This is a genomic window from Roseibium sp. (assembly GCF_965216085.1).
GTDB lineage: Bacteria > Pseudomonadota > Alphaproteobacteria > Rhizobiales > Stappiaceae > Roseibium.
Genome location: NZ_OZ244138.1, coordinates 166,253 through 222,682 on the forward strand (window position 1 = coordinate 166,253; position 56,430 = coordinate 222,682).

At 55.2% G+C, this 56,430-nt stretch carries 53 protein-coding genes and 1 tRNA gene (2 of these 54 only partly in view); 36 read left to right on the forward strand and 18 right to left on the reverse strand.

From position 1 onward, the window contains the following. Positions 1 to 122 carry the final stretch of a GH25 family lysozyme gene (locus tag ACOOFE_RS00845; RefSeq protein WP_420415655.1) on the forward strand. The gene continues 568 nt to the left of window position 1, outside the view, so the window shows 122 of its 690 coding nt (coding positions 569-690); its start codon lies off the left edge, out of view; the stop codon is at positions 120 to 122. Between the two features lie 65 nt (positions 123 to 187). On the opposite strand, the gene ACOOFE_RS00850 is transcribed toward ACOOFE_RS00845, so the two are convergent. Further along, a complete protein-coding gene (locus ACOOFE_RS00850) occupies positions 188 to 706 on the reverse strand; it encodes a hypothetical protein (RefSeq protein WP_420413235.1) in 519 nt (172 codons plus the stop codon). Between the two features lie 172 nt (positions 707 to 878). On the opposite strand from ACOOFE_RS00850, the gene ACOOFE_RS00855 reads away from it, so the two are divergent. Next, entirely contained in the window at positions 879 to 1,280 is a 402-nt protein-coding gene (locus ACOOFE_RS00855) for an SH3 domain-containing protein (protein ID WP_420413236.1), read from the forward strand. Positions 1,281 to 1,301: 21 nt separating this feature from the next. Here the strand turns inward: ACOOFE_RS00855 and ACOOFE_RS00860 are convergent, their stop codons facing one another. Then, positions 1,302 to 1,841 (reverse strand): CAP domain-containing protein, encoded by a 540-nt coding sequence (locus ACOOFE_RS00860; protein ID WP_420413237.1) that lies wholly within the window; start codon positions 1,839 to 1,841, stop codon positions 1,302 to 1,304. A 234-nt stretch (positions 1,842 to 2,075) separates the two neighbouring features. On the opposite strand from ACOOFE_RS00860, the gene ACOOFE_RS00865 reads away from it, so the two are divergent. Continuing rightward, entirely contained in the window at positions 2,076 to 2,861 is a 786-nt protein-coding gene (locus ACOOFE_RS00865; protein WP_420413238.1) for a response regulator, read from the forward strand. Positions 2,862 to 2,949: 88 nt separating this feature from the next. On the opposite strand, the gene ccrA is transcribed toward ACOOFE_RS00865, so the two are convergent. Further along, on the reverse strand, positions 2,950 to 4,245 hold the full coding sequence (ccrA, locus tag ACOOFE_RS00870; RefSeq protein WP_141184675.1) for a crotonyl-CoA carboxylase/reductase: 1,296 nt from the start codon (positions 4,243 to 4,245) through the stop codon (positions 2,950 to 2,952). 282 nt (positions 4,246 to 4,527) lie between these two features. Here ccrA and ACOOFE_RS00875 point away from each other — a divergent pair, with 282 nt between their 5' ends. The 6 genes from ACOOFE_RS00875 to ACOOFE_RS00900 all read left to right on the forward strand — a co-directional run bounded on the left by ACOOFE_RS00875 (position 4,528) and on the right by ACOOFE_RS00900 (position 10,007). Beyond that, positions 4,528 to 6,525 (forward strand): methylmalonyl-CoA mutase family protein, encoded by a 1,998-nt coding sequence (locus ACOOFE_RS00875; protein ID WP_420413239.1) that lies wholly within the window; start codon positions 4,528 to 4,530, stop codon positions 6,523 to 6,525. A 140-nt stretch (positions 6,526 to 6,665) separates the two neighbouring features. Beyond that, entirely contained in the window at positions 6,666 to 7,046 is a 381-nt protein-coding gene (locus ACOOFE_RS00880) for a hypothetical protein (protein WP_420413240.1), read from the forward strand. Positions 7,047 to 7,188: 142 nt separating this feature from the next. Beyond that, complete coding sequence (locus tag ACOOFE_RS00885; protein WP_420413241.1) at positions 7,189 to 8,184, forward strand: sodium-dependent bicarbonate transport family permease; 996 nt, start codon at positions 7,189 to 7,191, stop codon at positions 8,182 to 8,184. Between the two features lie 4 nt (positions 8,185 to 8,188). Next, positions 8,189 to 8,500: a P-II family nitrogen regulator gene (locus ACOOFE_RS00890; RefSeq protein ID WP_420413242.1), complete on the forward strand. Its 312-nt coding sequence runs from the start codon at positions 8,189 to 8,191 to the stop codon at positions 8,498 to 8,500. A gap of 117 nt (positions 8,501 to 8,617) precedes the next feature. Further along, the gene (locus tag ACOOFE_RS00895; RefSeq protein ID WP_420413243.1) at positions 8,618 to 9,277 is read left to right on the forward strand and encodes a carbonic anhydrase; all 660 of its coding nucleotides are present in this window, start codon (positions 8,618 to 8,620) and stop codon (positions 9,275 to 9,277) included. Positions 9,278 to 9,485: 208 nt separating this feature from the next. After that, positions 9,486 to 10,007: a DinB family protein gene (locus tag ACOOFE_RS00900; protein WP_420413244.1), complete on the forward strand. Its 522-nt coding sequence runs from the start codon at positions 9,486 to 9,488 to the stop codon at positions 10,005 to 10,007. Here ACOOFE_RS00900 and ACOOFE_RS00905 read toward each other — a convergent pair. The 9 genes from ACOOFE_RS00905 to ACOOFE_RS00945 all read right to left on the reverse strand — a co-directional run bounded on the left by ACOOFE_RS00905 (position 10,004) and on the right by ACOOFE_RS00945 (position 21,044). Further along, a complete protein-coding gene (locus tag ACOOFE_RS00905; protein WP_420413245.1) occupies positions 10,004 to 10,897 on the reverse strand; it encodes a DMT family transporter in 894 nt (297 codons plus the stop codon). The genes ACOOFE_RS00900 and ACOOFE_RS00905 overlap by 4 nt on opposite strands. 7 nt (positions 10,898 to 10,904) lie before the next feature. Then, positions 10,905 to 11,645 carry a TenA family protein gene (locus ACOOFE_RS00910; RefSeq protein ID WP_420413246.1) on the reverse strand — a complete coding sequence of 247 codons (741 nt, stop codon included), beginning with the start codon at positions 11,643 to 11,645 and terminating at the stop codon, positions 10,905 to 10,907. A gap of 77 nt (positions 11,646 to 11,722) precedes the next feature. Then, a complete protein-coding gene (locus ACOOFE_RS00915; RefSeq protein WP_420413247.1) occupies positions 11,723 to 12,757 on the reverse strand; it encodes an aspartate-semialdehyde dehydrogenase in 1,035 nt (344 codons plus the stop codon). 110 nt (positions 12,758 to 12,867) lie between these two features. Beyond that, positions 12,868 to 13,005, reverse strand: a complete 138-nt coding sequence (locus ACOOFE_RS00920; RefSeq protein WP_168206283.1) for a hypothetical protein — start codon at positions 13,003 to 13,005, stop codon at positions 12,868 to 12,870. A gap of 130 nt (positions 13,006 to 13,135) precedes the next feature. Further along, the gene (locus ACOOFE_RS00925; protein ID WP_420413248.1) at positions 13,136 to 13,876 is read right to left on the reverse strand and encodes a maleate cis-trans isomerase family protein; all 741 of its coding nucleotides are present in this window, start codon (positions 13,874 to 13,876) and stop codon (positions 13,136 to 13,138) included. A gap of 14 nt (positions 13,877 to 13,890) precedes the next feature. Then, positions 13,891 to 15,030 (reverse strand): M24 family metallopeptidase, encoded by a 1,140-nt coding sequence (locus ACOOFE_RS00930; RefSeq protein WP_420413249.1) that lies wholly within the window; start codon positions 15,028 to 15,030, stop codon positions 13,891 to 13,893. 268 nt (positions 15,031 to 15,298) lie between these two features. Further along, positions 15,299 to 16,498, reverse strand: a complete 1,200-nt coding sequence (locus ACOOFE_RS00935; RefSeq protein WP_420413250.1) for a multidrug effflux MFS transporter — start codon at positions 16,496 to 16,498, stop codon at positions 15,299 to 15,301. A 191-nt stretch (positions 16,499 to 16,689) separates the two neighbouring features. Beyond that, positions 16,690 to 17,580 carry a hypothetical protein gene (locus tag ACOOFE_RS00940; RefSeq protein ID WP_420413251.1) on the reverse strand — a complete coding sequence of 297 codons (891 nt, stop codon included), beginning with the start codon at positions 17,578 to 17,580 and terminating at the stop codon, positions 16,690 to 16,692. A 137-nt stretch (positions 17,581 to 17,717) separates the two neighbouring features. Continuing rightward, complete coding sequence (locus ACOOFE_RS00945) at positions 17,718 to 21,044, reverse strand: DUF642 domain-containing protein (RefSeq protein WP_420413252.1); 3,327 nt, start codon at positions 21,042 to 21,044, stop codon at positions 17,718 to 17,720. A gap of 213 nt (positions 21,045 to 21,257) precedes the next feature. On the opposite strand from ACOOFE_RS00945, the gene ACOOFE_RS00950 reads away from it, so the two are divergent. The 14 genes from ACOOFE_RS00950 (at position 21,258) to ACOOFE_RS01015 (ending at position 37,030) form a co-directional block, all read left to right on the forward strand. Next, positions 21,258 to 23,147 (forward strand): type I secretion system permease/ATPase, encoded by a 1,890-nt coding sequence (locus ACOOFE_RS00950; RefSeq protein ID WP_420413253.1) that lies wholly within the window; start codon positions 21,258 to 21,260, stop codon positions 23,145 to 23,147. Beyond that, positions 23,144 to 24,565 carry an HlyD family type I secretion periplasmic adaptor subunit gene (locus ACOOFE_RS00955; protein ID WP_420413254.1) on the forward strand — a complete coding sequence of 474 codons (1,422 nt, stop codon included), beginning with the start codon at positions 23,144 to 23,146 and terminating at the stop codon, positions 24,563 to 24,565. The genes ACOOFE_RS00950 and ACOOFE_RS00955 overlap by 4 nt, the downstream gene beginning before the upstream one ends. A 104-nt stretch (positions 24,566 to 24,669) precedes the next feature. Beyond that, positions 24,670 to 24,960, forward strand: coding sequence for a YciI-like protein (locus tag ACOOFE_RS00960; protein WP_420413255.1), 291 nt, complete (start codon positions 24,670 to 24,672; stop codon positions 24,958 to 24,960). Beyond that, positions 24,961 to 25,386 carry an EVE domain-containing protein gene (locus tag ACOOFE_RS00965; RefSeq protein ID WP_420413256.1) on the forward strand — a complete coding sequence of 142 codons (426 nt, stop codon included), beginning with the start codon at positions 24,961 to 24,963 and terminating at the stop codon, positions 25,384 to 25,386. A gap of 21 nt (positions 25,387 to 25,407) precedes the next feature. Continuing rightward, positions 25,408 to 26,073, forward strand: coding sequence for a class I SAM-dependent methyltransferase (locus ACOOFE_RS00970; RefSeq protein ID WP_420413257.1), 666 nt, complete (start codon positions 25,408 to 25,410; stop codon positions 26,071 to 26,073). A gap of 142 nt (positions 26,074 to 26,215) precedes the next feature. Beyond that, entirely contained in the window at positions 26,216 to 27,388 is a 1,173-nt protein-coding gene (locus ACOOFE_RS00975) for a M20 aminoacylase family protein (RefSeq protein ID WP_420413258.1), read from the forward strand. A gap of 324 nt (positions 27,389 to 27,712) precedes the next feature. Then, entirely contained in the window at positions 27,713 to 28,585 is an 873-nt protein-coding gene (locus tag ACOOFE_RS00980; RefSeq protein WP_420413259.1) for a substrate-binding periplasmic protein, read from the forward strand. 134 nt (positions 28,586 to 28,719) lie between these two features. Beyond that, positions 28,720 to 29,514 (forward strand): helix-turn-helix domain-containing protein, encoded by a 795-nt coding sequence (locus ACOOFE_RS00985; RefSeq protein WP_420413260.1) that lies wholly within the window; start codon positions 28,720 to 28,722, stop codon positions 29,512 to 29,514. A gap of 4 nt (positions 29,515 to 29,518) precedes the next feature. Next, positions 29,519 to 30,280 carry a sulfite exporter TauE/SafE family protein gene (locus tag ACOOFE_RS00990; RefSeq protein ID WP_420413261.1) on the forward strand — a complete coding sequence of 254 codons (762 nt, stop codon included), beginning with the start codon at positions 29,519 to 29,521 and terminating at the stop codon, positions 30,278 to 30,280. Between the two features lie 256 nt (positions 30,281 to 30,536). Continuing rightward, positions 30,537 to 32,360 carry a GGDEF domain-containing protein gene (locus ACOOFE_RS00995; protein WP_420413262.1) on the forward strand — a complete coding sequence of 608 codons (1,824 nt, stop codon included), beginning with the start codon at positions 30,537 to 30,539 and terminating at the stop codon, positions 32,358 to 32,360. Between the two features lie 154 nt (positions 32,361 to 32,514). After that, positions 32,515 to 33,627 (forward strand): 3-isopropylmalate dehydrogenase, encoded by a 1,113-nt coding sequence (gene leuB / locus ACOOFE_RS01000; protein WP_420413263.1) that lies wholly within the window; start codon positions 32,515 to 32,517, stop codon positions 33,625 to 33,627. Between the two features lie 79 nt (positions 33,628 to 33,706). Beyond that, a complete protein-coding gene (locus ACOOFE_RS01005) occupies positions 33,707 to 34,126 on the forward strand; it encodes a hypothetical protein (protein ID WP_420413264.1) in 420 nt (139 codons plus the stop codon). A gap of 239 nt (positions 34,127 to 34,365) precedes the next feature. Further along, a complete protein-coding gene (locus tag ACOOFE_RS01010; RefSeq protein ID WP_420413265.1) occupies positions 34,366 to 36,528 on the forward strand; it encodes a methyl-accepting chemotaxis protein in 2,163 nt (720 codons plus the stop codon). Between the two features lie 112 nt (positions 36,529 to 36,640). Beyond that, positions 36,641 to 37,030, forward strand: a complete 390-nt coding sequence (locus ACOOFE_RS01015; protein ID WP_420413266.1) for a VOC family protein — start codon at positions 36,641 to 36,643, stop codon at positions 37,028 to 37,030. A gap of 14 nt (positions 37,031 to 37,044) precedes the next feature. Here ACOOFE_RS01015 and ACOOFE_RS01020 read toward each other — a convergent pair whose 3' ends face one another. After that, positions 37,045 to 37,485: a MarR family winged helix-turn-helix transcriptional regulator gene (locus ACOOFE_RS01020; protein WP_420413267.1), complete on the reverse strand. Its 441-nt coding sequence runs from the start codon at positions 37,483 to 37,485 to the stop codon at positions 37,045 to 37,047. Between the two features lie 67 nt (positions 37,486 to 37,552). Here ACOOFE_RS01020 and ACOOFE_RS01025 point away from each other — a divergent pair, with 67 nt between their 5' ends. Beyond that, complete coding sequence (locus tag ACOOFE_RS01025; protein ID WP_420413268.1) at positions 37,553 to 37,954, forward strand: antibiotic biosynthesis monooxygenase family protein; 402 nt, start codon at positions 37,553 to 37,555, stop codon at positions 37,952 to 37,954. Next, positions 37,951 to 38,460: a cytochrome b gene (locus tag ACOOFE_RS01030; RefSeq protein WP_420413269.1), complete on the forward strand. Its 510-nt coding sequence runs from the start codon at positions 37,951 to 37,953 to the stop codon at positions 38,458 to 38,460. The genes ACOOFE_RS01025 and ACOOFE_RS01030 overlap by 4 nt, the downstream gene beginning before the upstream one ends. A gap of 69 nt (positions 38,461 to 38,529) precedes the next feature. On the opposite strand, the gene ACOOFE_RS01035 is transcribed toward ACOOFE_RS01030, so the two are convergent. Further along, entirely contained in the window at positions 38,530 to 39,537 is a 1,008-nt protein-coding gene (locus tag ACOOFE_RS01035) for an NAD(P)H-dependent glycerol-3-phosphate dehydrogenase (RefSeq protein ID WP_420413270.1), read from the reverse strand. Next, positions 39,524 to 40,000: an NUDIX hydrolase gene (locus tag ACOOFE_RS01040; protein WP_420413271.1), complete on the reverse strand. Its 477-nt coding sequence runs from the start codon at positions 39,998 to 40,000 to the stop codon at positions 39,524 to 39,526. The genes ACOOFE_RS01035 and ACOOFE_RS01040 overlap by 14 nt, the downstream gene beginning before the upstream one ends. Positions 40,001 to 40,283: 283 nt before the next feature. Between ACOOFE_RS01040 and ACOOFE_RS01045 the strand changes: the two genes are divergently transcribed. Further along, positions 40,284 to 42,050: a creatininase family protein gene (locus ACOOFE_RS01045; protein WP_420413272.1), complete on the forward strand. Its 1,767-nt coding sequence runs from the start codon at positions 40,284 to 40,286 to the stop codon at positions 42,048 to 42,050. Positions 42,051 to 42,085: 35 nt separating this feature from the next. Here ACOOFE_RS01045 and tsaD read toward each other — a convergent pair whose 3' ends face one another. Then, a complete protein-coding gene (gene tsaD / locus ACOOFE_RS01050) occupies positions 42,086 to 43,156 on the reverse strand; it encodes a tRNA (adenosine(37)-N6)-threonylcarbamoyltransferase complex transferase subunit TsaD (protein ID WP_420415656.1) in 1,071 nt (356 codons plus the stop codon). Positions 43,157 to 43,289: 133 nt separating this feature from the next. Between tsaD and hemC the strand changes: the two genes are divergently transcribed. From hemC to ACOOFE_RS01100, 10 genes are all read left to right on the forward strand, one after another. Continuing rightward, positions 43,290 to 44,216, forward strand: coding sequence for a hydroxymethylbilane synthase (hemC, locus tag ACOOFE_RS01055; protein ID WP_420413273.1), 927 nt, complete (start codon positions 43,290 to 43,292; stop codon positions 44,214 to 44,216). A gap of 4 nt (positions 44,217 to 44,220) precedes the next feature. Then, positions 44,221 to 44,937, forward strand: a complete 717-nt coding sequence (locus ACOOFE_RS01060; RefSeq protein WP_420413274.1) for a uroporphyrinogen-III synthase — start codon at positions 44,221 to 44,223, stop codon at positions 44,935 to 44,937. 118 nt (positions 44,938 to 45,055) lie between these two features. Then, complete coding sequence (locus tag ACOOFE_RS01065; protein ID WP_420413275.1) at positions 45,056 to 46,936, forward strand: mitofilin family membrane protein; 1,881 nt, start codon at positions 45,056 to 45,058, stop codon at positions 46,934 to 46,936. Positions 46,937 to 47,014: 78 nt separating this feature from the next. Then, positions 47,015 to 48,922: a heme biosynthesis HemY N-terminal domain-containing protein gene (locus tag ACOOFE_RS01070; RefSeq protein WP_420413276.1), complete on the forward strand. Its 1,908-nt coding sequence runs from the start codon at positions 47,015 to 47,017 to the stop codon at positions 48,920 to 48,922. 192 nt (positions 48,923 to 49,114) lie between these two features. Then, positions 49,115 to 49,190, forward strand: a tRNA-Thr gene (locus ACOOFE_RS01075). Between the two features lie 146 nt (positions 49,191 to 49,336). Next, positions 49,337 to 50,140, forward strand: coding sequence for a TIGR04255 family protein (locus tag ACOOFE_RS01080; protein WP_420413277.1), 804 nt, complete (start codon positions 49,337 to 49,339; stop codon positions 50,138 to 50,140). Beyond that, on the forward strand, positions 50,137 to 50,640 hold the full coding sequence (locus ACOOFE_RS01085) for a hypothetical protein (RefSeq protein WP_420413278.1): 504 nt from the start codon (positions 50,137 to 50,139) through the stop codon (positions 50,638 to 50,640). Before ACOOFE_RS01080 ends, ACOOFE_RS01085 begins: the two co-directional genes overlap by 4 nt. A 796-nt stretch (positions 50,641 to 51,436) precedes the next feature. After that, entirely contained in the window at positions 51,437 to 52,465 is a 1,029-nt protein-coding gene (locus tag ACOOFE_RS01090; protein ID WP_420413279.1) for a TRAP transporter substrate-binding protein, read from the forward strand. Positions 52,466 to 52,479: 14 nt separating this feature from the next. Then, entirely contained in the window at positions 52,480 to 52,974 is a 495-nt protein-coding gene (locus tag ACOOFE_RS01095) for a TRAP transporter small permease (protein ID WP_420413280.1), read from the forward strand. A gap of 6 nt (positions 52,975 to 52,980) precedes the next feature. Further along, positions 52,981 to 54,336 carry a TRAP transporter large permease gene (locus tag ACOOFE_RS01100; protein ID WP_420413281.1) on the forward strand — a complete coding sequence of 452 codons (1,356 nt, stop codon included), beginning with the start codon at positions 52,981 to 52,983 and terminating at the stop codon, positions 54,334 to 54,336. Between the two features lie 11 nt (positions 54,337 to 54,347). Here ACOOFE_RS01100 and ACOOFE_RS01105 read toward each other — a convergent pair whose 3' ends face one another. Further along, complete coding sequence (locus tag ACOOFE_RS01105; RefSeq protein WP_420413282.1) at positions 54,348 to 55,661, reverse strand: lyase family protein; 1,314 nt, start codon at positions 55,659 to 55,661, stop codon at positions 54,348 to 54,350. Between the two features lie 35 nt (positions 55,662 to 55,696). Next, a protein-coding gene (locus ACOOFE_RS01110; protein WP_420413283.1) for a 3-keto-5-aminohexanoate cleavage protein crosses the window boundary here: on the reverse strand, positions 55,697 to 56,430 show its 3' portion. Its footprint extends 103 nt past the window's final position; 734 of the gene's 837 nt are visible here — the last part of the coding sequence; its start codon lies off the right edge, out of view; it ends in the stop codon at positions 55,697 to 55,699.

Consider the following 56,430-nt stretch of genomic DNA (forward strand, 5'->3'; position numbering starts at 1 on the left):
TGTTCTGGCAGTATACGGCCGAAGGCCGGATCCCAGGCATCAAGGGGGATGTTGACCGCAATGCCTTCTTCGGCACAAAGTCACAATTCCGCGATTGGCTGAACGGCGATTTGAAGCGGTAGGCTACGGCTTATCAGTGGCATTCACAGAGCTTGTTGCCCGGGATCTCTCCCGGGCGCGCTGCTGACTACTGCACTTTGATTTGGTGCGTAACGTCCTTGCCGTTGCTGACTGTGACTTGCTTGAAGCCGATCAGCTTGCAGAAATCCAGAAAGTTCAGATCCTGCGGTGCATCTGTCCGGGCAAACAGTTCCGTCCCTCGCGCCATTGACGTCAGGGAGGCCAAAAGGGCTCTCATTCGGAAGAGCGTGTCGTATTGCCCATCGCCCGTTGCGACGATGATCAGTTTTTCCAATTCACCTCCCTTGGCGAACAGGTGATAACCAGGGGCATAGGCTTGTTTGGCCTGTTGGGCGGCAAGTCCAATAACAAAAGCCGCCCGCGACCGTTTGCTTGCATCCGGGGCAACTTCAATTTCCGAAACATATGGTTCGCGCGTTTGCGCTTCAGGATAATAGTATCCGGCATGACTATCGAAGGCGCTGACTGGATGTGTCTGAATAGTAAGCGCCAGAACAGCTACGACTGCAGCGGTCAGAAGCGATCTGGATTTCTGGCCGAGCAGTTTGGAAATGTGGAAAGTCATGTTTTGAGTGCCCCTTGAACCTGATCTTCTATCAAGTCTGTTCAGGCGTTTAGAATCAAGGCCGAATTTATTGGGGCTGCCGGAGGGGCCAGACGGAACAGCGCTATATTTTTGCCATGTTGTGGACCCACATGTTCGCGGGTCTGGGTGCATATTTTTGGAGTTTTGAAAGATGTTGAACCGCTTGCCGCTTGCGCTTGCTGCTGCGATCGTAATGCTGTCACCGGCATTGGCCCAGACCGGAGGGCCCGCCATTGCCTATACGACAGCAAACTTGAATATGCGCGCGGGGCCTGGAACCAACTATCCTGTGATCACCACTGTGCCGCAGGGCGGTGGGGTAACCGTTTTTGGATGTACCGCGGATTTCAAGTGGTGCGACGCGGCGTTTTCGACGGTGAAAGGCTGGGTGTCCGGCAAATATCTTAGTTACGGCGTTCAGGGCCAGTATTACGGTCAACCGATCCCGAGGACGGGGATTTACGTCGGAGTACCCCGGTATCGCGGGAATTATCCGGTCTACGGACGCGGTCCGGTGCGCGTACAGCCTTTGCCAGGATACCGCCGGTATTGATTTTCGTCCGGTTGGACCAAACTATTGGCCCGGTTTTGGGTCCGCAAGAATAAGTGACCAGAAAACCTTGTGTTTGGCATTGGCGGAATAAGCCGTTGCAATGCCAAGACGTGTTGCGTTTTGGGCCAGAAGCACTTGATTGTGTTTGGGGGATTCCCGCCAACCGGAGAAAGCTTCGGCAAATGTCCGGTAGCCAGCGCTGACATTTTCAGACGCGGCTGTTTTGGGTTCCCCAATGGCGGCGAGACGGGTTTCCAGTTTTAGATTGTGCGCAAGCGATGCCCGCACTGAGCCGGCTGCCGCCATAGCATTGGCCTGTGTCTGCGCAATTGAACTCAATTGCGCGTCTGGCGTCACGGCTGGAAGGCCATTATTGATCCGGTATTGAGAAATCATCTGGGCCGCGGTTGCTGCATCAACTTGGCCATCTGTTTTTGCAAGATCTTGATAAAACGTCGGCGTTTGCAGTCTTTCGCTCATACAAGCGGAAAGCAATGCCGCTGCCAGCACCATAGGAACCAGAAGGAAACGAGCGGAAATTTTCCGGAGAGTTGCGTGCATGTTGAGACAACGGCCTGTTGCTTGAGCGATTTGGTGATTCGACGCAGTGACTGTGTCGGCAAAAAAAAGCAGAAATGGGACTGGCAGGATAGGGTCGTAAAAAATAGCCACGTAGAAATGAATAAGATTTCGTTTGTCTAAGTGATTGTGTTTCCTTAGTAAAATCTAAGTATATTGTTGTTTTTATAGGGTTTGGATAAAAAGTTTCTAGTTGTTATTGGGAAAAATGACAATATGGAGAAGGTTCGGGCGATCATCGCCGATGACTCGTCAACGGTTTGCAAGTTTATTGAGCGGGCTCTTTTACAAACTGGCCGTGAGATAGACATTTCAATGGTGCAGGATGGCCAGGAAGCTGTTCGAAAGCTCAGCGAACAGGCTTACGATTTGGCCTTTCTCGACATCAACATGCCGCAAATGAGCGGTGTCGAAGTGATGGCGGCCATCCATGTAATGGGGGGCAAAACCTTCGCAATTTCGATGTCGAACTCGCTGGATGCATCGGCAGAAGAAAAGCTGAAATCTTTCGGTGCCTACGACTTCCTGGAGAAACCCTTTACCAACAAACAAGTCCACCAGATCCTAAAGACATACGATACGATCCGCGCTCGCTACAATGCGTTGATTGTTGATGATTCAGCGACTGTCCGAAAGATCGTGGGAAAGGTCTTGAAGAAGAGTATTTTTGACCTGGATATCGATGAGGCGGATGACGGCACGTCGGCGCTAGAAATGGTCAAAGCGAAGCGGTACCAAATTATCTTCAGCGACTTTAACATGCCCAACATGAACGGAATTGAGCTGGCGCAAAAAATCGCGGCTCATGCGGCGCGTTCTGAAGTGGTGCTGATGTCGACAGAAATGAGCGCCGAACTTGATACCGCGGCAGAGCATGTGGGGGCCAGGGCGTTTTTACGAAAGCCTTTCTACCCACAAGATGTTGATACGATCCTTCATCACATCTTTGGCTTGAAGCACTCCCGTTTTACCAAACAGGTCAGGATGCTGGCTGCCGTTTAGAGCACATCGCAACAATAAAAAAGACCGGCCCGAGTGATCGGGCCGGCAGGCTGCATCAGGCTCAGTCTAAGCCTTCGGGGAGATGTGGTTACCGTTTGCCGGCTTCAATGACGTCTTCCAGGGTTCTCAAACCCGTGGTTGGAGCGCAGACGAGAACGGACATGTTGCCCGGCGCGTGCTGGTTCTTCCACATTTTGGTGTGTGCCTGCGGGATTTGATCCCAAGGGAACACTTCCGACATATACGGGTCGATCCGGCGTTCGATCATCAGCTTGTTGGCAGCCGATGCCTGCTTCAGGTGAGCAAAGTGCGACCCCTGCAAACGCTTCTGATGCATCCACATGTAGCGGACGTCGAAGGTGCAGTTGAAGCCGGAGGTGCCCGCGCAGATTACAACCATGCCACCTTTTTTACAGACGAAGGTCGAGACCGGGAACGTGGCTTCGCCCGGGTGTTCAAAGACGATGTCGACGTTGTTGCCCTTGCCGGTGATGTCCCAGATGGCCTTGCCGAATTTACGGACTTCCTTGAACCAGTCTGCATATTCCGGTGAGTTAACCGTCGGCAGCTGGCCCCAGCAATTGAAGTCCTTGCGGTTGAGCACGCCCTTGGCGCCGAGATCCATCACGAAGTCGCGTTTGTCTTCATCGGAAATCACGCCAATTGCGTTGCCGCCGGCGGCGGTGATCAGCTGGATCGCATAAGATCCAAGACCGCCGGAAGCCCCCCAAACCAGAACATTCTGACCGGGCTTCAGCTCATGCGGGTGATGGCCGAACAACATGCGGTAGGCTGTCGCAAGCGTCAGTGTGTAACACGCACTTTCTTCCCAGGTCAGGTGCTTCGGGCGCGGCATCAGCTGCTGAGCCTGAACACGGGTGAACTGTGAGAAGGAGCCGTCACCGGTCTCATAGCCCCAGATCCGCTGGGACGTTGAGTACATCGGGTCGCCGCCGTTACAGTCTTCGTCGTCGCCATCGTCCTGGTTACAGTGGATGACGACTTCATCACCGACTTTCCAGCGTTTGACCTTGTCGCCAACCGCCCAAACGATGCCGGAGGCGTCAGAGCCGGCGATATGGAATGGGTCGCCGTGCACATCGAACGGGCTGATCGGCTCACCGAGGCCGGCCCAGATGCCGTTGTAGTTGACGCCGGCAGCCATCACGAGAACCAGCACCTCGTGGCTGTCCAGTTCCCAAGTCGGCACGACTTCCAGTTTCATGGCATCTTCCGGAGCACCATGGCGCTCGCGGCGGATGGCCCAGGCATACATGTTTTTAGGCACATGGCCGAGCGGCGGGATTTCACCAATCTCGTACAGATCTTTCAACGGAGCATCTCCCCGTGTTTGATTATCGTTGGCTTGCGCTGCTGCTGTCACTCTCCCCTCCCAGGGCTCTTTGGCGCCAATTTCTTTCGCACTTGCAAAAGGCTCAGTTGGGGCAAAACCCCAATTCACGCAACTATTGTTCAAAAAAGCATACGTATCTATACGACTATTGCTTAACTTGCGTTTTTTTGCCAGCCGTATTTTGCATTGCAAGAGAAAGGGTTTCGCGCGCGCGGAAACTCCGGCACACTGCGGTCTGGGGAGATTGGCCCGCAAACCGGTGCTACAGGATAAAGATAACTGGCAAAATAAGGCCTTAGGAGGAGATGCGGCATGAGTGCAGCAGGCGATAGTAGGACAGAGCGGGACCGACCGTGGATTTTCCGCACCTATGCGGGGCATTCCACAGCCGCCGAATCCAACAAACTCTACCGGGGTAATCTGGCCAAGGGGCAAACCGGCCTGTCAGTGGCGTTCGACTTGCCGACACAAACTGGCTACGACCCTGACGATCTTTTGGCCAAAGGCGAAGTTGGCAAGGTCGGCGTACCGGTCGCGCATTTGGGCGACATGCGGACATTGTTCAATGACATTCCGCTGGAGCGCATGAACACGTCCATGACGATCAATGCGACCGCGCCGTGGCTGCTGTCTCTTTATATTGCGGCAGCCGATGAACAAGGTGCGGACCGCAAGCTTCTTTCCGGCACCACGCAAAACGACATCATCAAAGAGTACTTGTCGCGCGGCACGTATGTGTTCCCGCCGGCTCCGTCGCTCAACCTGACGACAGATGTCATCGCGTGGACCTATTCCAATATGCCGAAATGGAACCCGATGAACGTCTGCTCCTACCATTTGCAGGAAGCAGGCGCGACGCCGGTCCAGGAGCTGTCCTTTGCCCTGGCAACCGCCGTTGCGATTCTCGACAGCATGAAGGCCAGCGGCGCGATCCCGGAAGAGGATTTCCCGAAAGCCGTTGGCCGTATCTCTTTCTTTGTGAACGCTGGCATGCGTTTTGTCACTGAGATGTGCAAGATGCGCGCATTCACAGAACTCTGGGACGAGATTTGCCGCGAACGCTACGGTGTTGAAGAGGAGCGCTACCGCCGGTTCCGTTATGGCGTTCAGGTGAACTCCTTGGGGCTTACAGAGCCGCAGCCGGAAAACAACGTCTACCGGATCCTGGTGGAAATGCTCGCCGTAGTTCTGTCTAAGAACGCGCGGGCCCGGGCCGTGCAGCTGCCTGCCTGGAACGAGGCGCTGGGCTTGCCGCGCCCGTTCGACCAGCAATGGTCGCTCCGGATGCAGCAGATCCTGGCCTATGAGACCGACCTCCTGGAATATGCTGACATCTTCGATGGGTCTGAGGAAATTACCCGCAAGGTGGAAGCGCTCAAAGAAGAAGCGCGTGACGAGCTTGCCCGGATTGACGCCATGGGCGGCGCGGTTGCAGCGGTTGAATCCAGCTACATGAAACGCAAGCTGGTGGAATCAAACTCTTTGCGCCTCTCTGGCATTGAGAGCGGTGATCAGGTTGTTGTTGGTGTCAACAAGTGGACCGAAAGCGAACCGTCACCGCTGGCAGCTGGAGAAGACGGTGGCATCCTGACTGTTCCTGAACATGTCGAAGACGAGGCAATTGAAAAGGTCAAGGCCTGGCGCGACGCTCGGGATCAAGGTGCTGTCGATGCCGCGCTTGCTGACCTGCGGTCTGCGGCAAATGAAGGCCGCAACATCATGGAACCGTCCATTGCTGCGGCAAAGGCCGGTGTTACCACCGGCGAATGGGGCCGGACCTTGCGTGAAGTCTTCGGCGAGTATCGCGCGCCGACGGGTGTTGGGCAATCGGTCAGCGATGATGCTGGTGACTTGGCTGCGGTCCGGGCAGATGTTGAGGCAGCTTCGGAGAAACTCGGCCGGCGGCTCAAGTTCCTTGTCGGCAAGCCGGGGCTTGATGGCCACTCAAATGGGGCCGAACAGATCGCCGTGCGGGCCCGCGACTGCGGCATGGAAGTTGTCTATGAAGGCATCCGCCTGACACCGGCGCAGATCGTCAATGCGGCGGTGGAAGAAGATGTCCATGTCATTGGCCTGTCGATCCTCTCCGGATCACATCTGGCGCTGGTGCGCGATGTGATGGAGCGTTTGAGATCTGCCGGTGCCGATGACATTCCTGTTGTTGTCGGTGGCATTATCCCGGATGAAGATGCCGCACAGCTGAAGGCTATGGGCGTCGCGGCGGTTTATACGCCAAAAGACTTCCAACTGACCGATATTATGGCCGATGTCGTTAAGATCGTCGGCAGCCGCGCAGAACAGGCTGCGTGAGCCGTATCAACGGGCATTGGTAGAATTGCGTCTATCGAAACAAGCAGTTAACCTAACGTAAAGATTCGTTAACTGTTTGTTGAGAAACTCGGAGGAGGTCCGCCAGAAGGCGGTCCTTCTCTGATGGCCAGGAGGCCCAAATGGCGACGACGATTGAACGGCCGGTTCCGGCCCAGGTCGTGGCGCATGCGACAGAGTATCCAGCCGACCGGGACGGTGATGGCACCGGCTACGGCCGCAGACAAAAGAGTACCGCAGAGCGCCAAGATCAAAACACCGGCAGCCCAGATGAGGCGCCGGCCGTACTCATTGACGATCATCACATTGAAAGTCACGTTCTAGATGGTATGGCGGCCTATCAGGCTGCTGCTTTGGAAGTGCTAGAGCCCGGCATTGACCACGGGCCGGTGCATCCTTTGCCGGGACCCGTTGATAGAGTGCCGCCGCAAAATGTGCGGCATGCCTATCAGGATCACCCCGAAGCGGATGGCCCGCCGCATAAAGTGAATGTGGCGACCTGAGCTTTTCCAGGCCGGTGAAACTGATTTTCGGCACCTTTCTTCTTGACCTGAGCCAGACAATGCCCACATGCGTCCGAATGCGTATTGTTACGTATAAACTCGGATAATGCCGAAGAGGCATACCGCATAGGGGCAGAATATCGTGGTTGAGACGGTGCTTGGGTTGGCGGCACAAAATCTTGTGTCGCCCATCATCTTGTTTTTTGCGCTTGGACTGGCAGCGGCGCTTGTCCGCTCGGATTTGTCGGTCCCCGAAGCAGCGGCCAAAACACTGTCGATTTATCTGTTGTTCGCGATCGGGTTTAAGGGCGGCGTCAGCGTTAGTGCTCACGGAATCGATGGAACCTTAATCCTCTCATTGATTGCCGGTACCATTCTATCTTTTGCATTGCCCTTTTTGGCGTTTGCGCTCCTGCGCGTCATGACGCGATTGAGTGTTGTCGACGCCGCGGCGGTTGCCGGCCACTATGGATCCATATCTATCGTCACGTTTGTTGCCGCGACGTCCGTGCTGGAAAGCCAAGGCATCACCAGTGAGGGATATTTGGTCGCCGTTGCCGCAGTGATGGAAGCGCCGGCGATTCTGTCCGCTCTTTGGATTGTCGCGAAGTATTCTGGCAACGGGTCCGCAAAGGCCCGGGAAAAGGATACACAAGGCCTTTGGCGGGAAATCCTGTTGAACGGATCGATCGTTCTTCTCGTCGGGTCCTTTCTGATTGGTTTCCTGACTGGCAAGGACGGCCTGAAAGAGATCGAGAGCTTTATTGTGTCCCCGTTCAAAGGGGTTTTGTGTCTGTTTCTGCTTGATATGGGGCTGGTTGCCGGCCGGGGTTTGCGGGCCAGCGCCCATCAGATGCGTCCGGGGCTCATCAGTTTCGGCATTTTGATGCCGGTCCTTGGGTCGGCGGCGGGGCTTGCGGCGGCAAGCCTGATCGGCCTTTCAACCGGCGGCACCGTGCTGTTGATGACGTTGAGTGCCTCAGCCTCTTATATAGCGGTTCCGGCGGCCATGCGGGTGGCCTTGCCGGAAGCCAATCCCTCTATCTATTTGACCATGTCGCTCGGGATCACGTTCCCATTCAATTTGACGCTCGGAATTCCGTTCTATCTGAGCATTGCACAGGCCGTGGGAGGTTAAACCAATGGAGATGAACTCAGCGAAACGGGTGGAAATCATTATCGAAGCCCCGATGGAAAGCCGCCTGACCGATGCCATCGAACGGGCGGGCGTTACGGGCTACACGATTTTGCCGGTGCTTGGTGGCAGCGGCCGTTCCGGCCGCTGGAGCCGGGAGGGGCAAGTCTCGCGTGCCGGCGGGATGGTCGCGATCACGTGTATCATCCGCCCGGAACGCCTTGATGAATTGCTGGAAAGCGCCTTTGAAGTGGTCGAAAGGCACATTGGTGTGGTCAGTGTAACCGACTGTCAGGTGTTAAGGGCCGAACGTTTTTAAATACAACTACCGCTGAAAATCGGCCTTTCAGCGTAATTGTGCTTTTCAAGAAACAAATGTAAGACACGTCTCCAAATTCCTGGCGCGGAAAAGTGCCACGACAACAGGAGTAGTGCAGTGACGTTTCCTTCACACTTATTGGATGGGTATGGCCGGTATTTGAACAAGGGCTTTGTCCGTGTGAAAGAAACCCACGAGCGACTGGCCGTTTATGGTCAGAAGCCAGACGTTATGGTCATTTCCTGTTGCGACAGCCGGGTGACGCCGGAAGGCATCTTCAACGTTGGGCCTGGCGAACTGTTCGTTGTGCGAAACGTCGCCAATCTTGTGCCGCCTTATGAAGACACTGAAGGTCAGCATGGCACCAGCGCGGCCATCGAGTTTGCGGTGAAGGGCCTAAAGGTCAAGCACATCGTCGTCATGGGCCATGGCCAGTGTGGCGGTGTGAAGGCTTTCCGCGAGAATGCCAATGATCCGATGGCCACCGGCGAGTTCATTGGACGTTGGATCAAGCTTCTGGAGCCTGCGGCCATTTCAATGGCTTGTATGCCGGTCGACAAGTCGGACGATCCGCAGCTTGCTATGGAATATGCCGGGATCCGCCAGTCTTTAAAAAATCTGGTAACTTTCCCGTTTATCGAAGAGGCTGTTCAGTCCGGTGCGCTCAACCTTCATGGTGCCTGGTTCGACATCGGCTCTGGTGAACTTCGGGTGATGAATTCAGAGACGGAACGGTTTGCATCAGCCGCGCCGGACGCTGTGGTGTCTGATAGCTAAGCTGAGACCCAAAAAGCAATTCAGTTGAAGGCAGATCTGTCCTCTAAGGCAGGACATGGTGTCTAGACGGCAGGCCGGTAATCACGGCTTGCCAAAAGAATTTCACAATTCTGACCTGTTTTTGGCTCTCACTGGGAAAAATCCCGGACGGCCTGGTGTTTTGGAGACACATGGTCTTTGGCCTTCGATAATTTGATTGGAACGATTCATGTCTATAGATCCGGCGCTCTATCAGCGCCTTGCGAAGTATAATACTTGGATGACAGACAAAGCTTATGTGGCCGCCGATCAGATGAGCGATACGGCCCGCAAGGAAGACTGCGGCGCTTTTTTTAAGTCGGTGCATTCGACCCTCAATCACTTGCTTTTCGGCGATCGGGCATGGATGCGCCACTTCACTGGCCGGGACTATTTTGTCGATAAAATCGGCGTCGACCTTTATGAAGACTATGGTGCGCTGAAGGCTGCACACCGGGCCATGTGCGGCGACATCGAAGATTTTGCAGATGATCTGACCTGTGAATGGCTGGATGGTTCTCTGGAATGGACCAGCCGCAGCGACGGCAAGACCCGGACGCGTCCGCGCTGGTTATGCCTGACCCATATGTTTAACCATCAAACCCATCACCGGGGCCAGCTGTCGACGCTCTACATGCAGGCCGGGATCGACATCGGCAAAACAGATTTGCCGTTCATGCCGGATTTGTTGCAACAGGATGTTTCCGGCTAACTTGCAAACAGCAGTGCGCTGCCGATAATCACCAGCGCGGCCCCGGCCCAAGCGCCAAGTGCTGGCACTTCCTTCGTGCGCCACCAGAGCATCGGCAGCATCACGGCCGGTGTTGTGGCCGACAGGGTTGCGATGATGCCAACTTCGCCACCGGACAGCGCGAACAAGATCAGCGTCATGCCGAGGCCCATGCCGAGAAAGCCGGAAACGGCAATGATGCCAACGATGGATGGTGTGAACTGGCCGGCCGGTTTAACCCAAGAGACCGGCAACCGTGTCAGGGCAAGAAGACAGAGGGCCGCCATCCCGACCCGCAAACTGGAAGCAGCGACTGGATCCGCGCCGGTTTCCATGACCGGCCGGGCAATCAGCGAGCCAACTGATTGAGACAAAGCTGCGGCCAGGCCAAGCAAAACACCGGCCCAGAGCGGCCCCCGGATGCTTTCCCATTTGTGCAGCTGGGATTTGCGTTTGCCGAAGCGGATAGCGAGCAGGACACCCGTAAAGGTGATTAAGATCCCGATAATCTGCGTGCCTGACAGGTGTTCTTCCAAAAACAACCAGCCGAGCACAGCAGACATTGGCGCATTCAGGGAAAACAGCATTGCGGTCCGGCGGGGACCCATCCGGTTCAGCGTTAGAAAAAGCGCTGTGTCTCCCATGAAGATGCCGATCACACCGGAGAGGATCAGCGGCATCACATGTTCACCGGCTATTGAGCTCCACCCTGTTGTCACGGCGACCCAGATGACAAGCATCACCGCGACAAGCGCCATGCGGGTACAGTTGAAGGCAATCGCCCCCAAATGTTGAGCGGGCCCCGCAGAAATCAAGCCTGTGAGGGCCCAAAGCGTTGCAGCTCCAAGGGCCGCTGCCTCGTAGACGAACATGAGAGGATCAGACCTTTTCTGGGTTCAGTTCCGGCAGACAGGCTTCTCCGGTCCAGGCTGTCTCAAAAAATGCAACTTCCAGCGCACTCATCTTGGAGAAGATCTTTGCGAGATTTTCCTGATCATTCGGTGGCAGCGCAGCGCCTACGGCATCCATTTCCTCGCGGATCCAGTTGACGAAACTTTCAAAGCCCTCAACGGCGTGCAGATCGATCCATTCAGCCAGGTAGAATTTTTCTGGCCGGGGTTTCTTGGCTTCCCGCAGACCCCAGGTCAGATAACACCATTCTGCACAAAGCAGGCAGGCAAGGCCTTCGGCGTAGGTGCCTTTGCCGGAAGAGGTCAGCAGCAGATCTGCGAAAGCCCGTGTAACCGGTCCTTGAGCGGCTGTTTCATAAGTTGCCGCCGAAACGCCGAGAGCGTCAAACGACCGAAGAAAATAGTCGTTTTCCTCCGATGTCAGCAACGCCAGAAACCCGGACAGCCGGGATTTAGACTTCATGCTCGGTGCTTTGGCGACAAGATATCCGAGTATCGAAGCCAGATCTGTGATGAAGGTGTAGTCTTCGATCAGGTAACGGACATAAGCCTCATCCGGCACGGAACCGTCACCGATCGCGTGGGTGAACGCATGGTCGGTTGCCTCGCTCCAATGGGGCTCGGCTCTAGCTGCCAGCCAGTCGGAGAAGCGAGCATTTGGTGTTACGGCTTGGAAGTCTTGAAAAGAACCGGAAAAAGCCTCGGGCATGGCGCCGGGCTCCTTGTCTCAATGATATCTGGGAAGAGAAGAAAAAACGGGCGCCGGATGGCGCCCGCATAAGTGCTTTAGGCAGCAGCTTTTTTCGGTGTGATCAGGCCGCGGTTGACCAGAACCTCGGCGATCTGAACCGTGTTGAGCGCCGCGCCTTTGCGCAGGTTGTCGGAAACCACCCACATGTTGAGGCCGTTTTCGATGGTCGCATCTTCGCGGATCCGGGAGATGTAGGTCGCATCTTCACCGGCCGATTCATAAGGGGTGATGTAACCGCCGTCTTCTTGCTTGTCGATCACCAGGCAACCCGGAGCTTCGCGCAAGATGTTGCGGGCTTCTTCTGCTGTGATCTCGTTTTCGAACTCGATGTTGACGCTTTCCGAGTGACCGATGAAGACCGGCACGCGAACGGCGGTACAGGTCACCTTGATGGCCGGATCCAGCATCTTCTTGGTTTCGGCGAGCACCTTCCATTCTTCCTTGGTGTAGCCGTCTTCCATGAAGACATCGATGTGCGGAATGACGTTGAACGCGATGCGTTTGGTGAATTTTTCCGGTTCGATCGGATCGTTCACGAAGACAGCGCGGGTCTGGTTGAACAGCTCTTCCATCGCCTCCTTGCCGCCGCCGGATACCGACTGGTAGGTGGAGACTACGATACGCTTGATTTTCGCCGCTTCATGCAGCGGCTTCAGCGCGACAACCAGCTGCGCGGTTGAGCAGTTTGGATTGGCAATGATGTTCTTCTTTGTAAAGCCGGTGATGGCGTCGGCATTCACTTCCGGAACGATCAGCGGCACGTCCGCGTCGTAGCGCCATGCAGAAGAGTTATCGATGACAACACAACCTTTTGCGCCGATTCTCGGAGACCATTCCTTGGAGATGGAGCCACCGGCGGACATCAAACAAATATCGGTGTCGGAGAAGTCGTAGTTCTCCATCGCCTGGACCTTCAGCGTTTTGTCGCCAAAAGAAATATCGGTGCCCTGCGAGCGGCGGGAAGCCAGCGGCACGACTTCATCTGCCGGAAAACCCCGTTCTGCGAGAATGTCGAGCATCTCCCGGCCAACATTGCCGGTCGCTCCAGCGATTGCGATCTTGAAACCCATTTTTCGACTTGTCCTTGTCCGTCTCCCCGCTTCACCAGCTGCCCGGATCTTTCAGGGCATGGCTGGCTCCTGGCGCCTCCCATCCCCGGGGAGGCAGGATGAGCGGCACCTTAAGCGGTGGTCTTGGTTGTCTTTGTCGTGTGTTTGAATGTGGTTGTGGCAGCCGTCTTCGTCCCGCCGCGCAGAAAGGTTGCGCTGGCAAGGGCTTCAGACATCATATCCAGAATGTCGGCTTTCAGCCGGGTCATTAGGTGCTCACAATCGACAAAACTCGAGACGGCGGTGTTTTTGCCCGGAAACTGGCGGAAGTCAATATGCAAAGCGCCTTGATCGGCGCATTGGTTTTCACACTGTGGCGCAAAGGCGGCGAATTTTGCGTTAATCGAACAAACGCCCCGGCCCGTGGCCCTTCGCTGGAAGGCCTGCTAGCGTCATCATGTGCCAAGCGAGCGCAGAGTTTGAACTGATAACTGGTTTTCCAAGTTTTGCTTCGCAGGCCTCAATTACCGGGAAGGTGCGCAAGTTTGTGCAGGAAGCAAATACTGCATCGATTTCTGGAGCATTGCCGACCGAGCAAATGGCCTCTTCAACCGAGGTCGGAGAAATTCGGGCCACGACGGCTTCTTCTGATTGACCAAACGAGCCCAGGTTCACAACGGTAAGGCCATTATCCGTAAGCAGAGAAACAACCGCTTCGGAAACCTCCGCGATATAGGGTGTGACCACCCCGATCTTTTTTGCGTTTAAGTGCTCAAGGGCGGCCAGCACCGCTGCAGCCGGATTGGTTACTTTGGCGGTTGGGTGGGCTTTTTGAACGGCTTTGGCAACTTCCTCAGAGCCAATGACGGTTGAGGCCGATGTGCAAGCGTATCCGATAACGTCTAGATCCCGGACCCCCGGCAAAAGGGCGGCGGTTCCCGTCAATTGAGCTTTCATACGCATCAAAGTTTCTGGCGTGACTTCCGGATCGCTTTCAATGCGGGTGTGATTGAGCGTCACGCCATCCTGATTAAACAACGGCCGGAACTCATTTTCGATGGTTTCATCGGCTTGCAGAACAATCAGTCCAAGGGCAGCTTTATGCGCTAGGCCGTTGTCTGTTTGGAATTTGAGGTCCATGTCGTGCGCTCTTGTTATTGAATGACAGGAATTTCTGGATCCGCCGGAGTGCTCAGGAATTCCGGCGTACCATCCCGGATGACGATGTTTTCTTCATGCACCATCATCTTGCCGCCGCCAAGGTCAATGCCCGGTTCCAGGGTCAGGGCCATATTTTCCTGCAAAACCGTTTGATCGAAACTGGTGAGCGACGGGGTTTCTGTCAGCTGAATGCCCAGCCCATGACCCATGCGGCCGACGTCGCCATCGGCTTGGCCGAGAACATCGGTCATGGCCTTGAAGAGATCCGCGCAGGTTTTTCCCGGCCTGGCAATGCGCGCTGCAGCCTGAACGGCGCCAACCAGTTTCCGATGGGCGTTCTTGACGTCTTCACTGGCATGGCCAATCGCAAAATTCCGGTCGAAGTCGCAGAAATAACCGTTTTTGACTGCGCCGGTATCGAGCATCAAGACATCACCTTCACGCAGCGGCGTATCTGTGGGGGGGGAAATCACATCGCCATAGCCACCCTGACCGGCCCCACCGACCAGATAGGGCACATCATCGGCGCCGCGTTCCAGCAAATCGATCTTGAACTTGCGGAAGGCCTCTTTCAGGCTTTGGCCTTCGTGAAAGAGTGCCTGGGCACTTTCGAAGCTTCGCGAGGCGATCTGGCAAATCTCGCGATGGATGGCGATTTCGGCTTCCGACTTGATGTGGCGCACCTGTTGCACAAGGTCCGAGGCATTGTGGAATGTGGTTCCGGGCAGGTTCCTCTTTACGGCCTCAAAGTCGAGCAGCGGCATGCGCAGGGAACTTTCCCGGCCCATCGGCATGCCGATGGTTTTAAACGGCTTGAGCGCATCACTTAAGAGACTGACACCTTCGTCGGTTGGATGCGGGGCGGCAAAGGTCCGGATGTCGTCCAGCCAGGTGCTGGACATCAGATGGGCACCGATTTGCGGGATCACTGCGAAGGGTTTGCCGGACTTAGGCAGGACGCAGAACCAGGGCCGGGCCGGACTTTGCCAGAAAAGTGTCCGGAAGCCGGTGAAATAACGGACTTCGGCCTCTGTAGTGAACAGGAGCGCGTCAAGTTTTTGCGCATGCATCAAGCGCTGGGCGCGCTCAGTCCGGTCTTCAAATTCCTGTTCCGGAAAATCCGCTTCTGACATTCCTGGCCTTTCGATTCGCAATCAGCACTTGAACCATCATAGAAAGAACGGTTTGAGGTCGCTGAATTGCTGGTGCCGCTGCTAGCAGTCATGCGCGGCACGTATCAATTCAAGGAGGCAAGTCATCAGGTCTTTGAGGGAATGACAAGCGAAATCTGGCGGCTTGAGCAAAGCCTCCATTTGTCTTCTTGAAGCGCAACATCGCTATGAGCGGCCTGGTAGGGCAGACGTGCAGCGTTATGGATGTTGCGCTTCCAAAAAGTCTGACTTAAGCCGCCGCTTTGCTCCGGCGGGTGGGCCGGAGCGTTGCCAATGCGAGGACCAAGGCAAACACAGCACACAGCGCAATCGCGCCGACCATCGGCAAGGCCGAGCGGTCGAAAAACGGGCTGCAGATGAAAATCATAACACCGCCAGCGACCATCTGGAGTGTGCCACCCAAAGACGAGGCCATGCCGGCGTGTTCCCCATGGTCCTCCAGCGCCATCACCATGGTCGGGGCGATGACCTGACCCAGAAACGCGTTGGCGATGAACAACAGCGTCATCAACACGTACAGATGATCAATGCCATTCCAGACCAGCAGGAACAGGGTGCAAGTTCCCGCTGCAAATCCGGCAACACCTGTCAATGCGACAGGCGCCATGCCAAACCGTTCTCCGAGTGGAGCGGCGAATTGTGACGACACAAAAAAACCGGTCGCGCCAAAGGCAAACACGAGGCTGAACTCGGTCGGTGTGAGTGCGTATTGGGTCATATAGACCAGCGGTGCGGAAGCGATGAAAACAAAGAAACTCGCCAGGGAAAAACCGCTGATCAAGGTCAGGCCCATAAACTTGAAATCTTTGCACAAATAGATTGCACTGCGCAGCATGGCTGCGGCATTGATCGGTGTTCTGCGTTCAGGCGTCAGTGTCTCAGGGAGCTGGAAAAAGACCATAACCATCGACGCAAACGCCAAAAGCCCCAAGATCATGAAAATCAGCCGCCAACTGCCGAAAGCAATGATGCCGCTACCGGCAAGCGGAGCGAGCAACGGCGATATGCTGAACACCAGCATGACAAGGGCCATGAGCCTTGTAGCTTCCGTGCCAGTGTGAAGATCCCGGATCACGGCGCGCACGACGACCATCGGGGCTGCCGCGCCGATGGCTTGGACAAACCGGCCTAAAGTAAGGTCGGAGATATCGCCGGCCCAGGCGCACATCAGCGAGCCGATAATGTAAATGACCAAACCCAAAAACACCGGTGGCCGGCGGCCGAACCGGTCGGCGAGCGGTCCATAAAGCAGTTGTGCGACGCCGAAGGCGGCAAAATAGACTGAGAACGTCAGCTGCACGGCGACATCGTCGGTGTTCAGGTCTGCCACAATCTGCGGCATGGCCGGAAGATAAAGGTCGATAGCGAATGGGCCGACAACGGCCAAAAGGCCCAGCACGATGGCCGAGCGAACAAATCCGATAGACATGAAAATCCAATCTTAGAGCGCCCGGCAGGAAGGCGATGGCCGGGACGAACAGAAAACACTTTATCCTTCAGATTGTCGAGTGGCTTTTCACACTAAGTCGGGATTGAAGCTCTTGAGTTCAAGGCCACCGCTAGCTGAAGTGGCCTTGCAAGTGCAGCTGGGTTGACCAAGTCAAACCTCAAGCCAAAGTGCTATCGCTGATAAATGCTGTGATAGCGCAAAGGCATTGAATATCCGAATAGGGTGACCGGTTTCGATCTGTGCAATGCCATGGAAAACCCGATCGCAATGAGATAAGCGCCACCATATACAGCCAGCCCAATGGTTGCCAACAGGGGCGCTTGAGCCGTTTTGAGTATGGACGACGCGCCGAGCATTAGGGCATAGAGCCAGCTGGCGCCGGACAGCGCGGCACAATTTGCAATCAGCAACTTTTGCGGCAAGGCCAAGGCCGCCAGCGGCCGGCCGGCGTATTCCTTAAGCAGCGGGGCCACCAGCTGTCGCATCAATACCGCATCTATCGTCAGGATCGTGACGACGGCCAGCTTGGTGACGAGTTTTGGAGAGAACGCACTTGGATCGAAATTGGTGCGCACTCCAATCAAAGCAAGTCCGGAAATCCAGAGAATGGCAATGGCGCAAGCGATCTGGCGATGCGACTTATCGACGAAATCCAACAGCTGGCGAGTCATGCCCTTTGTTATCATCTGACGGACTGAAAGGGCGGCAGAAACGACAGTTCCGAGCCCGATCGCAACACCGGCCAGATGCGCAAGCCGGATGAGATCCACATAGGCCGACGCCCAGCTGAGGTCTGGCGTCCACATGGCGACTATGTCTTGCAGATGATTGGAAGAGCCGGGCTCCGGATGCGGGCTGGCGGTCATCACCTCGCCTGAAAACCCCAAAGCGCCACGCAGCTGAAGGGTCTCCATGGATGGGAAACAGATCGCCTCCAGGAGCGCTTGAATGTCGACGTAAGCCCCGCTGGAGAACAGGTAGATGTTGACGGCGGCGAGGACACCGCAGAGAGCCAGCGGCACACGCGCAGATTTCAGAATTTGGCGGGTTTGATCAGACATTTTTTAACATCCCAAGGAACAGCCTGAATTGGCCGGGACAAAGGAGGCGTGTCCTCACCGTCTTTTAAGACGCACGCCGATGAACAATTTAGTGGGGTGTTCCGGGCGGACTAAATACCCGCCCGGAAACGAGGTGGTTAGGCAAGTTGATCAATGGCAACGGATTGGTCGTTGAAGGCCAGTTCTTCGAAATCATAAAGAATGTCGAAGTCGTTTCCGGACCATACGACGACACCTGCGCCGTCCTCGGTGGCGCCCCAATTGTAATCAGCAGCGTTGCCGTTGATCTTGAAGCTGTCCTGGCCTTCGGTGCCGGTGAGATATTGGGTCACTCCAGCGATATCCTGAACCTGCCCGCTACCGGTTGTCAGCGGCACGCTCATGTCCGAAAACTCAAGACTTTCAAAGCCGTGGAGAATGTCAAAGCCGGATGCACCCCAGACAACAACGCCAGTTCCGTCGTTGGTCGGCCCCCAGCCATAATCAGAGGCTTTGCCGTCAATCACAAACCGGTCATTGTCTGTGGTTCCGGTCAGATACTGGGTCACTCCGGCAACATCCTGGTAGCTGCCGTCTTCGGATGTCAGCGGGACGGAAAAATCGTCAAACCGGATTTCTTCGAAATCTTGCAAGATGTCGAAGCCGGTCGGGCCCCACACCACAGTCCCGGTGCCGTCCTCGGTGAGGCCCCAGCCGTAGTCCTTGGATTGTCCTTTGATCACAAAGACATCCTTGCCGGCTGTGCCAGTGACCCATTGGGTTTCATTGGCAATGTCGTTGACTTCGTTTACCGGATTTGTTGGATCTACCGGATCTGGGTCTACCGGATCTGGGTCTACCGGGTCTGGATCAACTGGATCTGGGTCTACCGGGTCCGGATCTACCGGATCTGGGTCTATCGGGTCCGGATCTACCGGATCTGGATCTACCGGGTCTGGGTCTACTGGGTCGGGATCGGTTGGCGCAGAAGCGCCCTCCTTCAGTACGACATTGTCCAGAAGCCCGCCGATGGACGGATGCGTTCCGTCAGAGGCCCGGAAGGAGAGTTCGTCATTGCCGCCTGTGCCGACAACCGTGACGCTGTAGCTGCCCGGGTCCGAGTGGCCCGGTTTTACCGTCTGAACGACAGATCCATTCCAGAGAATGTCCATACCGGCACGGTCACCGTGGCCGGTGCGCACTTCATAGTCGAAGGTCAGGTCGTAGGTTTTGTTTTCCTGTGTGGCGAGCGATTGCGAAATCACGCCGCGTTCAGAATCGATCTCAAGAGCGGTTTTTCCGTCCGTGGCCGCAATGCCTTCGTAACCGTCCTGCCACAATTCGAAGTTGTTGCGGCTCGATTGCCAGCCGGTCAGGGAGCTGTGTGTCTCCCAGTTTGTGACCTCTTCTGAGGTTTCAAAGCTGCCATTGGTCAAAAGGTTTGCCGGATCTACTGGATCTGGGTCGACCGGATCAGGATCTACGGGATCCGGGTCGACCGGGTCGGGATCAACCGGATCCGGATCGACCGGGTCTGGGTCGACTGGATCGGGATCGACAGGGCCCGGCATTGGAACCGGATCGGTTCCATCGGATTTCAAGACCACATTGTCCACCAGACCGCCGAGCAGCAAATTGGTGTCTTTAGTTGCTTGGAACGTCAGCTTGTCATCGTCGCCTGTTCCGACGACTTTGAAGTCATAGGAGCCAACATCCCCATTATCAGGCTTGAGCGTGGCAATGATCTCATCGTTCCAAAGAACTTCCAGGCCAATCTTCCAGATGTTGGCGCCCATGGCTTCGGTTTCATAGGTGAAAGACAGGTCATAGGTCTGGCCCCGGACCGTATCGACGGTCTGGGAAACCGCGCCGGATGCGCCATCAAGGCCCAGTGCCGTATGACCGTGTGTGGCATTCGCATCTATGTTCTTGTCGCCATGAATTTCAAAGCGGCCGTTGCTGCTGGTCCAGCCTTCCATCTGATTGACCGTTGTCATCTTGTCGGTCGGGTTCGGGACTTCGAAGCTGCCGTTGACCAGAATGTTTTCTGGGTCTTCTGCCAGGGGAACATTGGATGGCTGAACGTCAATGTTGGGCGCAATGGACGGCACACCGTTCTTGTCCCAGACAAACATCATCCAGCTGCCAGACGACAGGCCCTGTTCCACTGTTGGGGTGTAAACGGTGATGTTGTCGCCGGAACCTGCTTTGAACGGAACTTCGACAAAACCAGTGCCCATGTTGAAGGCGTGCGTCGACGCGCCGTTTTTGACCATGGTGATGCGCGCGACATCGGCGCCGTCATCAACGCGGATGTTGTAGGCGCTGCCGGCATGAACTTCAGAAGGCGCGATTTCAACGACCGGACGGTCGGCGAGATTGCCGTTGGCGTCATACAGATAAGGCGGTTTGTAAGCCTGAGCGTCGAGGTAGTTTTTCTCAGCAAAACCGGCAGCTCCGCCCCCTGCAGACAGGATAGTCCCATCGTTCAAAAGAACAGACGTGGAGTGGTAGAGGCGGGAAGATGCTTCATCGACCGTTGTCGTCAGGGAGTTGTCTTTCGGATCCCAGATCATGGCCGTATGGTTTGCAGCCGCCTCTGTGTTGCCACGTGCGGACCCGCCGTTGATAAGAACCGTGCCGTCGGCCAGCGTGGTCATGTTTGACCAGTTCCGCTCGGCCCCCATGTCTCCAACTTTCTCGAAGGACACACCGCCGCCCGAGATATCCATGCTCCACAGGCCGCTGCCGGTGTCCTGAATGAGGATCTTGCCGGAATCGTATTGGACGGCAGGATTGTCCCAGGCTGCGTTAAAGGGGAGGGTGCCGATCTGAGTGACCGAACCGTTGCCTGACGGATCCAGCGACATGACTTCGATCTGGCCATTGCCGCCGCCGCCAGTGGCGAAGTAAACAACCTTACCGTCCGTATCCAAAAAGGCGCGCGGATAATGCCCGGAAACACCCAGATTGGCATCCGTTGCACCGGTCAATGGCTTCCAGCCTTCGCCATAGGTGTAGATTTCCGGTGTTGCCATATGGCGCCCGGCTGAATCGCTGCCGCCGAGCATGATCATCTGGCCGTTGTCCAGGGACACCATTGTCGGATACCAGCGTTGGTTGACCATGTCGCCATCCGGAGCGGCATATAATTCGCCGGTTTTCATGTCCAAGATGTTGACGTCGTTAACGCCGGTGTTGGGTTTGCCGTCCGGCCGGCCATCGCCGCCAGCGATCAGGATCTTGTCTTCTCCCGGAATAATCATGGCCGCCGAACAGAAAATGTCGGTTGTCGTGGTGTTGGTTAGTGTTTCGTGCTCGCCGGTCACCGGGTTGTAGATGTCGTAGATGAATTGACCGCCCTGCATACCCTTGTTGTCGGTGCCAAAAGTCAGAACCCGTCCGTCATCCATGACCACGGAATGAATTCCAATGATCGGCCATGCTTGCAAATTGCCCCAAGTTCCATCGGTTTGTGCCGGCATCTGACAATCTCCTGTTTCCAATCCAAATTGAGACACTCGGCATTGGTAATTGTCTCAATATGAAACAACGCAGCGTTGTGCCCTTCTTGGTAACGGAAAATTGCAAGTCGTGTGCCAAGCTAATTATTAGTGACCATAATTATTTCGCGTTCGCCTATACGGAATTTTATCAATATCGAGTCAGAGTGCAGGATAGGCGAAGGAATTAGTTATATGCCCGTAGCAGTTTTTAGTAAGCCGCTGTTAACGTTTACTATATTGGCCAACCTCCTGATGCTGGCCGCTCCCTTGCACATGATGCAGGTATATGACCGGGTTCTGATCTCCGGCAGTCTCAGTACGCTTTTCTATATTACCCTGATTACAGCCGGTGCATTGGCCATGTTCGGTGTTTGTGAGGCTCTTCGTAATCGTTTGGCACAACGCCTGGCTGCAGCTTATGTCGTCGAGCGCGCCGAGCCGTTGTTTCAAGCCTGTGCCAACTGTACTGACAAGACCCGTGCGAATGAAATGCTCCGCCATTTCAACACGGTCAAACAGTTCATCGGCAGTAAAGCGTACATTGGTCTTTACGATTTGCCCTTCGCGCCGCTGTTTCTCATGCTTCTTTTCGCAATTCACACGCAAATTGGTCTGATCACCTTTGTAGGAGCAGCCATACTAGTTTCGATTGCGCTTCTTAATAAGAAGGTCAACGATACCAATCAGCGGACATCGGCCGGCGCCAATTCGCAATCGGTCAACTTTGCCAGCACAATCATATCCCGCAGCGAAGACATCAAGGCCATGGGCTTGATGCCATCTTTGGTGGAGCGCTGGGGGCATATGACCGGGGCGTCCTTGAATGCGCAGGAACAATCGACCGAAATCAGCGCGAAGTTTCATGGGGCAAGCCGGGCGGCCCGCCAGATCCTGCAAATCTTGATCATGGCCTGGGGCGCGTTTCTGGTGCTCGGCGGCGATATGTCCGGCGGTTTGATCTTTGCGGCTTCGATGATCTCCGGCCGGGCTTTGCAGCCAATCGAGCAGGTGATCGGAGGTTGGGACAACATCAATCGGGCGGTCCGGTCTGCCGAAGACATTGCCGGGTTTTTGAAACAGTCCGGTTCTACTGCCGCGCCCATCGAACAACCGGCGCCAAAGGGTAGCCTTCGCCTTGAAGAGGTCACCGCAACCGCAGGCGAATTCGTTCTTTTGGAGAATATTACATTTGAATTGAAACCAGGAGAGTTTCTTGGGGTTGTCGGCCCGTCTGGGGCAGGTAAGTCAACTCTGGCCCGCATCATTTCCGGGGCACTGCCTCCGGAAAGCGGCCGGGTATTGCTTGATGGCTGTGACCGCAGGAATTGGCCGGATGGCCAATGGGGCGACAGTGTCGGCTATCTCAGCCAGGACTTACAGCTTTTTCCGGCATCCATCGCAGAGAATATTGCCCGAATGGCCGTATCACCTGATGAGGCCGGGGTTGTGGAGGCTGCCCAGCTGACCGGTGTCCACGATCTCATCAACTCCCTGCCGGATGGGTATCAAAGCCAGATTGGCGACGGTCAGATCCGGTTGTCCGGTGGACAGATCCAGCGAATTGCGCTTGCCAGGGCGATCTACACCCAGCCGGCCCTTTTGGTACTGGACGAACCCAACGCTCATCTGGATCAGGCAGGGGAAGAGCGGTTGATCGGAATTTTAAAAAGGCTGAAGGGTGAGGGGGTGACCATCATTGCCATCAGTCAACGCGGCGGCATCAATCAGTTGGCGGACCGGATCATGGTGCTGAAAGACGGCCGCTGTGCTGCCATGCATGTGAATGAGGCGCACAATCCCCGGCCGGCCGCAGCCAACATCACTGGGTCGACCTCAGTCCGGACGCCTGAGGTGCCAGCTACTCAGCCAAGGCCGCAAGCCCCAGTTCAAAGGCAGATGCCACCTGTTCCCGCGGCCGATCAAAATACCTCGGCAACTGCCAAACCATTTGCTGAGCAGCGCCAGACAAAACCTATAAAGCCGACCGGTTCTATAGATAGAGAGAGCCGTCCGGTTCCAGGTACTCGGAAATATGCTTCGCCGGACAGTGTTTCTGAACAGCGGGAAAGAGGGGCGGCGTGAGTTTCTACAAGCAATTTCATGCCCTCGGCGGGATGCTTTTTGCTCCAGAGGAGGCACAATCCGCGGTTGGTTCTGGTTGGCAATCTGGTGTCAAAACCGGAGACCGCGATATCATTGCCTCAGGTACACGCTGGGTGGGGATCGCGGGCGCGGTGTTTCTCGTTTGGGGGCTGTTTTTCCCGCTCAGCTCGGCTGTCGTGGCGCCTGGTACTTTAATCTCCAAAGGCCGTAACCAGCTTTTGCAGCATGCCGCAGGCGGGGTTGTTGAAGAGATCTTGGCGGCCAACGGAGATCATCTGTTTGAAGGTGATCCGATTGTGCGCATCGATCCATCTGCGGCCCGTGCGCATTTGGCCAAACTGGAGGCCCGGCAGGCTTTGCTTCAAGCTCAGGAACAGCGCTTGGCCGCTCTCAGAATTGCCGGCGATACTGGATATCAAACAGCGGAGATAGATGTTGCGGCCTTGCGCGGCGTTTCCATAGACCTCGCCGCAAAAGTGAGGACCCCGCTTGGCATAGAGGGACGCTATCCAATTTTGGATGAGCAGCTCGCCGCTTTTGACGCCAGCTTGCGGCAATCGGAAAGTGAAGTGTCCGCCTTGCGGAACCGCCGGGCCGGCCAGGCGGACGAACTCACCGGACTGAACAATCAGATTGCCGCAAAAACTCAGAAACTTGCGTTGCTTGAAGGTGATTTGGCGAAAATGGAGCCGCTGGTCGCGGAAGGGTATATTTCCCAAACCCGATTCAATGAAAAACGGGCGGGGGTCATGGAAGACACCAGTCAGCTTGCCGCCCTCAAGGCACGTGCTGGGACTATGACGGCGCAAATCGCGGAAACAGAAGATTCCCTGGCCACGCTAATTGCCCGTAAGAACGCAGAAAACGCCGAGGAATTGTCCGCCGTCTTTGCTGATTTGGCAGCTGTTCAAAAAGAAATCGATGCGGCGCGGATTGCCCTGAACCAGACCGTTGTCCGTGCCCCTGCAAAAGGAATTCTGGTCAAATTCGAGGCCAACACGGTCGGCGGTGTTATTGAGGGTGGTAAATCCTTCGGCGAAATCGTACCGGTCTCCGGTGATGTTGTGGTGGAAGCCCGCGTGTCGCCGCAAGATATCGGCGCGATTAAGGTTGGCCAGGAAACGGAAGTTGTCATCACAGCATTCAAGCGTGGTCAGGTGGATCCCTTGCCGGGTGCCGTCACCTATGCGGCTGCGGATTCCAAATTGGATGAACTGACGGGCGAACCCTATTTTGAAGTATTGATTTCCCTGAAGGATACCGCGGACCGGAAGAGCATCACCGTCCAGCCTGGCATGCTTACGGAGGTGTATATCCAAACAGGCAGCCGCAGCTTCTTCGGTTATCTCCTTCAGCCGGTCACAGACAGTTTCCTGCGAGCGTTCCGAGAGCGGTAATCTTGTCTGCCGGAAATTCGTTGGCTTGATGTGCTTCGCAGCCATTGAGTTTGCGCAAGGAGCGCCCTAGGTTCAGCCCGGACTGACAAATTGGGATCCCACATATGCTCTTTGCGCTGATCTGCACCGACAAGCCAGGTGCACTCCAAACCCGTCTCGACAATCGGGACGATCACATTGCCTTTTTGAAAGCCATGGGTGATGGCCTGAAAGCGGCCGGTCCGTTTTTGGACGATGATGGCAACATGACCGGGTCGCTGGTGGTGATTGAAGCTTCCAACCGGGATGAAGCGCTTGCGATTTCCGAAGAAGATCCTTACGCCAAGGCCGGATTGTTCGAGAGCGTGGAAATCCGCCCGTGGAACTGGGTGGTGAAGAACCCGGAGATGGCATAAGTGCAGTACTGGTTGATCAAATCCGAGCCGGACAAATGGTCCTGGGAACAGCAGAAAGCCAAGGGTGATGCTGGCGAAGAGTGGGACGGCATCCGCAACTATCAAGCCCGCAACAACATGCGGACAATGGAGATCGGCGACCGGGCATTTTTCTATCACTCCAACATCGGCAAGGAAGTGGTTGGTGTGGTCGAAGTTTGCAGCGAAATACACTCAGACAGCACAACCGATGACCCGCGCTGGGAGTGTGTTGATTTTAAAGCCGTCTGCGACATGCCCAAGCCGGTGACGCTTGCTCAGGTCAAAGCAGAACCGCGCCTAGAAAAAATGTCTCTGGTGACGTCCATGCGCCTGTCCGTTCAGCCGGTGACGGCAGACGAATGGAAGATCGTTTGTGAGATGGGTGGCCTGAGCGATCCTGACTGACATGTGTCTTTCGGAGACGTCATGCCGCGCATAGAAAACCCGCGCCAATTTATCCAGACGGAAACCCGGATCCGCCCGGTGCCTCATGCAGAGGAGATTTCTCTCTATGTGGCAGACGAAGCTATGGGCCTTTGGCAAAAGACCGAGGAAGAACTCGGCGAACTCGGTCTTGAACCTCCGTTCTGGGCGTTTGCCTGGGCCGGAGGCCAGGGGCTAGCCCGCTATATCCTGGATCATCCGGAGCTGGTGGAGGGCAAACGGGTGGTCGATTTCGCTTGCGGGTCAGGCCTTGTCGGTATCGCCGCCATGATGGCCGGCGCGGGGTCTTGTCATGAGGTGGATGTTGATCCGTTTGCCATTGCGGCCGCCGAACTCAACGCAGAATTGAATGGCGTTTCCCTGACATTCGAGGAAGGCGACATTACGTCTTTGCCGGCTCCCGATGCTGATGTCGTTTTTTGTGGTGACGTCTTTTACGACCAGCATATGGCCAAACGTGTTTTGAGGTTCATTGACACGTTGTTGGCCCAGGGGCTGGACGTCTATGTCGGTGATCCAGGACGCTCCTATCTTCCCCATGACAGGCTGGTTGAGTTGGCATCCTATCAGGTGAGTGTGGTTGGCCAGCTTGAAGACAATGAAATAAAGTCAACGCGCGTGTACAGGATAACGGAAAAACCATCCTAATTGACGGCATCTTCGTGGCTATCCTTGCCAAACCGCCTGCAGTTATGACATTTTCCATCATCCGAAATTCGCTTCCGCATCTGTCTAAAGTCATGACGCGGCGGAAGATTTATCCCAAACAGATGTGTCCAAGGAGTTCTTCATGCCCATCGTTAATCGCCTTGCTGATCTGGCTGATGAGATCACCGCCTGGCGCCGCGATATTCACGAAAATCCGGAAATTCTCTACGAGACGGTCCGCACCGCAGGTAAGGTGTCGGAGCTTCTGGAAAGCTTCGGCCTTGATGAAGTTGTCACAGGAATTGGCAAGACCGGTGTTGTCGGTGTGATCAAGGGCAAGAACGGCGGTTCCGGCAAAACGATTGGCCTGCGCGCGGACATGGATGCGCTGCCGATCGAAGAAATCACCGGCAAAGAATATGCCTCCAAGGTGCCAGGCAAAATGCACGCCTGTGGTCATGATGGTCATACGGCGATGTTACTGGGGGCAGCGAAATATCTCGCTGAGACCCGCAACTTCGACGGCACCGTTGTGGTGATCTTCCAACCGGCCGAAGAAGGCGGTGCTGGTGCAAAGGCAATGATCGATGATGGCCTGATGACCCGCTGGGGCATCGAGGAAGTTTATGGCATGCACAATTTCCCGGGCATGCCGGTCGGCGAATTTGCCATCCGTAAGGGCCCGATTATGGCGGCAACGGATGAGTTCCGCATCAAGATCACTGGCCGGGGCGGTCACGCTGCTAAGCCGCACGAAACCATTGACCCGATTGTTACAGGCGCGAAGATGGTCAGCGCACTGCAGACCATCGCCAGCCGTAATGCCAATCCGCTCGATTCTGTTGTGGTTTCGGTCACCGTGTTCAACGGCGGTAACGCGTTTAACGTGATCCCGCAGGAAGTCACCTTGCGCGGCACGGTGCGCACGCTGAGCCCGGAAATGCGGGACCTGGCTGAAGAGCGGATGACCAAGATCGTTCGAGCCACTGCTGAGGCGTTTGATGCCAATGCGGATTTGGAGTTCATTCGCGGCTATCCGGTCACGGCCAATCATGATGAGCAAACTGACTTTGCTGCGCAGATTGCGGAAACCATTGCAGGTGAAGGCAAGGTCAACCGTGCAATCGACCCGATGATGGGCGGTGAAGACTTTTCTTTCATGCTGGAAGAACGGCCGGGCGCTTTCATCTTCGCTGGCAATGGTGACAGTGCTGGCCTGCACCACCCTGCCTACGACTTCAATGATGAACTCATTCCGGTGGGATGCTCCTACTGGGTGAAACTGGTAGAGACAGCAATGCCGCGCGCAGCTTGATGTAACGCTTTGGAAAACGCCGGTTCCCACCGGCGTTTTCTTTTTGTCCGATGGTGCATTTCGCAATGAGATTCTTTTGATCTCAAACAGTTGCCGCTAACTGTTGTGCCGGCACGGTCTGGAATTCGATTGAACTTAAGATTTTAACACCAGCTGATGCTTGCATTAAGACGCGGCGCGATTTGAAACAAGTTTCAGAAATCAACTTGTTGAGTGCTTCGAAGGTTGTAGATCGAAGCTGCCGTCAAACACGTTTAATAATGATATTTTTAATCTCTATATCTGAGTATCTGAGAGAAATTACCTGTTCAAATAGGCAATGAAATGGACTTAAAGTCCAAAATTTGGGGCAATGTTTTTGACCGCCAGGTTTGGCGGTTTTGTTTTTGCATTTATACCTTTTGGATGATCATTGGCATCGGGCTTCCGGCAGCAGCGGCAGACGATCTGCGGATTATCACCACCGTTGAACCACCAACCAATTACCTGGACGAACAAGGTCGGCTGACCGGAACATCGACCGATATTGTCAGAGCCTTGCAGAAAATTGCCGGTATCGAAACTGAGATTGAAGTGATGCCTTGGTCTCGCGGGTATCTCTTGGCGAAATCGCGGCCGAACATAGCTCTCTTCACCGGAGGGCGAACGCCGGAGCGTGTTGCACTTGGGTTTGAGTTTATCGGGCCACTGGTCACCCGGCGGCATGGCATCTACATGCTGTCTGAAAAGTCACGAGACTTCGACAGTCTGGACAGTATTGCAGATCATAAATTGCGAATTGCAGGTTTGCGGGGCAGCTGGCGGCCTGCTCTTTTGGCCAAAAACGGCATCTTTATTGAAGAAACTGACTCCCTTGAAGCTGGATTGAGAATGCTCCAGGCCAAACGGGTGGACGGCTGGATTTCTTCGGATTTGGAGTTGTCCCAGATCTTGCGAGAATCCGGTGTTCGACGGAGCGATCTTCGAGAAACTTTCCTCATCAGCGAAGCATCAAGTTTTCTGCTCTTGTCTAAAGGGACGAACCAGGAGCAGGTTGCGGTTTTGAAAGACGCGTTTGAAACGCTCCAGAAAACAGACCTCTTGATGCAGCTTGCACAAAAATGGTCCGGGATTCTGGAAGTCCCATTCTCGTTTTCAAGCGATCGTGGCCTTTTTCTGACGAGCGGTTATGACGATGGAAACCGGTTCGGCGGGTGATGCCATCTTGGAGTTCAGGATTGTCTGAACAAAAGAACCAAACCCGAAGGTCTTTGCGACTGAAGCTCTCCACATCTCAATAGAATTGCACTAAAGCTAACCGGGCTCTCCGGTGCGTTTTTAGGCTTGGTATTATGTCATTTCCTACAATTACACTGCCTCTCATTGCGATTTATGTCCTTGTCGGCGCAGTTGTGGGTGTGCTGGTCATTCATCCTTTAAATTTGGTGGTGATTTGGTGGGAGTTATCCCGTTTTTCTGAAACGGCGCCCTTGCTCATTGAATTCTTGCGAGCCCGGCTTTGGCTGATTCTGCTGCCAAGACATGTGGATGTCGCCATCGCCTATACACTGGTAGGAGCGGTTGTTGGCCTGGCTTTCGGAATTTTTACCCGCAACTATATGCGCACCAGCGAAGCCTATAACTCTTTGCGTGAGGAACAGACGGCCCTCATTCCGCAGCTGATGGGCCAAGGCGAAACGGAACGCGTTGAGTTCAAGTCATCGCTACGCTGGGACATGAAGGAAAACCGGGTCAACCGCGGCTTGGAAAAGGTGATCGCCAAGACCATTGCCGGTTTTTTCAACGCCAATGGCGGGCACTTGCTGGTCGGTGTCAATGATGACGGAGAGCCGCTCGGCCTGAAAAACGACCTGTCGACCCTGCGCAGCCCGGACCTCGATGCATTTGAGCGCACGGTCAATGACATTGTTTCCAAGAATCTCGGCGGTGATCTTTGCCCCTATATTCACACGGTATTTGCCGACGTTGACGCCAAGGACGTTGCCATGATCATCATTCGGCCCGCGCCGAGAGCGGTCTATTTGGAAGAGGGCAAGTCCTCGATTTTTTACGTGCGCAGTGGCAATTCCACCCGGCAACTGGATGTTCGCGAAGCTCTGAGCTACGCCAATTCGCGCTGGTCTTAACCTGATGAATTTTCTTTCGGCCTTTGCCCCTCAGGACCTTCCCTTGATTGGGAGCTTGTTCTTGATTTTCTGCAGTTTTTTTACGTCCGCCCTGACGGCAGCTGTCGGGCTTGGCGGCGGAATTGCTTTGATCGCGATCATGGCAATGGTGATGCCGGCAGCTGCCTTGGTACCGGTGCACGGCGTTGTCCAACTTGGCTCCAATGCAGGTAGGGCGCTGGTCCAAGTCAAACATGTGGATTGGTTAATCGCTGTGTGGTTTGCGTGTGGCGCAGCTTTGGGAGCAGGTCTTGGCGGGGCAATTGCGGTTCAGTTGCCGGGGGCCATTCTTAAAGCCGGAATTGCTGTCTTTGTTCTATGGGTCGTCTGGGGACGGGCGCCGAAGCTGGCTCATATGCGCAAGCGGGCCATGGCTGTGGCCGGATTCGCTTCGACTTTTTTGTCGATGTTTTTTGGTGCTGCTGGACCAATCGGTGGGTCGGTCTTGTCGACCTTAGGCCTGACCCGGCATCAATTTGTCGCCAATCAGGCGATCACCTCCATGATGATGCATGTCTTCAAGATCACCGCTTTTGGCATTCTTGGTTTTGCTTTTGCGCCTTGGGCTGGGCTGATTGTCTTAATGATTGCAAGCGGATTTCTCGGCACATTGACCGGCAGCCATCTTCTTGGCCGTATGAATGAAGATGTCTTCAAAAAGGGTTTTCGCCTGGTGATGACCCTTCTGGCCGCCAATCTGTTTCTGCAGGCAAGCGGACTTTTGTGAAGCTGTAATTCTTCTAACTCAGGTGAAAGCATTAACGTAGAAGGTGGCGGAAAACTGCATTATTGCCTTGTGGTGAGGGCGCATGACAAAGTCATGTCGGTTTTAACAGCGGTAAATATCTGAAAGAAAACGCTTTTCTTTTGTTTTAACGCGTTGATAACCATCAAGAAATTTCGTCACCTAAGTTACATAATATTGTGCGGCAACAAACATACAGTCTGGTCAGAAATCCCTTGAAATACAAGGCCTAAGACTGATGACGGCACAGCCGGTACTTGCGACTTTCCTCAAAGGCTTTCCAAGCCCGCATGCGTTTTTGGAGAGTGCTGAAACTCTCCTGGATTATGCCTTTCAACCAATTGTTGATGCTCATTCGGGTGACAGCTACGGCTATGAAGCTCTGCTGCGCAATGTTGGTCAGATGGGCTTTCAAACGCCGGTTGACGTATTTGATTTTGCGGCAGACGCCGGTGTTCTCATCGAACTGGAATGTCTTCTTCGGAAGAAGGCGATCACGAAATTCGTGTCGTTACCGAACCGGGGCAAAGCAAAACTGTTTTTGAACGTTGACGCTCGGTTGCTGGAGACGGACGGCTATCTTTTTGAAGAAACCGGCCTTTTGCTCGATGGTGTCAACTTGGCTGCGTCTCAGATCGTCCTGGAGGTTTGTGAAGCCGGTGAAATTGGCGACAACGGCCGTCTGGCAGAATTCACCAAACTCGGACGGGATCTTGGTTTTGGTTTTGCGATCGACGATTACGGCCGCGGGTATGCGCAGCTGAAGTCTCTCTATGACATTGAGCCGGATATCCTCAAGATTGACCGGTTTTTCGTTCAAGCTATCAACAGTGATGCCCGCAAGAAATTGATGGTTAGAATGGTTGTGGACGTGGCCCATGTCCTGGGCATGCGCGTTGTCGCTGAAGGAGTGGAAACCGCGCAGGAATTGACGACATGCAAGGATATCGGCTGTGACCTGATTCAGGGCTATCTTGTTGCCCGGCCGTTTCAGGATCTGGAAGAAGCGGAAGCCCGCTACCCCGTTGTTTCTTCTGCAGCCAAACGGCCCGTGCTCGCCCCCCGTGATGATATGGAACTTGTGAACCGGGAGATTAAACCTCTGGTCCCGCTGCAAGACAGCGCCCGGATGGAGGAAGTTCTCAATCTGTTGCGTGCCGGCCGGGCCAATCCGTTTATTCCGGTAATCAATGCCAGTGGCGAACCGCGGGGGCTTATCCGCGAAAAAGACATCAAAACCTTCGTCTATATGCCCTTTGGGCGGGATCTTTTGCTCAATCCGGTGATGAGCAACAGTCTGGGCGCGTTTACGCACCGGTGCCCGATCGCCAATTTCAACACGCCGCTCGACCAGCTTGTTGAAATGGTCGCAGACGAGGATGATGAGGCTGGCGGCATCATCATCACCCGCAACGGCAAATATTGCGGGTTTCTGACGACCACTTCTCTTTTGAAGATCTCCAACGAGGTGCGGATGCGGGCGGCGGAAAACCAAAATCCGCTGACCAAAATGCCGGGCAATGCGTCGATCATTCAATATGTTCAAAATGATGCGCAAAGCCCAGAGGTCGAGCGATCATTTTGCTATTTGGATTTCGACAATTTCAAACCGTTCAATGACGCCTATGGGTTTACTGTCGGAGACCGGGCGCTGCTATTATTTTCCGAACTTCTAAAACGCCTTGCGACCAGTGAAGATGTCTTTGCTGGTCATATCGGTGGAGATGATTTTTTCATTGGGGCGCGTGGGCGGACAACTGCTGATATGAAGAACATGATCGGCGATCTACAGGACGCCTTCCGCCATCAAGCGGAAAGTCTTTATGATCCGAGTGACCGGCTGAAAGGCTATATTGAAGCCCAGGACCGGCACGGCGTCGCCCGAAAGTTCCCGCTGTTGCGTTGTTCGGCCGCGATCTTGCATCTTCCTGTGGGGCTCAGCGTCGACAGAAAGGACATTCTGGGCCGTCAGATCGCAAGCTTGAAAAGAGAAGCCAAGGGCTGTGAAAGCGGGATTGCGGAAGCAGCCCTCGGCCAATTGGTGTCACCCACCGTATTGTAAAGGGGGCACCCGGTTTTAGGGGCCTACCCATAGGATCTTGACCTTTCTGCAGGTCTCGCTTGAGTTCTTCGCAACAGCCTTTGCCTTGCCAGATTGGCCTTGGCACGCTAACCCAGCGCCATCAGTTTCAATAAAGTGCGGGATGGTACGCCACATGGGGTCTCAAAAACTTCTGCTTCTGCCGGGCGACGGCATTGGCCCGGAAATCATGGTCGAGGTGAAAAAGGTCATCTCCTGGTTTAACGCCAAGGGTGGTATGGCCTTTGAAACCGAAGACGGTCTTGTCGGCGGATCAGCCTATGATGCACATGGCCAGTCGATTTCTGAAGAAGACATGGCAAAAGCCATGGCAGCTGATGCTGTGATCTTCGGTGCGGTTGGCGGTCCCAAATGGGACGACGTTCCTTACGAGGTCCGTCCGGAAGCTGGCCTCCTGCGCTTGCGTAAGGACATGGAGCTCTTTGCCAACCTGCGTCCAGCGATCTGCTATCCGGCGCTTGCTGATGCGTCTTCGCTTAAGAAAGACGTCATCGAAGGCCTCGATATCCTGATCGTGCGTGAGCTGACCGGTGGTGTTTATTTCGGTGAGCCGAAAGAAATCACCGATCTCGGCAATGGCCAGAAACGCGGCGTCGACACACAAGTTTATGACACTTACGAAATCGAGCGGATTTCGAAGGTGGCCTTTGAGCTGGCCCGCACCCGCAACAACAAAGTCACGTCCATGGAAAAACGGAACGTGATGAAGTCCGGTGTTCTGTGGAACGAAGTGGTCACTCAAACCCACGGCGATGGCTACAAGGACGTTGAGATGGAGCACATGCTGGCCGATGCTGGCGGCATGCAGTTGGTGCGCTGGCCGAAGCAGTTCGACGTTATTGTCACTGACAACCTTTTTGGCGACATGTTGTCCGACGTTGCGGCCATGCTGACCGGTTCGCTTGGCATGTTGCCGTCCGCGTCTCTGGGCGCTCCGGATGCCAAGACCGGCAAGCGCAAGGCGCTCTATGAGCCTGTGCACGGGTCCGCTCCGGACATTGCCGGAACAGGTGCTGCCAATCCGATTGCCATGATTGCCTCCTTTGGCATGGCCTTGCGTTATTCCTTTGAGGAAGTGGCAGCCGCTGACATGCTGGACAAGGCGATCGCGAACGCTTTGGAGAAAGGTCTGCGTACCAAGGACATTGCAGCTAGCGGTGAAGCGACGGTTTCGACCTCCGAAATGGGTGATGCCATCGTTGCAGAATTGGACGCATTGAACGGTTAAGCCAATTCCATGTTTGCACCTAAGGCTGTCACCGGGTATCCCGGTGGCAGCTTTCTCTTTTTTGTGACCTGATGAGATGATGACCGAAGACAAAATCGCACCCTTTCTCGGCACCTGGATCCTGGACGCGGCAGAATGCGATTTTGAACAGGGGGATCCGCCCAAGAGCGCGACGCTCAAGATCGAAGACAATTTTGGTATGGCCATCTTCACCATGAACCAGGTTTCGGCAGACGGCGAAGTCACCAACGACAGCTTTGAGGCAATGCCGGATGGGCCAGAGGTGAAGCTTGGAAAAAGCGGCCTCGTTGATGCCATGCGGCTGGTTTTTGAAAACAACCGCAACCTGGTGTCTGAAGCCCGGCGGGGTGGGTTGACCATCATGAAAGCTGAGCGCGAACTGTCTGATGATGGGCAAACGTTGACCGTGACTCAAACGGTTCACTTGGTAGATGTCGCGAGTTTTAAGAACATTTCCGTCTATCATCGCGCGCAGTAATGACACTGGAATCGCCTGTCGGGAAAACGTCTTGGTCCGGTAAAACACGTACGGCGGGCGAAAAATCTGTATAGATAATTTTTATGCTATCGCAATTCCTGACAGTGGAACTGCCGGTAAGTTACGTAGCGTAATCAGAAAAATTTACGATACTGCCTAAAAAACAGGCGATGCAACTTAAAATTTAAAGGTGCATTAACCGCACTAATGAACCCTCGGATGAAATTTAGGAGGGTTCCATGTGGGATCAATTGTCAATTCGTATTAAAATTCCGGCCGCTATTTTAGGCTTCGCGCTCGCTGTCGGTACCGGAATAGGACTGAGCAGTTACGTTTCTGCTTCCAAAGAAATTCATTCTTTGACGGAAAACCGGCTTGAGGCGATAGCCGCCACCCGGGTCAGTGAAATGGCAGATTATCTGGATGCCATAGAGACCGATTTGAAACTGGTCAGCACGCTGCCCTATGCGCATTCAGCTTTGACGGCATTTGATAAAGCTTGGCAGGCGGTGGACGGTAACCATACCGACGTTTTGAAGGCCGCCTATATCCGCGACAACCCACATCCCTTGGGTGAGAAGCATCTTCTGGATGTTGCAAACACTGGATCTGCTTATGACACGGCCCATGCGGAGTTCCATCCCTGGTTCCGTGAATTGCTGTTGGAGCGCGGGTACTACGATATTTTCCTGTTCAACACCAATGGTGACCTGATCTACACGGTGTTTAAGGAAGAAGATTACGCCACCAACTTCCGCGTAGGCGGGCCCTGGGCAGATACCGATCTCGGCCGGGCGTTCCGAGCCGCGCAAGAGGGGCAAGTCGGCGCTGTGCACTTTTTCGACTTTAAACCCTATGGTCCAAGCCACGGTGCGCCGGCCAGCTTCATGTCGACGCCCATCAATGAGAACGGCAAGAAGACCGGGGTTCTTGTGTTCCAGATGCCGATTGACCGGATCAATTCCATGATGAGCCGGTCTGCTGGGTTGGGTGAAACTGGTGAAACACTGATCGTTGGCGAAGACGGTTTGTTCCGCAATGATTCCAGGTTTACTGAGGAAAACGATATTCTGGCCACCCGGCTTGAAAGCGAAGCGGCGGAAACTGCGTTGAATGGACATACGGCGGTTTTCGCCGGTGACAACCACCGGGCCAGCACGTTTATTCAAGTCGGCCAACCCTTTGAATTCCGTGGAACAAATTGGGCAATTCTGGCCATGCAGGCGGAATCTGAAGCAATGGCGTCGTTGGCCAACCTCCGGGCCTGGATGTTTTTTGCCGGACTGAGCCTTTTCGCCTTCGCGGCAGTTGGCGGGTACTGGTTGGCCCTGACGTTCACCCGCCCGCTTGGGCAGCTGATCGGGAATATCCGGGATCTCATTGATGGAAACTTCGATACCGATCTCAACGGCGGAGAGCGGGCTGATGAAATCGGAGATATGAAACGCGCCATGAAGATATTCCGGGACAATGCACTGGAGTGCAGACGGAATGAAGAGGCTGCTGAAGTGCGCCGGGCCCATGAGGACGCGCGGCGTTCGGAAATGGACAATCAGGTTAATCACTTCAAAACCCAGATTTCCGAAATACAGGCGCAGCTCTCCGCACAAACGGAAGTCATGGGGGCAACATCCGAAAAGATGGTCAGCATTGCGGAAGCCTCGGCGCAATCGGCGGAGGGAGCTCTTTCAGCGGCCCGTATGTCCGATGAGAGCGTGCAGTCCTCGGCGTCCGCAGCTGAGCAACTCAGAGTTTCCATTCAGGAAATCAACGGTCATACGTCCCGGGCTCTGACCATTTCCCGTGAAGCAGCAAAAACCGCGAAGTCCACGGATGACGATGTCAAAGACTTGGCGGGCACGGCAGAGAAAATCGGCGATGTCATCAACATGATCCGTGATATTGCCGAGCAAACCAATCTGCTAGCATTGAATGCAACGATCGAAGCGGCCCGCGCAGGAGAGGCTGGAAAAGGCTTTGCCGTTGTCGCAGCGGAAGTGAAGGAACTGTCGACACAAACAGCCAAGGCAACGGACGAGATCTCCTCCCAGGTTGCTGCTGTTCAAACCTCAACAAACCGGGCCGTGGAAGCCATTCGCTCTATAGGCACGCAAATGGACAGCGTGGAAGAAGTCACCACTGGCATCGCAACGGCTGTTGATCAACAGGGTGCCGCGACCGGGGAAATCAGTGCTGCCATGTCCCAAGCCGCAAAGAGCAGCCGGGGGGCAACCGAAAATGTGAATGCTCTTCAGGAGAGTATTCAGGAAACACGCTCCAGTTCGAGTGAAGTGGAAGAGCTAACGGCCTCTCTTCATGATGTCAGCATCACATTGAGTACTGCGGTGAATGACTTTCTCAACAGTGACATTTGGGCGGATAGCCAGGACGAAGCGGCATAAACGGCCGCACTGATTGGTCTCAATTGTCTTGGATAGGCCGAACAGAAAAATTGGAAAGGGCTATCCTCTATGATAGCGATGCAGCATCAATTGTTTGAGGGCAGCCCTTTCCATGAAGCAGATTATCAGCGCCGTTGCGCTCCTGGTTCCAGACTATGATGACGGACTGGCGTTTTATGTGGGAGTGCTTGGGTTTGATCTTATCGAAGACACCGAGCTCGCCCCAGGAAAACGCTGGGTTCTGGTGGCGCCCAAGGGCAGTTCTGAGACCAAATTATTGCTGGCCAAGGCCGATGGTTCAGATCAGGAGCAAGCAATTGGCAACCAGACCGGCGGCCGGGTGTTTCTGTTTTTGAAAACAGATGATTTTGACCGGGATTTTGCGGCTATGTCAGCGCAGGGCGTAACCTTTTTGGAAGACCCGCGCTGTGAGCCTTACGGTAAAGTTGTCGTTTTTCAGGATCCGTTTGGGAACAAGTGGGATCTCATTCAACCTGCATAACGGCTTTAATCTCTTCAGGTCGCCATATCGTTCTGCATAGCCGAGATTGCCCGGCGCATATAGTCCAGGAACTGTTCAGTTTCCTTCTCAGATAATCCCGCCAACGCGATGGTGTTTTGCGCCATCGCCGCTTCAACAGCGTCGTTCTTCAGAGCCCTTGCCTGGTCCGTCAAATGGATGCGCTGAACCCGGCCGTCTTCTTCGCAAGGTTTTCGCACAATAAGGCCGTCGCGCTCCATCCTTGAGAGCGTATTCGCCAGGGTCGCTTGCTCAATATCGAGCAGGCCAACCAGATCTTTTTGTGTCTGGCCTTCTTTCTGCCAAAGCGCCAAAAGCGCCGGAAATTGCCCGGTCGCGAGCCCCAAAGGTTTGATCCGCCGCTGGAGACCGGAGGCAAACAACCGGGCCATGTGATTGGCCAGGTAGCCTGCTGAAGAATTTTTTTCGAATGTCATGGCTTGCATATACGATATATAGCATACTATATAAATAAATATAGCTTGCTATGTAAGGAGATTTGAAATGCAACAGATACGTTCGATTTGTACCGCTTTAGCGCTCTTTGCTGGGCTTGCCGGTCCGATCACTCAAACCGCCCTGGCTGAAAATGCCCAGACTTCTGACGCCGTCACCCTGATCAATGCTTTTGAAGTGCGGGCCAAAGATGTTGATGCCACGATCGCGGCCTGGAAAAAGGCGCGGGATTTCCTTCAGACCCAACCGGGATACATCGATACAAAACTGCACCGGGCGATCATGCCCAAGGCGAAATTCCAACTAATCAACATTGCGAAATGGGAAAGTCCGGCGGCTTTCAAAGCTGCGATAAGCAACTTCCACAAGAGCCCTGATGCCACAAAATTCCGGGGAGTCATCTTCTATCCGGCGCTTTATGTGCCGGTCGAGCAGGAGGCGGGATCATGAATACTGCTGGTCTGATAAATCCCCGAACACTCCATTGGCTGATTGCCGCGTCCATCGGGCTGGCCTTTGCAACTGGTCATGCCATGACGTTTCCGAACCAGATCAATATCACACTGCTCCGATTGCACTTGGGTTTCGGGTTTCTCGGCGGTATCTTGGCACTGGTACGGCTCGCAATCTGGTTTGTTGCCGGTCCTCCGCCCAGAGTGTTTGCCGAGCAAGCCGCAGTCCTCGAAATCGGCTCTAAACTGGTTCATGGATTGCTCCGGTTGGTGCCAATCGTTCTTTTGGTCAGCGGTGCCGGAATGTTGGTGGTATCTGGAGCAGCGCCCTTAATCTTGGCTGGAACGGCGCCGGATCCAGCGCAGCTTGCGCAAGTCCCGCCAAGAAACCTTCATCACTTGGCGGCAGCAATTCTGCTGTTTCTTATTGTCTTGCACAGCGGAGCTGCGCTTTGGCATTGGCTGGCAGGGCACAAGCCAATCACCAAACTCACAGCTGAGTAGTGCCACCACGACAAAGGCTGCCTCTGGGGCAGCCTTTTCTTTGCTCGCTATTAGCTCGCCAGTTCTGAATTACAGAAAATCAGTCTCAGATTTTAGCGGACGCGCCATCAGAGTGTTCAAAGCTTCGTCAATGGTCATGTCTTCGCCAACCATGCGGGCAACCGTCTCGCAAATCGGGACTTCGATGTCATATTTCTGGGCGAGTTTGACGGCGACTTGTGCCGAAAACGCCCCTTCCGCCAGTTTGCCGCCAGCGGCTATCAATTCCGATGCCATGAAGCCTTCGCCAAGACGCATGCCGAAGGAAAAATTACGGGATTGGGTGGACGAACAGGTCAGCACCAGATCGCCAAGACCGGAAAGGCCGGTCAGCGTTTCGCCTTGAGCGCCCATGACGCTGCCGAGACGGCTTAGTTCCGCAAACCCGCGCGCGGTCAGGGCGGCTTGCGCGCTGGCGCCCAGTTTGCGTCCGGCTACCGCACCACAAGCGATCGCAAGCACGTTTTTCAAAGCGCCACCGATCTGGGTTCCCAGCACGTCGATGGACGCATAAGGGCGGAAACACGCGGATTGCATCGCTTCGCAGAGGTGAAGCGCCGTTCTGGCCGTATTGGCTGCGACCGTGACGGCGGTCGGCAGCCCGCGCGCGACATCGTCGGCAAAACTTGGGCCGGACAACACCCCCGGTTCAACACCCGGCAGTTCCTCTTTCATGACTTGGGACAGCAATTTGCCGGTTGTCTGTTCAATACCCTTTGCACACAACACGATCGGTCCGCGGACCACACCGGTTTCTTTCAATTCGCTCAGCATGGTGCGCGTTGATTGCGCCGGTGTTACCAGAAGGATGGCGTCAGTGTCCGCTGCTTCTTGTAAAGAAGAGGTGGCATTCAGGTCTTCGTCAAATGTGATGCCCGGCAGATAGCGGGCATTTTGCTGTTGAGCGCGGATTTCCGACACGGTTCCCGGATCCCGGGCCCAAAGTCGCACGGTGGTCCCTGCGCGTGCGGCAGTGAGCGCGAGCGCAGTTCCCCAGGCACCGCCGCCGATTACGCCGACCGACTTAATGGCCCCCATTGATCTGCCCTTCCATGCGCGACCGTAATGTTTCAAGCTGCGCTCCAAACCCTTGAAAAAACCGGGTCTCGGACGGCGCTTCTTCTGAAAACAAATCGACCCAGAACAGGCGGAACCGAATAGGGGGTCCGCCCGCACTTGGCGTCATTTCAAAATGTTCCCATTCATCAGCCGGTTTTTCAGGGATTGTGCCGTGAAAATGCCGCCTGCGATGAAGGCCGTCGAGAATTCCAGGCACATTTTTGATGATGTGATCCTGGTCCGCGAACGATTCGAAGGCGATATCCAAGGAAAGTCCGGTTTCCTCGGAAAATTCACGATGGGCCCCTTGCAGGTAGCTTTCACCTGGATCGAGCGTCCCGCCGGGCACCTGAAGATCCGGGCGTGGATTGTCCGCTTCTTCAAACACCAGCAGCTCCGGTCCGCAGGTCAGATAGACATAGGCTTTGTGATAAATCTGCAAGGCAGGGATCCGTTCAGGAGATTTCGTGCCCCTACCTAGCAGCGGAAATGTGGCGCGAAAAGGTGTAAGCGGCATTCAGTTCATTGCTGCGATGTATCCGGTTCGCAGCAACGGTGCATAGCGGATCTGAATTGTCGGGCTGCGCCTGGGTGCGGCAATATATCCAGTCGGCGATGCTTGATTGACCGTTGGTTTTCCGCAGCTAACGGGTGGATAGCACACCAAAGATTAACGCGTCTGACCTAGTCCTATTTCCAAAGGGAAATATACAGCGGTTCAGGTCATGGATACTCTTGAGATTGCCGTCACGACGTTCGTCAGAGCATTGGCGGCGATCGTGGTTCCTTCAGAGCGGATTTTTTTCCTATATGCGTTGGGTGCGTTCGCGATCACCTATCTTCTGTACCGGTACAGGAAGCCGGCTGTTGCCTTTTTGAAGTACTGCTTCCCGAAGGAAATCTTGTTCCACAAGTCGGCCAAACAAGACTATCTGTTTTATTTCCTTCTGGCTCTGTGTAAGGGCGTGCTTGTTGTTGCTCCCTTGGCTTGGCTGGGCAGCGGCATTCACGATTGGTGGGTTGCTCCAGCGGTGGCGCAAGCAGGAGACGGGGCAAGTGCTGGTCTTTGGCCGATGATCGCTTTTTCATTTGTGCTTCTGATTGCTTTTGACTTTGCAATCTTTTTCACCCACTACCTGCAGCATAAGGTCCCCATTTTGTGGGAGTTCCACAAGGTCCATCATTCCGCGGAAGTTCTGACACCGATCACCGTCTTCCGGATGTCTCCGGTCGATTTGCTGGTCACTGGGGCCGCCGTCATTCTTTGCGAGTCCGGTGCAAGAGCTCTTTGGTTGATGTTCGTGGGCCCCGCTCCCGACATCCTGACGATCTTCGGCATAAATGCCGGCATCTTCCTGTTCTATCTGCTGGGCTACAACTTACGACATTCGCACATTTGGTTGTCGTATCCGGCCTGGCTCAGCGGTCATCTGGTGAGCCCGGCCATGCACCAGATCCATCACAGCAGTGAGGTCCGGCACTGGGACAAGAACATGGGGCTGGTCTTTTCCTGGTGGGATTGGCTGTTTGGCACGCTGTACATCCCGAAAGAAAAAGAGACGTTCAAACTGGGCATCAACGGCGAGGAAGCCAATCCGTTTCATGCAACGCATGAGATGTTGTGGAAGCCATTCGTTTGGGCTTGGGCGCGGATCAGCACCCGGGCGAAACAGCTTCTATCCGTGTTTGCCGCCTGCCTTGTTTGTGTGCTCGGACCGACGCAAGACAGCGTGGCCAAGGAAAGTTACACGCCGCCCTCGCTTCACCTGGAAGAGCTGACCTGGACGGAGGTGAAGAAGGCGCTTGAGGCCGGCTATACGCAAGTCATCATCCCGTCCGGGGGGACGGAGCAGAACGGCCCGCATATGGTGCTGGGCAAGCACAATATTGTGGTGCGCCACACGTCTGGAGCACTTGCCCGGGAGCTTGGGGATACTCTGGTTGCGCCAGTGGTGACCTATGTCCCAGAGGGGAACATCGATCCTCCGACGGGGCATATGCGGTTTGCCGGGACCCTGACGGTCTCTGAAAGGACGTATCAAGACGTTTTGGTCAGTACCGCTGAAAGCCTGCTCCAGCATGGGTTTGCGCACATCTATCTGATTGGGGACAGCGGCAGCACACAGTCTTCGCAGCAGGCAGCGGCTGACCGGGTCAATGGCGGTTGGTGGTGGTCCGGCCCTCCGAGCGTTTTTCATATCGGCGATTATTATTTTCCGGAAAAAAACCGGCAGATTGCGGCGTTGGAACTAGATGGCTTTAGCTTGGAGCAAATCGGTACCCATGCCGGTATCCGCGATACGTCGGAAGTTCTTGCTCTATGGCCGGGAGGGATCCGCGACCTCGAGACTGTTGTTCCAGGGGCCTTAGCTCCAGGCGGGGAAACCGGAGTTATCGGCGATCCGGCGCTTGCGAGCGTTGAGATTGGTGAGATGATGCTGGAATTGAAGGTGCAGGCGGCCTTGGCCCAGATCCGGTCTCTAAAGGAATAACGAACCGGTTCGTCGACAGAATTCTCTTCTAAAAATCAGACTTTGGCGCCCTTTTTGCCAGCGCCCAAGACACCGGCGTTTGTCTGGTCGAGCGGCCAGCGGGGGCGGGGCGGCAGATCCATATCGTCCACGGGACCTCGTTGCAGGCGTTCAATGCCTGCCCAGGCAATCATGGCCGCATTGTCGGTGCACAGTGCCATTGGCGGTGCAATGAAACGCGCGCCTGCTTCCTCAGCCGCGGCCAGCAGGCTGGAGCGGATTTCCTGGTTGGCGGCCACTCCACCAGCAACCACAATGGCCGGTGGTGTCTCCGGATAACGATCCCGGAACAGATCCAAAGCGCGTTTTGTCCGCGCCGCCAGCACATCGGCGACCGCGCGCTGGAACGCTGCGCAAAGGTCCGCGATCGTCTGGTCGTCGACCGGTTCCAGCTTTTTGGCTTGCGTACGCAAGGCCGTCTTCAGTCCTGCAAAAGACATGTCGAGCCCTGGGCGGTCGAGCAGTGGGCGCGGCAGTTTAAACCGGGTCGCATCGCCCTTAAGGGCCATTTTCTCGACATGCGGTCCGCCGGGATAGGGCAGGCCGAGCAGTTTGGCTGTCTTGTCGAAAGCTTCACCGATGGCATCGTCGATGGTCGTTCCAAGCCGTTTGTAGTCGCCGACACCGCGCACCAGCAGAAACTGGCTGTGACCACCGGAAACGAGCAGCAACAAAAACGGAAATTCCAGATCGTCTGTCAAACGGGCTGTCAGGGCATGGCCTTCCAAATGATTGACGCCGACCAGCGGTTTTCCGGCCGCCATGGCAATCGCCTTGGCGGTCATAAAGCCAACGATCACACCGCCGATCAGACCGGGGCCCGCGGTTGCGGCAACTGCATCAATATCATCCCAGGAACAGTTTGCGTCCTGGAGCGCTTCGGCGACGATCCGGTCAAGAATCTCGATATGAGCACGGGCCGCGATTTCTGGAACCACGCCCCCAAATTCGGTGTGTTCGTCAATTTGGGAGCGGATCACATTGGACAGAACATCTTTGTCTTTCGGGCCGCGCACCACCGCAGCTGCGGTTTCGTCGCAGCTGGTTTCGATCCCCAGGACCGTCAAACACATATCTTCTTGGCTTGAATTGACGAAGGTCATTGGTCTTGCAGCAAAGGTTTGTGATAGGTCATGTCAACAAGAAGACACTTAAGACCCGGCGCACTCACTGCTGGGCGTAGCATTTGGACGGTAAACCTTGCAATCAAATCCTTTGCGCATCGGCACCAGAGGCAGCGCGCTGGCACTGGCTCAGGCACATGAAACCCGCTCCCGGCTGATGGCAGCACACGACCTGCCGGAAGATGCCTTCGAGATCGTGGTGATCAAAACGTCCGGCGACCAGATCCAGGATCGGCCACTCTCTGAAGTGGGCGGCAAGGGCCTGTTCACCAAGGAAATCGAAGAAGCGATGCTGGATGGGCGGATCGATCTTGCGGTGCATTCGTCCAAAGACATGCCAACAGTTCTTCCAGATGGATTGGCGCTAACCGCTTTCCTTCCACGTGAAGATGTGCGCGATGCGTTTTTATCGCCCAAGGCAAAAACCTTGATGGACTTGCCGCATGGCGCTGTCGTCGGATCGAGCTCTTTGCGCCGCCAGGCCATGATCAAGCGGTTGCGGCCGGATATCGATGTGGTCATGTACCGCGGCAACTTGCAGACCCGCTTGCGGAAATTGTCTGAAGGTGTGGTTGATGCAACGCTGCTCGCCTATGCCGGGCTGCGGCGCCTTGGGCTTGACGGAGAAGTGACCAGCCTTTTGGAAACCGAGGATTTCCTTCCGGCAGTCGGCCAAGGTGCCATTTGTATTGAAAGCCGGGAAGGTGACGAGAAAACACTCAAGATGCTACAGGCAATCCACGACCCGGATACGCAGGTCCGGCTTGATGCGGAAAGGGCGTTTCTTGCGGTGCTTGACGGCTCTTGCCGCACACCGATTGGTGGATTGGCGATCGTCGACGGCGATGTGCTGACGCTTCAAGGCATTGTCTTGAAACCGGATGGAACAGAGGTTCATGAAGAAGTCCGCTCTGGTCCGGTCACTGACGCCGTCGAGATCGGCAAGGCTGCAGGTGAGGCCCTGAAATTAAAGATGGGTCCCGGGTTTCTGGCAGGCCACTGATTCGATGCGTTTGCTTGTCACACGGCCGCAACCGGACTGCAAAAGAACGGCAGACCGGCTGCGCGCCCTGGGGCATATTGCAGATGAACTGCCGCTTTTGGTTTTCAAACCTCAGCCTCCTGAGAAATTTGATCTTTCCAATGTCTCGGCCTTGGCAATTACCAGCCGCCGGGCCGTGGATGTTCTGGTGGGGCATCCCCAATTTCCGGAAATGAAAACTCTTCCAGTCTTTACGGTTGGAGACAGGACCGCAGAAGCCTGCCGGGACGTGGGCTTTGCAAGCGTCCGGTCTGCCGAATCGGATGTTTCAGGGCTTGCGTCGCTAATTCTGGCTTCCAAGGAAGAAACGAGCGGCGGTGCGGTTCTTTATCCGGCGGCTCAGGAGCGGGCCGGAGACCTTGGAGAGTTGTTGGAAACCGGTGGTCTTCGCTGCCAGACGGTGCCGGTCTACCGGATGGAACCGGTTCAGGACCTGCCGGACACAATTGCTGCCGCACTGGCAGATGGAAACTATCAAGGTGTGCTAATTTTTTCGCGCCGCACAGGTGAAACACTCACGACCCTGCTAAAGGATAATGGCCTTGGCCATATTTTCTCCAGTTTGCCAGTCTACGCGATTTCTGGGCAGGCTGCGGGTTCTTTGGGCGATTTTGGATGCTTATATACGGCAAAGGTTCCCCGGGAAGATGCACTCATCGATCTGGTCTTAGCTAATTGTTAACCAGAACCGGGGGAGTCGTTGTATTGCAGCGCAAGACACATTGCCGCAGCGGTACCGCTTCACAAGGAGGCGTGTATAGTGAAGATCTTGCGGCCGGCCGGGTTCAGGAGGAATAAAGATGGCAACCGATAAGAAATCTCCCGGCGGTCCTACATCATCCGATGGCAAGGATTCAGGAGCATCTTCGAAACCGGGAAGTACAACATCCGGGTCGACTTCCTCTGGGTCCAAGCGGCCGGTGACGATTGATTTGAAGCCTGAAAAAGTCAGCGACAAAATCGCTACTGCGGGCAAATCTGCCGACCTAGCGAGCTCATCCTCCGCTTCAAGCTCTTCCAAAAGCGCCACAGGGGCATCTGCAACTAGTGGATCAAAGACGAGTGAAACAAGCACGTCGTCTTCTGCGCGCCCATCCAGCTCCTACTCCTCGTCCAAGACGACGGGTAGTTCCACCACTGGAGCAGGTTCTTCGACATCAACCGCAAAAACTGCAAAACCGGAAACTTCGGCCAGCGGAAAAAGCGGGTCAACGTCCAGCACTTCCACCAGCAAACCATCGTCTGCCAGCAGCACGTCACGGACCTCCGGTTCGGCGAGCTTCTCAAACCCGCCTGCGGCGCAGGAAAGCAATGGCGTTGGCGCGTTTGGTGTTTTGATTGCCGCAGTCATCGGCGGGGTCTTGGTGCTCGGTGGCGGTTTTGGCCTCTATCAGGCCGGTTTGATCAAGCTGACACCAGAGCCGGATCAGCAGATGACGCGTGCACTGACAGCGGCGCAGAAAAAGATCACTGAGCTGGAAAGCCAACTTAGCGACTTTGGCACCAAATTGTCCGGTCCGGACAGCAGCAGTGCAGTATCAGCGCTTGAAAGCAAAGTGGCGGATCTTGAGACGAAAGTTGCTGAAGCGGCCAACGCGGGCGGTAGTGACGCTGCCGCAGCAGTCGATGCCTTGAAGAAAGACGTTGAAGCTCTCAAATCCGATCTGTCTTCTATCAGCACTGGGTCAGGTGAGGGGGCTCCGGTCAAACTGCAGCCGTTGCAAGACCGCCTGGCTAGTGTTGAAGAAGCAGTCAAATCCGCTTCATCGGTTGATCTTGGGCCGATTGAGACCCGTTTGAGTGACTTGGAGGGCGGGTCCAGTGCAGCCGCGTCAGAGGCCGGCAAGATTTCAGGATCGGTCACCGCGCTTGAAGGTGACGTCAAATCCGTTGAAACCAAATTGACGGAATTAGAGACCCGGCTACAAAACACCGAAGCAACCGCCAAGGCGGCCCAGACAGCCGTGTCCACGTCCGATGTTTCGCTCAAAACGCTGGCCGACAGCCAGGCTCGCGCCACAGAGACCTTGTCGAGCCTGTCCTCAGACATTCAGTCGGTTGGGGCCGCGAATACGGCCGCTCTTGAAGATGTCCGTGCAGAACTCGACGCTTTGTCCAAGCGGCTGGCGCAAGTGGAATCGACCATGGGCGATGCGACGGCCCGGGAAACCGCAGCCCGTGCGCTGTCCGTTTCTGCTTTGAAATCAGCTGTCGATTCCGGCCGCCCGTATGAAACAGAACTGGCTGCGGTCAAAGCGGGTCTCCCAGCTGGAATGGATATCTCCGCCCTGGAAAGCCACGCCAAAACTGGTGTCGAGCCGGTATCTGTTCTGATTGCACAATTCCCGAATGTGGCGCGCTCTGTCTATCAGACATTCTCTGAGCCTGAAGAATCAGGGGATGTTCTGGAGAGTTTTCTGGCAAGCGCCCGCTCACTGGTTGCTGTTCGAGGACCGGGCAATACGGATGGAACCGGTCCGGATGCGGTTCTGCGCCGGATGGAAAATGCCGTTTCCAAAGGCGATCTGAGCGCAGCAATCGCAGCCTCCAAGGAGCTGCCGGATGCCGGACAGAAAGCTGCGGCTGATTGGACGGCCCGGGCGCAAGCGCGTGTAGAAGTCGATGCATTGACGGAAAAGGCCTCTCAGGAAGTTCTGAACGCCTTGTCCGGGAAAAGTTAAACCAGAGGCCGGGCAACGGCCTTTTGGACTTGAGACCTTATTGCCGGCATATGCCGGCGCATCTTGGGAGCGACACCGATGATCCGCGTCCTTATCTTTTTTGCACTGCTGTTCCTGGCCACCCTTGGGTTTGCCTGGATGGCGGATCTTCCTGGAACGATAGCTGTCAGCTGGAACGGTTATGTTTGGGAACAGCCGCCTGTGGTGGTAGCGCTTGTCGTCGGTATTGCACTCTTTGCCTTTCTGATTGCCGTCTGGTTGATCCGGGTCATTTTGAAATCACCGCAGATCGCGGGACGGTTTTTCAAACAGCGCCGCAAGGACAAAGGCTACAACGCGTTGTCGCAAGGGTTGATCGCTCTTGGCACCGGCAATGCCAAACAGGCCCGCAAGCATGGCCTGGAAGCCGACAAGCTCCTCGGTGAAGAGCCTGCAACAAAACTGCTGTTGGCGCAGTCCGCACAGCTGGCAGGCCGCGATGATGAGGCACGGCAACGGTTTGAAGAGATGTTAGATGATCCGGCGACCAAACCGCTGGGCCTGCACGGATTGTTTATTGAAGCCGAGCGCCACAAAGAGCCAGTGGCGGCCCGTCACTACGCGGAAGAAGCTGTCAAAGCTTCGCCCAGCCTGGAATGGGCCGGCAAAGCGGTGCTTGGATATCAGGCGGTTGCCCACCATTGGGAAGACGCGCTGAAAAGCCTTGAACGGAACTATGCCGCCAAGCTCTTGGATAAAAAGGCCTACCGCCGTCAGCGGGCGGTCATCCTGACAGCATTGGCGCTAAAGTTGGAAGACGGCGGCGATCCGGACCGGGCGTTCTCCCTCGCAAAAGAAGCGCATGGTTTGGCGCTTGATCTTGTGCCGGCCGCTGTTGTCACCGCGCGCCTTGCGACCCGCCGCGGTGATATCCGCAAAGCGTCCAAGGTGTTGGAAGCAACCTGGCGCTTGTCGCCTCATGCCGAATTGGCTGAGGCTTATGCGCATGTGCGCACCGGCGATTCAGCGGTCGACCGCTTGAAACGGGTGAAAACGCTCTCCTCACAACGGGCCAATACCCCGGAAGGGGCGATGGCCATTGCCAAGGCCGCCATGGAAGCGCGAGAATTTGATGAGGCGCGGGCGCAGCTGAAAAAAGTGCTGCAGTCCGAGCCGACCCGGGCCGCGTTCCTGTTCATGGCGGAATTGGAAGATGCGGAAACCGGCGACAAGGGCCGGATGCGCGATTGGCTGGCCCGGGCGGTCAAAGCACCGCTCGACAAGGCCTGGATTGCCGACGGCATCGTGTCGGGCGAATGGCATGCGGTTTCTCCGGTGACCGGCAAACTGGATGCTTTCCAGTGGGCGGTGCCGAGCGGCCTGCAGGAAGACGAAGGCATGCTTTTGGAAGACAGCCTGTTTGAGGCGCCGGTCTTGCCGGGCCCCTCTGAGGCTGCAAATCCGGAAGCTTCCGAACAAGCGCCTGTGGATGTGACCCCGGTGAAAGAAACCACAGCAGATGCGCCGAAAGTGGTTGAGCTGGAAGCTGGGCCCAAGGCTGAGGCTGCATCTACCGAACAACCTGCTGAAAAAGCTGCCCAGACACAGACGGCAGCCCCAGCATCGGCCGAACCTGCGGCTGTTGCCAAGGAAGGCTATGAAGGCACAACAGACGATGTCCGGTTTGCACCGGCTTTAAAAGACCTGCCCGACAGCCCTACGGCCACTTCTGAGCCCGCAACGCAAGTTGTTTCAGAAGCGGCGAAAGACACGGAAACACCGGAGAATAAGCCGGATACCACGGCAGCCTCTCCTGAAAAGGCCGAAGAGACAACAGCCGCCAAAGAAACTGCCGAGCCTGCTGCCAGCAAAGAAAAGACCGCTGCGACGGACGATCTGAACCGGCCCATCGAGTTTCCCTTGTCCCGTATGCCCGATGATCCGGGAACCGATGACAAGGACGGCGACGGTGAAGATAAACCGGCCCGGCCGCGCTTTTTCAACTAGTGCGGCTGTGCGGTCTGGCCGAGGTTTTGAACCTCAGCCCGGGCCTTTGAAGCGAACCTGTGGCCATCCCTTTTGGAGCCTTGAAAAGCCCTTGCATCGGGCCGAAAGCTCCGGTAATTAACCGCCCACTCGGGCAGCGCTGTTTTGTCATTCGCTGCACATCAGGGTAGTCTCTTTTGTGAAGAGACCTAAGCCGCTGTAGCTCAGATGGTAGAGCACGTCATTCGTAATGATGGGGTCGTAGGTTCGAGTCCTATCAGCGGCACCACTCGAACGTAGTGTAGTAACCTTTTGTTTGATGAATTGCGCATGGACTCATGTTGAGGATAAAGTCAAGCTTTTTTTGTTAAATTCTGTAAATAGAACTGGTAAAATGGATCTTGCTTCGCTACTTCTATCTCAAGAGGTTATTTGATGAAGCGACCAGAGCATCTTCCCGACTTCGCCGATCCGCCCTTGGATGAGGTGGTTATTAGTGTGCAGTTTGCGCCTGTTCCAGGTTACAATTCTGTGCATTCTGAGAAGGTTTGGGAATTGTTTCGGCCGGAGTTTCCTAGAATTGCCGAACAGCCGATGATCGAAACTCAGTTCGAAACATTCGGCGGTTCAAATATTGATGCTGGTCCTCGAATTCATGTAGGCGCGCCATTAATCGGAAGCCGTTTATGGTTTATCTCCGATGACGACAATCACCTATTGCAATTCCAATCAGATCGGCTGATTTCGAATTGGCGCAGGCACCCGAATCCTCAACCCTACCCTCGATTCGAAGGCCTATCGGGAGCATTCGAAAACAATCTACAAAAGCTAGCTAGTCACTTCTCGAAACAGTTTGGATACGTGATCGATGTTAACCAGGCAGAAGTGACCTACATCAATATTATTCCCGTTGATGATTTTGCTGATATTGGTAATTGGCTAAGCCTCTGGAATGACCTAAAGTTGAACTTGGAAGGTTTGATTCTTAGTTTTAGTGAAGTAATAAACGACAAAGAAAATAGGCCATTCGCTCGACTAAAGCATGATATTCAATCAGTTTTTGCTGTAGATGGTAAGAAAAAAGCAATTAGGTTGACGCTGACATATAAGGGAAAGCCGAGAGGGAATGATATAGCATCAGCTATGAGGTTTCTTGCGGGCGGACGCGAAGCAATCGTCACTCGTTTTGGCGAGATCACAACCGAAAATGCACATGAAGAATGGGGAGTAGTTCGATGAATGTGGCAGTTGTGAAGAGCTCTGTTTATCAGGATGAAATTGCGAACTATCAAGCTGGCGATGGCAATGTCTCTAGCCTGTCTTTTCGGGCTACGCCTGTTCGCATTCAAAATCCGAATTCCTTGTGGATTCAAGGCTTAGAAGATCGTTTCAATGAACTGACTTCCCTTCCTCTTGGCTGGGATGGATATAACGGACAACCTGTTACATTTAACTGTGCTCAATTTGCCGCCAACTTGATCGAACGACTATGTATCGATAGCGTTCCCGCGCCTCAATTGGTTCCCGGTGCGGATGGCACTTTGCAACTTGAGTGGCATATGAACGGTTTCGATATTGAAATAGATGTGCTTGCTCCTTACTTGGTCATCGCAACTCGATGCAATCACGAATCAGGCATTGATGAAGAGATCGAAATTCAGAGCGACTTCTCAGAGCTAGCCGATTGGATTGAGGTGTTGGGTCAAGCGCGGATTGATCTACAACAGACGGGGAATTAAGGCATTTGTCGGCAGAACCATACGACGAAGACGATATTTCCCCTGATCAAACTATTATTCGACGCATTAATCCCGTTCAACATATAATCAGGGATGACAATCGCGACTGCAGTCGTGTTTCCTCGAAGGCGTTTTCACCGTCATCGGGTCCTAATGGCGGCATGTCCGTAGACGTCGAGGCGAGAATCATCGCGGATGACCTTGATCCTCACGAGTATGTAACCACTCCCGTATTTACAGGATCCGTGTCTTTTCTAGCCAGCGCTGCTCGGGCTTTGAATTTATGGATTGGCTATGACCCAATTCCGGATAACCCATATCATGGAGAAGTGTGGGGTAATCCGCGACCAAACCGTTTCTCAGGCGGGCAGAAAAAAGGATTGCAAAACGCTTGTGAGTGGTACGTTCCTTTGGAAGGTGTTGAAATCAGATAGAGGCTATCTTGCTTCATTGCGCCTAAATGCTGTTCTGGTTCATAGTTTCATCTCTTACTTTGCCAATTTCATATGGCCCGCGCCGACGACAAATTATCGGATTGGGGAATTAATTACTTTCCAAAAAAGATAACTAACTCCCTCGTGATGTCATTTTACATTCCCATCTGAATTAGCAAAAACTGAAAACCGGTGGAGACGTGTCTCCGGATCAAGGCTGGATGAAGCTTTTTATTGAGAGAGGCGTGCCAAGGGCGCAACAATCCGGATAAGCTGATGTCCAGCAAGAATGCGCGGCGGCCCGCGCGGCCAAGCCGAGCCTGAACACAAACAAATGGGCCGGCCCAGGAGGAGGAAAAATCATGGACTTTAAGGCGGTACTCGGCGCGGCGCTTCTGGCGGTTGGCGCGACATCGGTGAACGCAGCGGACTATGAGTTCAAACTGCATCATTTCCTGAGTGAGAAAGCTCCGGCACATTCCAAAATGCTGGCGCCCTGGGCCAAGCAGGTCGAGGAAAATTCCGGCGGCAAGATTGCGATTGAAATTTATCCGGCCATGACACTTGGCGGCCGTCCGCCGGAGCTGATCAACCAGGTCCGTGATGGTGTTGTCGATCTTGTCTGGACTGTGAACGGCTATACGCCGGGCCTCTTCCCGCGCTCCGAAGTTTTTGAGCTGCCGGGTGTGCACAAGAACGACACGGCAGCGACCAACCTTGCTTTGAAAGAGCTTTTTGAGAGCGATCTCAAAGACGACTACAAGGGCGTTGAAGTGATGTTCCTCCATGTGCATGCCGGTCAGGGCATTCACATGCGCGATGCGGAAGTCAGAAAAGTTGCCGATCTTGAAGGCAAGAAGATGCGCATTCCGACCCGTACGGGTGCCTGGGTGATTGAGGCGCTGGGCGCGTCTCCGGTCGCCATGCCGGTTCCGGAATTGCCGCCGGCACTGCAAAAGGGCGTGATTGATGGGGCGCTGATCCCGTGGGAAATCATCCCTCCGTTGAAAATCCAAGAACAGACCGAATATCAGATTGAAGGTGCGGATAAAGAGCGCTTTGGCACCACCGTCTTCCAGGTCTCCATGAACAAAGACCGTTGGGACAGCCTGCCGGCGGATGTCCAAAAGGCGTTCCGCGATGCGTCTGATGCCACCTGGTCCAAGCAGGTCGGCGATATCTGGGCCGGGGCCGATGATTTTGGCATTGGTTTGGCCGTCAAGGCCGGCAACAAACACATCACGCTGACCCCAGAAGAAACTGCCGAATTCAATGCAGCGCTTGAGCCGGTTGTCGGCCGCTGGGTCGAAGAAGTTTCCGGTAAGGGCATTGATGGTGAAGTGCTGGTCGACAAGGCACGGGCCGCGATCGCGAAGAATGCGTCCAACTGATGCCGGCAAATGATATGAAAGGCGGTCCCGGCTTTACCGGGATTGCCATCCAGATCATCACCTATTGGGCTCTGGCCGGCGGCCTTGTTCTGCTGCTCGTTGTCGCCGTGAACATGGCGTCCATCATTGGGGCGATGTTTGGAAAACCGTTCCCAGGTGATTTTGAATTGACTGAAATGGGCGTTGCGATTGCCGTTTTTGCCTTTCTGCCCTACTGCCAGCTGACAGGCGCAAATGTGTCAGCCGATATTTTCACAGCTGGAGCCTCGAAGCGGTTGATTGCCTTTTTCACGCTGCTCGGCTCGCTGACTGCCCTTGGTTTTGCCTGCCTTCTCATCTGGCGCATGTATTACGGCATGCTCGATCAGAAGGAATACGGCTACACAACAACGATCCTGCAAATTCCGCATTGGATGGCGTTCGTGCCGATCCTTATCTCTCTGGCCTTGCTCGCATTGGCAGCGCTGGTCACCCTGATGCGCGACACGTCGGCTCTGTCGAAAGGATAATAATAAATGGCAGACGCTGTTCTTCTGGGCGTGGGCGGGCTCGTCGCCCTGGTCATCCTGATCGCCATCCGCATTCCGATTGCCTATGCCATGATCCTGGTCGGCGGGGTCGGCACCATGCTGCTGAACGGCCCGGCGCTTGTTTTCAGTCAGCTGAAGACTTTGGCTTATGGCCAGTTTTCGATTTACGACCTGTCCGTTGTGCCGATGTTCGTGCTGATGGGCGCAATCGCCTCTAAGACCGGGCTCAGCCAGGCCCTGTTCCGCGGTGCCAATGCCTGGCTTGGCTGGCTGCGCGGCGGTACGGCCATGGCCGCCATTGCCGGATGCGCGGGTTTTGGGGCAGTTTGCGGCTCCTCCCTTGCCACCGCCTCCACCATGGGCAAGGTCGCCCTGCCGGAATTGCGCCGCTACAAGTATTCCGGCGCGCTCGCGACCGGCACTTTGGCGGCGGGCGGTGTTTTGGGCATTCTCATCCCGCCCTCCGTCGTTCTGATCATCTATGCGATCATTGTAGAAGCCAACATCGTCACGATGTTCATGGCTGCGTTTTTGCCCGGCTTTCTGGCGGTGATCCTGTTCCTCTTGACCATCGCCATCTATGTCGCGATCAAACCGGAAGCCGGCCCCAAAGGCGGCAAGCCTGACCGGCAGGAGTTCATCGAGGCGACGGCCGGCATGATACCGGTCCTGTTTATCTTCGCGCTGGTGATCGGCGGGATATACTTCGGCTTTTTCAATCCCACCCCTGCTGCGGCTGCAGGTGTGTTTTTGGTCCTTGTGTTCGGCGTTGCGCAGCGCAAGTTGTCGAAACCGGACTTTGTCGCGGCGCTAAAAGAAACCGCATCAACGTCAGGTATGATCTACCTGATTATCCTGGGCGCGGAACTTTTGAAAATCTTCATGTCCCGGGTCCGCCTGCCACAGGAAACCGCCGCCTGGATTGCTGGGTCCGGCATGGAGCCGATGACGGTTCTGATTCTGCTGTTGATTGCATTGATCGTGCTTGGCTGCCTGATGGACAGCCTGTCGATGATCCTGCTGGTGATCCCATTCTTCTGGCCGGTTCTGGTGGAGATCAACGGCGGTCTCTACCAAGGTGCAGACGGTGCCGGCTATGGCATGAGCACCGAGGACCTGAAGATTTGGTTCGGGATCCTGGCGCTCATTGTGGTGGAGCTTGGGCTGATCACGCCGCCGGTGGGCATGAATGTCTTCGTGATATCTTCGCTTGCCCGCGACACACCGATGATCGAGACATTCAAGGGCGTTGCGCCGTTCTTCGGGGCCGAGCTCGTCCGTGTTGTGCTTCTGGTGAGTTTTCCGGCACTGACGCTCTGGCTGCCAAGAGTTTTGAGCTGAAATTAAGCGAGCTATTGTGTCCGCTTGGCAAAAATCTGAGCGGACATGTCTTTGCAGGCCGGGATCACCGACTTGGGGTCCAGGACACTGTCCCAATCGATTCCGTCTGGAGCGTTTTCGCGCAAAGTATCTTCAAAAGAAACGTTTGTGGCGGCAGCAGCAGCAGCGACGATGTCTTTGGCTTCAGCGCGCGGAACACCAGATCGGGCAAGCGCAAAGCTTGCTGCCTCCGCCATGATTTCCGGATTGTTTTTGAAACTTTCAGCAATCCGGTACGGGTTCGGGCGCAAGCTATCGGCCAAAGATTGCGCATGGCGGAGCGCCGCACCGCAGGCGATCAGCATTTGCGGCAGGAAAGCCCATTCCAGCGGCCAACGAGCGCCGTCCCGTTCTTCAAGCGGACTGGCCGCAGCCGAAAGCCCATTGGCTGCGGCCAATAGACTGCTGTTCAGGGTCAGGATGGCTTCGGCCTGAACAGGATTTGATTTCTGCGGCATGGTCGACGAGCCGCCTCCGGTGCCGGATGCGACTTCGCCAATGTCTGAACGCCCGAGAAGGATCAGATCTCCGGCCATTTTCGCAAGGCCTGCCGACATTGTCTGCAGCCACGCAGATAGTGCCAATATGCCGGAGCGGTTGGTGTGCCAGGAAGGTGAGACTTCCAGGCTCAGCTCCTCGGCGAGCGCTTCGGCAATGCGTTGGCCGTCCGGTGCGACCGCGCTGTTCACCCCAGACGCACCGCCAAATTGGATTTTCAGGACTTTTTTCCGGAGAGACGGCAGATGTGCTTCCGCATCAATCAGCGTATGCGCCCATTGGGCGATCCGGTAACCGAGAGTGATGGGTGTTGAAATCTGAGATCGGGTCCGTCCGGCCAGAAGCTGGTCCGCATGGCGCAGGCTTCCGGTTTCCAGCGTGCTGATCAGCGTCCCGAGGCGCACTTCCAAAACATCCAGGCAGCTCTTTGCCTGCAGGATAAAGCCCGTGTCCATGACGTCCTGGCTGGTTGCTCCCCAATGCAGCCAGGTTCCGGCGTCTTCGCCCGCAATCTTTCTCAAGTGAGCGACCAGAGCGGGAACAGGTATTCCAGCCGATCGCGTGCCAGCAGTCAACTCTTCCGGGCCGATTTCGCAAGTTTCCAGCGCAGTCACGATCTTGGCCGCCGCATCCGTTGGGATGATCCCAAGTTGACCCTGCACTTTTGCCAAGGCTTGCTCAAAACGGATCATGCGCCGGATGTCGGCGGTATCATCGAGCAGTGGAGCGAGCTCTTTATCCGAATAAAGGTCGCAAAAAACTACGCTGGAAAACAGGGAAACAGGCATGGCACCTACAGTCAGACAAAAAAGGCTCCAGAGCGTCAAGCAGCCTTTAACGGGATGTCCAGAATCTCACGGGCTGTCTGCCAGTTCGCCACCGGCCGCTCGTACTTTTCGCAAAGGTCGACAGCCCGCTTCACCAGCGCTGCATTGGACGGGGCAAGGGTGTCCTTGTCGAGCCGGATGTTGTCCTCCAAACCGGTTCTTGTGTGCCCGCCGGCGGCAATCGACCACTCATTGACCATCAACTGATTGCGCCCGATGCCGGCGGCACACCAATCCGCGTCCGGCGCCAGCCGGGTTACCGTCTTGATGTAATAATCAAAGACATCCTTATCGACGGGCATTGCATTCTTCACGCCCATGACAAATTGGACATAGAGCCTGCCGGGAATGCGGCCGTCCTTGTTCATCGCTGCCGCCTGATGGATATGGCTGAGATCAAAGGCCTCGATTTCCGGTTTGACGTGGTGCTCGCGCATTTCGCTCGCAAGCCAATCCACCAGATCGGGCGGGTTTTCATAGACCCGAGTCGGAAAATTATTCGACCCTACTGAGAGCGAGGCCATATCCGGTTCCAGCGGCAGCATGCCGCCACGGGCTTTCCCTGCTCCGGAGCGGCCGCCAGTCGAGAATTGAATGATCATGCCAGGGCAGAATTTCTCCAGCCCTTCTTTCAGCCGGGCGAACTTTTCCGGATCGGAAGAAGGGGTCTGATCGTCGTTGCGCACATGGGCATGACAGATCGAAGCGCCGGCCTCAAAGGCCTCTTGCG

What these genes read in the sequence shown, in the direction of transcription:
- ACOOFE_RS00855 (WP_420413236.1), top strand. Translation starts at nt 879, where the DNA reads ATGTTGAACCGCTTGCCGCTTGCGCTTGCTGCTGCGATCGTAATGCTG.
- ACOOFE_RS01025 (WP_420413268.1), top strand. Translation starts at nt 37,553, where the DNA reads ATGCAACAGATACGTTCGATTTGTACCGCTTTAGCGCTCTTTGCTGGG.
- ACOOFE_RS00900 (WP_420413244.1), top strand. Translation starts at nt 9,486, where the DNA reads ATGTCTATAGATCCGGCGCTCTATCAGCGCCTTGCGAAGTATAATACT.
- ACOOFE_RS01005 (WP_420413264.1), top strand. Translation starts at nt 33,707, where the DNA reads ATGACCGAAGACAAAATCGCACCCTTTCTCGGCACCTGGATCCTGGAC.
- ACOOFE_RS00910 (WP_420413246.1), bottom strand. Translation starts at nt 11,645, where the DNA reads ATGCCCGAGGCTTTTTCCGGTTCTTTTCAAGACTTCCAAGCCGTAACA.
- ACOOFE_RS01035 (WP_420413270.1), bottom strand. Translation starts at nt 39,537, where the DNA reads ATGGGGGCCATTAAGTCGGTCGGCGTAATCGGCGGCGGTGCCTGGGGA.
- ACOOFE_RS00930 (WP_420413249.1), bottom strand. Translation starts at nt 15,030, where the DNA reads ATGTCAGAAGCGGATTTTCCGGAACAGGAATTTGAAGACCGGACTGAG.
- ACOOFE_RS01090 (WP_420413279.1), top strand. Translation starts at nt 51,437, where the DNA reads ATGGACTTTAAGGCGGTACTCGGCGCGGCGCTTCTGGCGGTTGGCGCG.
- ACOOFE_RS00920 (WP_168206283.1), bottom strand. Translation starts at nt 13,005, where the DNA reads ATGACCCGGCTGAAAGCCGACATTCTGGATATGATGTCTGAAGCCCTT.
- ACOOFE_RS01105 (WP_420413282.1), bottom strand. Translation starts at nt 55,661, where the DNA reads ATGCCTGTTTCCCTGTTTTCCAGCGTAGTTTTTTGCGACCTTTATTCG.
- ACOOFE_RS01080 (WP_420413277.1), top strand. Translation starts at nt 49,337, where the DNA reads ATGAAGCGACCAGAGCATCTTCCCGACTTCGCCGATCCGCCCTTGGAT.
- ACOOFE_RS01015 (WP_420413266.1), top strand. Translation starts at nt 36,641, where the DNA reads ATGAAGCAGATTATCAGCGCCGTTGCGCTCCTGGTTCCAGACTATGAT.
- ACOOFE_RS00865 (WP_420413238.1), top strand. Translation starts at nt 2,076, where the DNA reads ATGGAGAAGGTTCGGGCGATCATCGCCGATGACTCGTCAACGGTTTGC.
- ACOOFE_RS00960 (WP_420413255.1), top strand. Translation starts at nt 24,670, where the DNA reads ATGCTCTTTGCGCTGATCTGCACCGACAAGCCAGGTGCACTCCAAACC.
- ACOOFE_RS00980 (WP_420413259.1), top strand. Translation starts at nt 27,713, where the DNA reads ATGGACTTAAAGTCCAAAATTTGGGGCAATGTTTTTGACCGCCAGGTT.
- ACOOFE_RS00850 (WP_420413235.1), bottom strand. Translation starts at nt 706, where the DNA reads ATGACTTTCCACATTTCCAAACTGCTCGGCCAGAAATCCAGATCGCTT.
- ACOOFE_RS00990 (WP_420413261.1), top strand. Translation starts at nt 29,519, where the DNA reads ATGAATTTTCTTTCGGCCTTTGCCCCTCAGGACCTTCCCTTGATTGGG.
- ACOOFE_RS01070 (WP_420413276.1), top strand. Translation starts at nt 47,015, where the DNA reads ATGATCCGCGTCCTTATCTTTTTTGCACTGCTGTTCCTGGCCACCCTT.
- ACOOFE_RS00880 (WP_420413240.1), top strand. Translation starts at nt 6,666, where the DNA reads ATGGCGACGACGATTGAACGGCCGGTTCCGGCCCAGGTCGTGGCGCAT.
- ACOOFE_RS01045 (WP_420413272.1), top strand. Translation starts at nt 40,284, where the DNA reads ATGGATACTCTTGAGATTGCCGTCACGACGTTCGTCAGAGCATTGGCG.
- ACOOFE_RS00925 (WP_420413248.1), bottom strand. Translation starts at nt 13,876, where the DNA reads ATGGACCTCAAATTCCAAACAGACAACGGCCTAGCGCATAAAGCTGCC.
- ACOOFE_RS01020 (WP_420413267.1), bottom strand. Translation starts at nt 37,485, where the DNA reads ATGACATTCGAAAAAAATTCTTCAGCAGGCTACCTGGCCAATCACATG.
- ACOOFE_RS01065 (WP_420413275.1), top strand. Translation starts at nt 45,056, where the DNA reads ATGGCAACCGATAAGAAATCTCCCGGCGGTCCTACATCATCCGATGGC.
- ACOOFE_RS00950 (WP_420413253.1), top strand. Translation starts at nt 21,258, where the DNA reads ATGCCCGTAGCAGTTTTTAGTAAGCCGCTGTTAACGTTTACTATATTG.
- ACOOFE_RS00935 (WP_420413250.1), bottom strand. Translation starts at nt 16,498, where the DNA reads ATGTCTATCGGATTTGTTCGCTCGGCCATCGTGCTGGGCCTTTTGGCC.
- ACOOFE_RS00860 (WP_420413237.1), bottom strand. Translation starts at nt 1,841, where the DNA reads ATGCACGCAACTCTCCGGAAAATTTCCGCTCGTTTCCTTCTGGTTCCT.
- ACOOFE_RS00905 (WP_420413245.1), bottom strand. Translation starts at nt 10,897, where the DNA reads ATGTTCGTCTACGAGGCAGCGGCCCTTGGAGCTGCAACGCTTTGGGCC.
- ACOOFE_RS00985 (WP_420413260.1), top strand. Translation starts at nt 28,720, where the DNA reads ATGTCATTTCCTACAATTACACTGCCTCTCATTGCGATTTATGTCCTT.
- ACOOFE_RS01100 (WP_420413281.1), top strand. Translation starts at nt 52,981, where the DNA reads ATGGCAGACGCTGTTCTTCTGGGCGTGGGCGGGCTCGTCGCCCTGGTC.
- ACOOFE_RS00915 (WP_420413247.1), bottom strand. Translation starts at nt 12,757, where the DNA reads ATGGGTTTCAAGATCGCAATCGCTGGAGCGACCGGCAATGTTGGCCGG.
- ACOOFE_RS00975 (WP_420413258.1), top strand. Translation starts at nt 26,216, where the DNA reads ATGCCCATCGTTAATCGCCTTGCTGATCTGGCTGATGAGATCACCGCC.
- ACOOFE_RS00945 (WP_420413252.1), bottom strand. Translation starts at nt 21,044, where the DNA reads ATGCCGGCACAAACCGATGGAACTTGGGGCAATTTGCAAGCATGGCCG.
- ACOOFE_RS00970 (WP_420413257.1), top strand. Translation starts at nt 25,408, where the DNA reads ATGCCGCGCATAGAAAACCCGCGCCAATTTATCCAGACGGAAACCCGG.
- ACOOFE_RS01085 (WP_420413278.1), top strand. Translation starts at nt 50,137, where the DNA reads ATGAATGTGGCAGTTGTGAAGAGCTCTGTTTATCAGGATGAAATTGCG.
- ACOOFE_RS00875 (WP_420413239.1), top strand. Translation starts at nt 4,528, where the DNA reads ATGAGTGCAGCAGGCGATAGTAGGACAGAGCGGGACCGACCGTGGATT.
- ACOOFE_RS01030 (WP_420413269.1), top strand. Translation starts at nt 37,951, where the DNA reads ATGAATACTGCTGGTCTGATAAATCCCCGAACACTCCATTGGCTGATT.
- ACOOFE_RS01095 (WP_420413280.1), top strand. Translation starts at nt 52,480, where the DNA reads ATGAAAGGCGGTCCCGGCTTTACCGGGATTGCCATCCAGATCATCACC.
- ACOOFE_RS01060 (WP_420413274.1), top strand. Translation starts at nt 44,221, where the DNA reads ATGCGTTTGCTTGTCACACGGCCGCAACCGGACTGCAAAAGAACGGCA.
- leuB (WP_420413263.1), top strand. Translation starts at nt 32,515, where the DNA reads ATGGGGTCTCAAAAACTTCTGCTTCTGCCGGGCGACGGCATTGGCCCG.
- ACOOFE_RS00995 (WP_420413262.1), top strand. Translation starts at nt 30,537, where the DNA reads ATGACGGCACAGCCGGTACTTGCGACTTTCCTCAAAGGCTTTCCAAGC.
- ACOOFE_RS00890 (WP_420413242.1), top strand. Translation starts at nt 8,189, where the DNA reads ATGGAGATGAACTCAGCGAAACGGGTGGAAATCATTATCGAAGCCCCG.
- ACOOFE_RS01010 (WP_420413265.1), top strand. Translation starts at nt 34,366, where the DNA reads ATGTGGGATCAATTGTCAATTCGTATTAAAATTCCGGCCGCTATTTTA.
- ACOOFE_RS00940 (WP_420413251.1), bottom strand. Translation starts at nt 17,580, where the DNA reads ATGTCTGATCAAACCCGCCAAATTCTGAAATCTGCGCGTGTGCCGCTG.